General features: G+C 71.1%; 45 protein-coding genes, 1 tRNA gene and 1 pseudogene. 20 read left to right on the top strand and 27 right to left on the bottom strand.

Going from position 1 to position 42,657, the window contains the following annotated elements; all coding sequences use genetic code 11:
* Window positions 1-507: 507 nt before the first annotated feature.
* The 3 genes from VFV67_RS11985 to VFV67_RS11995 all read right to left on the bottom strand — a co-directional run bounded on the left by VFV67_RS11985 (window position 508) and on the right by VFV67_RS11995 (window position 3,964).
* The gene (locus VFV67_RS11985; RefSeq protein ID WP_326469625.1) at window positions 508-1,584 is read right to left on the bottom strand and encodes an oxidoreductase; all 1,077 of its coding nucleotides are present in this window, start codon (window positions 1,582-1,584) and stop codon (window positions 508-510) included.
* A gap of 263 nt (window positions 1,585-1,847) precedes the next feature.
* On the bottom strand, window positions 1,848-2,495 hold the full coding sequence (locus VFV67_RS11990) for a response regulator transcription factor (RefSeq protein ID WP_326469688.1): 648 nt from the start codon (window positions 2,493-2,495) through the stop codon (window positions 1,848-1,850).
* A 44-nt stretch (window positions 2,496-2,539) separates the two neighbouring features.
* Window positions 2,540-3,964, bottom strand: a complete 1,425-nt coding sequence (locus VFV67_RS11995) for a sensor histidine kinase (RefSeq protein ID WP_326469627.1) — start codon at window positions 3,962-3,964, stop codon at window positions 2,540-2,542.
* On the opposite strand from VFV67_RS11995, the gene VFV67_RS12000 reads away from it, so the two are divergent.
* Together VFV67_RS12000 and VFV67_RS12005 are read left to right on the top strand one after the other, a co-directional pair.
* Entirely contained in the window at window positions 3,921-4,424 is a 504-nt protein-coding gene (locus VFV67_RS12000; protein ID WP_414636232.1) for a PH domain-containing protein, read from the top strand. The genes VFV67_RS11995 and VFV67_RS12000 overlap by 44 nt on opposite strands.
* Complete coding sequence (locus VFV67_RS12005) at window positions 4,421-6,142, top strand: PH domain-containing protein (RefSeq protein WP_326469630.1); 1,722 nt, start codon at window positions 4,421-4,423, stop codon at window positions 6,140-6,142. Before VFV67_RS12000 ends, VFV67_RS12005 begins: the two co-directional genes overlap by 4 nt.
* 40 nt (window positions 6,143-6,182) lie before the next feature.
* Here the strand turns inward: VFV67_RS12005 and VFV67_RS12010 are convergent.
* Both VFV67_RS12010 and VFV67_RS12015 read right to left on the bottom strand, forming a co-directional pair.
* Window positions 6,183-6,617: pseudogene (locus tag VFV67_RS12010) on the bottom strand (GNAT family N-acetyltransferase).
* A gap of 10 nt (window positions 6,618-6,627) precedes the next feature.
* Window positions 6,628-7,029, bottom strand: coding sequence for a RidA family protein (locus VFV67_RS12015; protein WP_326469631.1), 402 nt, complete (start codon window positions 7,027-7,029; stop codon window positions 6,628-6,630).
* A 447-nt stretch (window positions 7,030-7,476) separates the two neighbouring features.
* Between VFV67_RS12015 and VFV67_RS12020 the strand changes: the two genes are divergently transcribed.
* The 4 genes from VFV67_RS12020 to VFV67_RS12035 all read left to right on the top strand — a co-directional run bounded on the left by VFV67_RS12020 (window position 7,477) and on the right by VFV67_RS12035 (window position 12,534).
* Window positions 7,477-8,457 (top strand): LysR family transcriptional regulator, encoded by a 981-nt coding sequence (locus VFV67_RS12020; RefSeq protein WP_326469632.1) that lies wholly within the window; start codon window positions 7,477-7,479, stop codon window positions 8,455-8,457.
* Between the two features lie 22 nt (window positions 8,458-8,479).
* Window positions 8,480-9,055, top strand: a complete 576-nt coding sequence (locus tag VFV67_RS12025; RefSeq protein ID WP_326469633.1) for a TIGR03086 family metal-binding protein — start codon at window positions 8,480-8,482, stop codon at window positions 9,053-9,055.
* 537 nt (window positions 9,056-9,592) lie between these two features.
* Window positions 9,593-10,966, top strand: a complete 1,374-nt coding sequence (locus VFV67_RS12030; RefSeq protein WP_326469635.1) for an FAD-binding oxidoreductase — start codon at window positions 9,593-9,595, stop codon at window positions 10,964-10,966.
* A gap of 14 nt (window positions 10,967-10,980) precedes the next feature.
* Window positions 10,981-12,534 carry an acetolactate synthase large subunit gene (locus tag VFV67_RS12035; RefSeq protein ID WP_326469637.1) on the top strand — a complete coding sequence of 518 codons (1,554 nt, stop codon included), beginning with the start codon at window positions 10,981-10,983 and terminating at the stop codon, window positions 12,532-12,534.
* Here the strand turns inward: VFV67_RS12035 and VFV67_RS12040 are convergent.
* The 3 genes from VFV67_RS12040 to VFV67_RS12050 all read right to left on the bottom strand — a co-directional run bounded on the left by VFV67_RS12040 (window position 12,523) and on the right by VFV67_RS12050 (window position 14,463).
* Complete coding sequence (locus VFV67_RS12040; protein ID WP_326469638.1) at window positions 12,523-13,074, bottom strand: ClpX C4-type zinc finger protein; 552 nt, start codon at window positions 13,072-13,074, stop codon at window positions 12,523-12,525. The genes VFV67_RS12035 and VFV67_RS12040 overlap by 12 nt on opposite strands.
* Before the next feature lie 51 nt (window positions 13,075-13,125).
* Window positions 13,126-14,049: an alpha/beta hydrolase gene (locus VFV67_RS12045; protein WP_326469639.1), complete on the bottom strand. Its 924-nt coding sequence runs from the start codon at window positions 14,047-14,049 to the stop codon at window positions 13,126-13,128.
* 192 nt (window positions 14,050-14,241) lie between these two features.
* Window positions 14,242-14,463: a hypothetical protein gene (locus tag VFV67_RS12050; protein ID WP_326469641.1), complete on the bottom strand. Its 222-nt coding sequence runs from the start codon at window positions 14,461-14,463 to the stop codon at window positions 14,242-14,244.
* 93 nt (window positions 14,464-14,556) lie between these two features.
* Here VFV67_RS12050 and VFV67_RS12055 point away from each other — a divergent pair, with 93 nt between their 5' ends.
* Genes VFV67_RS12055 through VFV67_RS12065 form a run of 3 tightly spaced genes read left to right on the top strand, consistent with a single transcriptional unit; the run spans window position 14,557 to window position 17,416 of the window.
* Complete coding sequence (locus VFV67_RS12055) at window positions 14,557-15,672, top strand: Re/Si-specific NAD(P)(+) transhydrogenase subunit alpha (protein WP_326469643.1); 1,116 nt, start codon at window positions 14,557-14,559, stop codon at window positions 15,670-15,672.
* Window positions 15,673-15,999 carry an NAD(P) transhydrogenase subunit alpha gene (locus VFV67_RS12060; protein WP_326469645.1) on the top strand — a complete coding sequence of 109 codons (327 nt, stop codon included), beginning with the start codon at window positions 15,673-15,675 and terminating at the stop codon, window positions 15,997-15,999.
* Between the two features lie 19 nt (window positions 16,000-16,018).
* The gene (locus tag VFV67_RS12065) at window positions 16,019-17,416 is read left to right on the top strand and encodes an NAD(P)(+) transhydrogenase (Re/Si-specific) subunit beta (protein ID WP_326469646.1); all 1,398 of its coding nucleotides are present in this window, start codon (window positions 16,019-16,021) and stop codon (window positions 17,414-17,416) included.
* Here VFV67_RS12065 and VFV67_RS12070 read toward each other — a convergent pair.
* On the bottom strand, window positions 17,413-17,685 hold the full coding sequence (locus VFV67_RS12070) for a hypothetical protein (RefSeq protein ID WP_326469648.1): 273 nt from the start codon (window positions 17,683-17,685) through the stop codon (window positions 17,413-17,415). The genes VFV67_RS12065 and VFV67_RS12070 overlap by 4 nt on opposite strands.
* Before the next feature lie 34 nt (window positions 17,686-17,719).
* On the opposite strand from VFV67_RS12070, the gene VFV67_RS12075 reads away from it, so the two are divergent.
* A complete protein-coding gene (locus VFV67_RS12075; protein ID WP_326469649.1) occupies window positions 17,720-18,592 on the top strand; it encodes an oxygenase MpaB family protein in 873 nt (290 codons plus the stop codon).
* Between the two features lie 2 nt (window positions 18,593-18,594).
* Here the strand turns inward: VFV67_RS12075 and VFV67_RS12080 are convergent, their stop codons facing one another.
* Window positions 18,595-18,924: an Lsr2 family protein gene (locus VFV67_RS12080; RefSeq protein WP_326469650.1), complete on the bottom strand. Its 330-nt coding sequence runs from the start codon at window positions 18,922-18,924 to the stop codon at window positions 18,595-18,597.
* 114 nt (window positions 18,925-19,038) lie between these two features.
* On the opposite strand from VFV67_RS12080, the gene crcB reads away from it, so the two are divergent.
* Both crcB and VFV67_RS12090 read left to right on the top strand, forming a co-directional pair.
* On the top strand, window positions 19,039-19,500 hold the full coding sequence (gene crcB / locus VFV67_RS12085) for a fluoride efflux transporter CrcB (protein ID WP_326469651.1): 462 nt from the start codon (window positions 19,039-19,041) through the stop codon (window positions 19,498-19,500).
* A complete protein-coding gene (locus tag VFV67_RS12090; protein WP_326469653.1) occupies window positions 19,497-19,865 on the top strand; it encodes a fluoride efflux transporter FluC in 369 nt (122 codons plus the stop codon). Before crcB ends, VFV67_RS12090 begins: the two co-directional genes overlap by 4 nt.
* On the opposite strand, the gene VFV67_RS12095 is transcribed toward VFV67_RS12090, so the two are convergent.
* Complete coding sequence (locus VFV67_RS12095) at window positions 19,843-20,361, bottom strand: MarR family winged helix-turn-helix transcriptional regulator (protein WP_326469655.1); 519 nt, start codon at window positions 20,359-20,361, stop codon at window positions 19,843-19,845. The two genes, VFV67_RS12090 and VFV67_RS12095, sit on opposite strands and share 23 nt — an antisense overlap.
* 26 nt (window positions 20,362-20,387) lie before the next feature.
* Here VFV67_RS12095 and VFV67_RS12100 point away from each other — a divergent pair, with 26 nt between their 5' ends.
* A complete protein-coding gene (locus tag VFV67_RS12100) occupies window positions 20,388-21,401 on the top strand; it encodes a D-cysteine desulfhydrase family protein (protein ID WP_326469656.1) in 1,014 nt (337 codons plus the stop codon).
* 19 nt (window positions 21,402-21,420) lie between these two features.
* Here VFV67_RS12100 and VFV67_RS12105 read toward each other — a convergent pair whose 3' ends face one another.
* Window positions 21,421-22,740, bottom strand: coding sequence for a hypothetical protein (locus tag VFV67_RS12105; RefSeq protein ID WP_326469658.1), 1,320 nt, complete (start codon window positions 22,738-22,740; stop codon window positions 21,421-21,423).
* Window positions 22,741-22,965: 225 nt separating this feature from the next.
* Between VFV67_RS12105 and VFV67_RS12110 the strand changes: the two genes are divergently transcribed.
* Window positions 22,966-23,457: a DUF3145 domain-containing protein gene (locus VFV67_RS12110; RefSeq protein ID WP_326469659.1), complete on the top strand. Its 492-nt coding sequence runs from the start codon at window positions 22,966-22,968 to the stop codon at window positions 23,455-23,457.
* 19 nt (window positions 23,458-23,476) lie between these two features.
* Complete coding sequence (locus VFV67_RS12115; RefSeq protein ID WP_326469660.1) at window positions 23,477-24,049, top strand: hypothetical protein; 573 nt, start codon at window positions 23,477-23,479, stop codon at window positions 24,047-24,049.
* A 1-nt stretch (window position 24,050) separates the two neighbouring features.
* On the opposite strand, the gene VFV67_RS12120 is transcribed toward VFV67_RS12115, so the two are convergent.
* The 7 genes from VFV67_RS12120 to aceE form a co-directional block, all read right to left on the bottom strand.
* Window positions 24,051-25,481, bottom strand: coding sequence for an acyl-CoA carboxylase subunit beta (locus tag VFV67_RS12120; RefSeq protein ID WP_326469661.1), 1,431 nt, complete (start codon window positions 25,479-25,481; stop codon window positions 24,051-24,053).
* Window positions 25,482-25,528: 47 nt separating this feature from the next.
* The gene (locus VFV67_RS12125; protein WP_326469662.1) at window positions 25,529-26,773 is read right to left on the bottom strand and encodes a beta-ketoacyl-ACP synthase II; all 1,245 of its coding nucleotides are present in this window, start codon (window positions 26,771-26,773) and stop codon (window positions 25,529-25,531) included.
* Between the two features lie 30 nt (window positions 26,774-26,803).
* Window positions 26,804-27,067 carry an acyl carrier protein gene (locus tag VFV67_RS12130; RefSeq protein WP_414636233.1) on the bottom strand — a complete coding sequence of 88 codons (264 nt, stop codon included), beginning with the start codon at window positions 27,065-27,067 and terminating at the stop codon, window positions 26,804-26,806.
* A 23-nt stretch (window positions 27,068-27,090) separates the two neighbouring features.
* Complete coding sequence (locus VFV67_RS12135; protein WP_326469665.1) at window positions 27,091-28,065, bottom strand: beta-ketoacyl-ACP synthase III; 975 nt, start codon at window positions 28,063-28,065, stop codon at window positions 27,091-27,093.
* Entirely contained in the window at window positions 28,062-29,009 is a 948-nt protein-coding gene (locus VFV67_RS12140) for an ACP S-malonyltransferase (protein WP_326469667.1), read from the bottom strand. The genes VFV67_RS12135 and VFV67_RS12140 overlap by 4 nt, the downstream gene beginning before the upstream one ends.
* A gap of 172 nt (window positions 29,010-29,181) precedes the next feature.
* Window positions 29,182-30,360 (bottom strand): PucR family transcriptional regulator, encoded by a 1,179-nt coding sequence (locus VFV67_RS12145; RefSeq protein ID WP_326469669.1) that lies wholly within the window; start codon window positions 30,358-30,360, stop codon window positions 29,182-29,184.
* A 240-nt stretch (window positions 30,361-30,600) separates the two neighbouring features.
* Window positions 30,601-33,366: a pyruvate dehydrogenase (acetyl-transferring), homodimeric type gene (gene aceE / locus VFV67_RS12150; RefSeq protein ID WP_326469671.1), complete on the bottom strand. Its 2,766-nt coding sequence runs from the start codon at window positions 33,364-33,366 to the stop codon at window positions 30,601-30,603.
* A gap of 264 nt (window positions 33,367-33,630) precedes the next feature.
* Between aceE and VFV67_RS12155 the strand changes: the two genes are divergently transcribed.
* From VFV67_RS12155 to VFV67_RS12165, 3 genes are all read left to right on the top strand, one after another.
* Entirely contained in the window at window positions 33,631-34,062 is a 432-nt protein-coding gene (locus VFV67_RS12155) for a DUF3052 domain-containing protein (RefSeq protein ID WP_326469692.1), read from the top strand.
* A 56-nt stretch (window positions 34,063-34,118) separates the two neighbouring features.
* Window positions 34,119-34,583, top strand: coding sequence for a peroxiredoxin (locus VFV67_RS12160; RefSeq protein WP_326469673.1), 465 nt, complete (start codon window positions 34,119-34,121; stop codon window positions 34,581-34,583).
* A gap of 9 nt (window positions 34,584-34,592) precedes the next feature.
* A tRNA-Val gene (locus tag VFV67_RS12165) sits at window positions 34,593-34,664 on the top strand.
* Between the two features lie 379 nt (window positions 34,665-35,043).
* Here the strand turns inward: VFV67_RS12165 and VFV67_RS12170 are convergent.
* The 7 genes from VFV67_RS12170 to VFV67_RS12200 all read right to left on the bottom strand — a co-directional run bounded on the left by VFV67_RS12170 (window position 35,044) and on the right by VFV67_RS12200 (window position 41,010).
* Window positions 35,044-35,172, bottom strand: a complete 129-nt coding sequence (locus tag VFV67_RS12170) for a hypothetical protein (RefSeq protein ID WP_326469675.1) — start codon at window positions 35,170-35,172, stop codon at window positions 35,044-35,046.
* The gene (locus VFV67_RS12175) at window positions 35,162-36,277 is read right to left on the bottom strand and encodes a serine hydrolase domain-containing protein (protein ID WP_326469676.1); all 1,116 of its coding nucleotides are present in this window, start codon (window positions 36,275-36,277) and stop codon (window positions 35,162-35,164) included. Before VFV67_RS12175 ends, VFV67_RS12170 begins: the two co-directional genes overlap by 11 nt.
* Before the next feature lie 19 nt (window positions 36,278-36,296).
* The gene (locus VFV67_RS12180) at window positions 36,297-37,457 is read right to left on the bottom strand and encodes an ABC transporter permease (protein WP_326469677.1); all 1,161 of its coding nucleotides are present in this window, start codon (window positions 37,455-37,457) and stop codon (window positions 36,297-36,299) included.
* Entirely contained in the window at window positions 37,454-38,617 is a 1,164-nt protein-coding gene (locus VFV67_RS12185) for an ABC transporter permease (RefSeq protein ID WP_326469678.1), read from the bottom strand. Before VFV67_RS12185 ends, VFV67_RS12180 begins: the two co-directional genes overlap by 4 nt.
* Window positions 38,618-38,629: 12 nt before the next feature.
* A complete protein-coding gene (locus tag VFV67_RS12190; RefSeq protein ID WP_326469679.1) occupies window positions 38,630-39,613 on the bottom strand; it encodes an ABC transporter ATP-binding protein in 984 nt (327 codons plus the stop codon).
* 84 nt (window positions 39,614-39,697) lie between these two features.
* Window positions 39,698-40,672: a DUF3048 domain-containing protein gene (locus VFV67_RS12195; protein WP_326469681.1), complete on the bottom strand. Its 975-nt coding sequence runs from the start codon at window positions 40,670-40,672 to the stop codon at window positions 39,698-39,700.
* 212 nt (window positions 40,673-40,884) lie between these two features.
* A complete protein-coding gene (locus VFV67_RS12200) occupies window positions 40,885-41,010 on the bottom strand; it encodes a hypothetical protein (RefSeq protein ID WP_326469683.1) in 126 nt (41 codons plus the stop codon).
* 153 nt (window positions 41,011-41,163) lie between these two features.
* Here VFV67_RS12200 and VFV67_RS12205 point away from each other — a divergent pair, with 153 nt between their 5' ends.
* Both VFV67_RS12205 and VFV67_RS12210 read left to right on the top strand, forming a co-directional pair.
* Window positions 41,164-41,463: a hypothetical protein gene (locus tag VFV67_RS12205; RefSeq protein WP_326469685.1), complete on the top strand. Its 300-nt coding sequence runs from the start codon at window positions 41,164-41,166 to the stop codon at window positions 41,461-41,463.
* Window positions 41,464-41,492: 29 nt separating this feature from the next.
* Window positions 41,493-42,431 (top strand): alpha/beta fold hydrolase, encoded by a 939-nt coding sequence (locus VFV67_RS12210; RefSeq protein ID WP_326469686.1) that lies wholly within the window; start codon window positions 41,493-41,495, stop codon window positions 42,429-42,431.
* Here VFV67_RS12210 and VFV67_RS12215 read toward each other — a convergent pair.
* Window positions 42,352-42,657: nuclear transport factor 2 family protein (locus VFV67_RS12215; protein WP_326469687.1), on the bottom strand; the 306-nt coding region annotated here is incomplete at its 5' end. The two genes, VFV67_RS12210 and VFV67_RS12215, sit on opposite strands and share 80 nt — an antisense overlap.

Raw genomic sequence — 42,657 nt, forward strand, 5'->3', positions numbered from 1 at the left:
GAACCGCGACCATCCGACAATCAAGGACGCCGGCCACTTCCTCCAGGAGGACGCCGGCGAACCCCTCGCCCGCCACATCGTCGACTTCATAGCGACCACCCCGACCCCGTAATACCCGCGCGGCACCCCGACTCATCGTCCTCACGGTTCAGCATCTCGCGGTGCCCGCCGTGCCATCGCCGCGGTTCTTCGTCCACGTATCCGGGTGCTGCGCAGTACCGCTGCTTGTCACCGTGACTCATCGCCCCACGGTTCAGGGCGCTTCGTAGTGCCCGCTGTGCCTTCGCGTTTGTTGTTGGTGTGCCCGGTGCACGCAGTGTCCCGGGTGCCACCGCGTCTCGTTGTTCGCACCTGCCAGGGCGTTTGGTAGGTCCGGTGTGCCATCGCGCATCGTCGAGTTGGCGTCATGCCGACTGACCGACTCGGCCGGGTTCCGTGCCAAGTCGGTCAGTTCGGCGAACGCTCGGCGTTCTCGTTCGGCGGGCGGTGAGCCGGAAGGGGTGCCGCTCAGCTCAGTTGCAGGGTGGCGACGCGGCCCTGTTCGCCCGAGGCCCAGCAGGCACCATCGTGCGCGCAGCCGACAGTGTCGAAGCTCCCGGCATCGAACTGGTGCCAGTGCCGTCCGGCGTCGAGGGTCAGGTCGCTGCCGGTCGGACCCACGGCGATCAGTACGGTCGGGAACCACGGGTGCCAGGTGACGCCGGAGCGGTAGCCCTGGGGGGCCGTCATCGGCTCCACCCAACTTCGGGCACCGTCCCGGGTAAAGGCGAGCGCGTCGACTCCGTTGGTGGGGTTGGCGAAATCGCCGCCGACCGCCACGCCGGTGTGCCGGTCCCGGAACGCCACGGCGAACACGCCCGCGCTCGGGCTGCTGGCCATCGGCGTGACGCTGCCCGTCCAGTGCAGCCCGCGATCGCGGGAGTGCAGCACCCGGGCCTGTGCTCCGCCACCGGTGGCGATCCACGCGTCCCGGCCGCCGGAGACCGTGATGCACTGGCCACTCGCCGCGAACGCGAACTCGCCCTCGAGCGCCGGCGGCATACCGTCGTTGGGCAGCACCGCCCAACTGGCCCCACCATCCGATGTGGACAGTACGCGGAACTTCCCACCGACCGGGTCGGACAGCGCCAGTCCGTGCCGGCGGTCGAAGAACGCCAGGCAGTCGTAGAAGGCGAGCGGTTCGGTGTTGCGGAACGTTTCCGTCCAGTGAGCGCCACCGTCGGTGGTGCGGTACACCCGGGATGCCTCGCCCTCGCCGATGCTGAGGATCACGGCCGTGTTCGCGTCGAATGCCTCGATGTCGCGGAACTGCAGATCGGTCACACCGGGCGGAGACACGTTCTGCCAGGTCCGGCCGCCGTCGGTGGTGCGCAGAACGGTGCCGGCGCTTCCGCTCGCCCACGCGATCCGCCGGCTGATCACCGACAGTCCGCGCAGCCGGGCAGTCACCCCGGTGGAGGTGAGCTGCCAGGTCAGGTCGTGAGCACTGGGGGCCATGGGCTGGGTCGTCGCACTCGCGGCGGTCGCCGGGAGCAGGCCGGTGGCCAGCGACGCCAGAGCGGCGATGATCAGGGCGCGCTTCATGTCTGCGAAACCTAGCCCAGTCGGTCACCGCTGCACAGGCCTCGTTACTGGCTGTGCCCGCCGCATCCGAGTCGGCGTCGTACCGTGAGCATCCGTCGGATCCGGGTCGGTCGACCGTGAGCATTCACCGGGTCCGGGTCCGGGTCGGGTCGGACCGTCAGCGCCGGTCGGATCCGGGTCGGCATCCAAGCGTCAGCATCGCCGCCGGCGACGACTGGCGCGGGCGGTCATCGACTCGGTCGAAGCTTCGGCATCACCTCCGTTCACCGGGGGACCAGCCCGGCGTCGTAGGCCAGTAGCCCGGCCTGGGTGCGGTTCTCACAGTGCAGCTTGTCCAGCATTCGTGACACATAGCCCTTCACGGTTGCCTCGGACAGGCACAGCCGCTTGGCGATCTGGGCGTTGGACTTGCCCTCGCCGAGGCACACGAGCACCTCCGTCTCCCGCTCGGTCAGCTCCCGCACCCTGGTGCGGGCCCGGTCCCGGGCGTCCTGCTCGCCGGCCTGGGCGGCGACCAGCCGCCGGGTGGCCGCCGCGGACAGGACGGTGTGGCCATCCGCCGCCACCCGCACCAGACTGATCAGATCCTCCGGGGGCGTGGACTTGAGCAGGAAGCCGCTCGCTCCGGCGCGCAACGCCCGGATGACATAGGAGTCCAGGTCGAAGGTGGTCAGCGCGACCACGGCCGGCCGTTTCGGCAGTCGTCCGATCCGTTCGATGGCGGCAAGGCCGTCCACGCCCGGCATGCGTAGATCCATGAGCACCACGTCCGGCAGGTGCCGGACGACCGACTCCACCGCGGCAGCACCGTCGTGCGCAGCGTCGAGCACCTCGATGTCCTCGGCCGAGGTGAGGATCGTGCGCAGGTGGGCGCAGACCATCGGCTCGTCGTCCACGACGAGCACTCGGATCGCCGTCCGGGGTTGCCGGCTCGGCGGAAGGGGGGCGGGCTGGCTCAAGTCGGTGCTTTCTCACGGGTCGGCACGAATGCCGGCAGGATGGCGTCGACCTCGAATCCGCCGTCGGTGCTCGGGCCGGCACGAAGGGTGCCGCCGATCAGTTCGACGCGCTGGCGCAGACCGAGCAGACCGCTGCCGGAGCCCGTGCTGGACAGTCCATTGTCGACAGTGTCGGTAGCCGGCGTGTTGTGGATGGCCAGCTGGACCCGGTCGCCTCCGTAACGGATCCGCACGGTCGCCGAGGCTCCCGGCGCATGCTTGCGGATGTTGGTGAGCGATTCCTGCACGATCCGATACGCCGTGCGGCCAACCGTTGGGGAGGTGCGCGCGGGGTTCCCCGACTCGGCGAGGTCGACGGAAATTCCCACGGCTCTCGATTCGGCGACCAATGTGGACAGATCCGGAACACGATCAACCTCCCCGTTCGTACCTACGGACCCGGGAACACCGGCCCCGCTCTCCCCGTTGCGCAGCACGCCAACCAGATCGCGTAACTCATTGAGCGCCTCACATCCCGCGACCCGGAGCGTCTCGGCCGCTTCCTTGGTTGGCTGGTCGGTCGCGGTGACGCCGAGCGCGCCGGCGTGCAACACCATCAGGCTCACCCGGTGGGTGACCACGTCGTGCATCTCCTCGGCGAGCCGCACCCGTTCTTCCGCCCGGGCCTGCTCGGCGAGTAGATGCTGTTCACGTTCTGCCCGGTCGGCCCGGTCGGTGAGCGCATGAACCAGCCGGCGGTTGGCCCCGATATAGAGGCCGAGCAGTGCGGGCACTGCCAACATCAGGACCCCGCCGCTGATCACGTCCGCCGAGGGCTCCCATGGCCGGCACACCACCGCCATCAGGCCGATGATGAGCGCCCAGCCGGCGTTGTTGTTGCGGTACAGCGCGACTGTATATATGGCGACCGGTGCAGCGAGCGGCAGCCACGGCTCGGCCTCGGCGAGGTCGAGTTGCCCCGGCGTCAGCTCCATGGCCAGCAACATGCCGACGGTGACGCCCGCGGTGATGCCGCCGACCACCAGCGGAATCCGCTTGCGCCACCCGAGCAGGAGGATGAGGCCGATGCTGGCGGCGAGTTCCACCACGGTGCCGACCCGGCCGGGTCTGTGGTCCAGCGGGATGATGACCGCGTACAGGACCAGCAGGACGCCGACCGGGAGCAGATAGAAGAAGGCTTCCCGGCGTGATCGCCACAGCGGCTCGTTCACGTCCGCCACGCTACCGACGCCGAGGGCGTGACCTCGGAGAATGCACCCATTCGTAGGTCGGGGACAGTACGAAAGTTGCATCCCCGGCGCCAGATCGATCACTTTGGTCGCTACCGCCTGCGCCCCCGGCCGGGCACCGTGGAAGCAGCACGCGGGAAGGACGCGAATGCCAGGACAGATCGAGACCGTGCGGCTGCGGCCGCCGGCCAACCGGGTGGAACGGAGGGCAGTGTGGTGGTGGATGACGCAGGACCTGCTCGGGGCGGTGATCCCCGCGGTGGCACTTGGCGTCCTCGCGGCCGTCATCGCGCCGGCCCGGTCCTGGCTGCAGTTCGCGCAGGTGATCGTCCTGGTGGTCGGCGTGGTGTACGCGGCGATCGTGCCGTTCTGGCGGTACCGGGTGCATCGCTGGGAGGTCACCGAGGACGCGGTGTACGCCAAGGCCGGATGGTTGTGGCAGGAATGGCGGGTGGCACCGATGTCCCGGATCCAGACGGTCGACACCGAACGCGGTCCGATCGAGCGTCTGTTTCGGCTCTCCAGCGTCACTGTCACCACGGCGTCCGCGGCCGGCCCGATCAAGATCGTGGGTCTGGACCACGAGTTGGCCGCCGAGCTGGTCCGGCGGCTGACGGAGACCACGCAGGCGGCCCCGGGAGATGCCACGTGAGTGAGGGTGCGAGCGAACCGATGGGCCACGGCGAGACCGGCGACGGGTGGCGTGCGCTGGACCGCCGAAGCCCGGCTGTGACCGCGATGTTGACGGCCGGGATCGCGCTGGGCAGTGCGGTGCCGGTGTTCGCCAGCGTCCGCGGTGACGACCGGCCGATCTGGCAGGCCCTGGCCGTGCTCGCGGTCGGTTTCCTGGTAGTGGTCGGTGTCGCCGCGGTCCTCGAGCGGTTGCGCTGGAAGCACACGCGGTACCGGATCACGGCCGAGCGCGTGGAACTGCGATTCTCCTGGATCGTGCATCGGCTGCGGTCGGTGCCGCGAGACCGCATCCGCACCGTCGATCTCACCGCTAACCCGCTGCTGCGGTTGTTCGGTGTGGTCAAGATGCAGATCGGCACCGGCCAGCAGGGCGGCCAGCACGGCCACCTGGTGTTGAACCCGCTCGACCGGCGGCAGGCCGAGTTGCTGCGGGTCGAGTTGCTGTCCCACGCCGGATCGCCGGTGGTCCCGGTGGCGCCACCGCCCGTTTCGCCGACCGGACCGACGCGGCAGACCGGGATCCACCCGGTTGACCAGTTCCGGGCCGCCCCGGCTCAGTCCGCCCCGGCCACGACGGGGACGGTCCCGGCGCGCCGAGAGGCGCAGTCCGGGCACGGGCCGCCGATCCGGACCATCGCCGGGCTGAACTGGTCCTGGATCCGGTACGCACCCGTCTCGGTGACCACGCCGATCCTCGGTGCCGCCGCCTTCGGCGGGCTCCTCCAGATTTCGGAATGGTTCGGTCTCCAGCGGACCATCCTCGGAGGGGCGGGGGATCTGCTGCGCGAGCTGCCGGTGTTCCCGCTGGTAGTCCTGCTGGTCGCGGTCGGGATCGTGGTGGGGGTGATCGGATCGCTCGCGCTGTTCGTCGAGTCGTGGTGGGGCTACCGGTTGACCTGGGAGCACGGTGTGTTCCGGGTGCGCAGAGGACTGTTGACCAGCCGATCGCTCACCTTGGACGAGCGCAGGCTGCGCGGAGTTGAGGTCGTCGAGCCGATCGGTGCCCGGCTCCTCAGGGCCGCCAAGGTGGACGCGGTGGCCACCGGACTGCGGGCCATGGGCCGGGACGAGCGGAGCGATCCCAAGATGCTGTTGCCGTTGGCCCCGCGCGCGCTGGCTCATCGGGTGGCGGCGGAGATCGTCGGTGAGGAGCAGTCGCCGACGGAGTCGGTGCGGCTGCACCGGCATCCGCCGGCGGCTCGGGGGCGTCGGCTGCGCTGGGCGGTGGGATCGGTTCTGTTGCCGGCCGCCGTGCTGGCACTGCTCGGCCTGCTGTTCACCGACGCGCTGCTGAATGTCGCCTGGATCGTGCTGGTGGTCCTGCTGCCGGTCGCGATCGCCCTCGGGCTAGACGCGTACCGCAACCTGGGCCACGGGATCACCGGGGAGTACCTGGTGACCAGGTACGGGGCGGCCAGCCGGCACACCGTCGCGCTGCGGCGAAGCGGTGTGATCGGCTGGACCATCACCAGCTCTCCGTTCCAACGCCGGGCCGGGTTGGTAACCCTGGCCGCGACCACGGCCGCGCAGCAGGGTGCCTACCTGATCCGCGACATCGGCACGAGTGACGGCCTGGCCTTCGCCGAGGAGGCGGTACCCGGACTGCTGACCCCGTTCCTAGAGCGTTCTTCCGAGGGACGCGATGCTCATCCGCCGTTACCGGATACCGCCACCTGAGCCGGATCCGCGTCCTGGATCCGCGCTCGCGCCCGCGCGGTCAGGTGGTGTCGATGGCCGGCCGGGTGCTCGGGCGCTCCAGGTACGTCTCGTCGGGCTTGCGGAAACCGAACTGCTCGTAGAGTCCGTGGGCGTCGGCGGTGTGCAGCATCTATCGGAAGCCGGCACCGGGTCCGTTGTCGATCATCTCGCGGACCAGTTCCTTGCCGATCCCGCGGCCACGCGCGTCGGACACCACGAACAGGTCGGCGAGATAGGCCAGCGCCACGCCATCGGACAGGGCACGGGCGAAACCGATCATCCGGCCGTCCTGGCCGTCGTAGGCCCCGACGACCCGCCACGAGCCGGCGAGTTGCCGGTCCAGGTCGACGCGGGTGCGCCAGCGGCCCCAGTAGGCCTGTGTCGACAGATAGGACCACACGGTGTCCACATCGATCCGGAGGGGATCGTCGTCAAGCACGAAGTCGGTTGCCACATCGGCAAATCTACTTGGGGACGACCGCCATGATGTCGACCTCGAGCAGCGCTTCGGGGTGGAACAGTCGGGAGACCTCGATCGTGGTGCTGGTCGGCGGGGTGCCGGTCAGGTACCTGCGGCGAACCGCGCCGTAGTCGGCGAGCAGGTTCATGTCCGTGAGGTAGGTGCGGACGTTGACCACATGCTCGAAGCCGGCACGGTGGGCGGCGAGCAGTGCCCCGATTGCCCCGAAGACGTGCTCGGACTGGGCCGTCATGTCGCCGCCGACGAATGACCCGTCGAAGTCGAGGGCGACCTGGCCGGAGAGCACGAGCAGGGTCACCTGGCCCAGGTCGATCTCCGCAATGTTCGAGTACCGGGCGGCCAGCGGGGCGGGCGCGGTCGGCGGGTTGTGAAAGGTGACGGTCATGGGGCCATACCTTGGATTGGAGGGTGGATTCGAGCGCGAGTGCCGAGGTGGCGACGGGGAGCGTCGCGGCGGATCCGACTAATTTGCGCAGGTGAGGTCGGTTGTCGTGAGCGGGCTGGTGCGTCGCGGGCCGGGCCGGTGTGGTGCCGGCGGGGCTGGCTAAGCCGCGGATCGGCTGGTTGTGTTGCGAACAGGCGGATTGAGTGCGGGTCGCTGTGCTGCCGGTGGGGCTGGTTGTATGCGGCTGCCGTTGTGGTGCTGGCGGGGCTGGTAGTGGTGCCGGTGGACCGATTGTGTCCCGGGCCGGTCGTTGTGGTGCCGGCGGAGCCGGTTGTGTTGCGAGTGGGCCGGTTGCGTTGCGGATGCGGGGCCCTGGAACGGGGATAACGCTAGGCTGTGGGCTGAGTATGCGACAAGTGAATGTCTTGCATGAGCCTCATGCTTCGTATGCATGGATGGGTGGGCTGGGTGGAGATTGTTTGGTTGCGGGTGTTTCGGGAGGTGGCTCGGCAGGGGTCGTTTACGGCGGCGGCGAATGCGTTGCGGTATACGCAGTCGGCGGTGTCGCGGCAGATTGCGGCGCTGGAGGGGGATACCGGTGTGGCGTTGTTCGACCGGGTGGCCCGGGGGGTGCGGCTGACGCATGAGGGGCGGTGCCTGCTCGAGCACGCGGAGGCGGTGCTCGGGCGGTTGGAGACGGCCCGCAAGGACCTTGTGGCGCTGCGCGACCTGGATGTGGGGCGGTTGCGGATCGGGGCGTTCGCGACCGCGGACGCCGCGCTGGTACCGCGGGCGATGGCGACGTTCCATGCCGAGCACCCGAACGTGACGCTGTCGCTGACCGAGTCGTTGACGTCGGTTCAGGTCGGACGGCTCCGGGACGGTGACCTCGACGTCGGTGTGCTCAGCGTGGCGCCCGGACGATCGTTGGACACCGACGGGCTCGACCTGACCCATCTGCTGGACGATCCGATCCTGGTGGCGATCCCGCGGGAGCACCGGCTGGCCCGGCGGCGCACGATCCGGTTGGCGGAGTTGGCCGACGAGCCGTGGATCGCCGGGTGGCAGAGCCCGGAGGACACGCTGATCGGCACCGCGCTGCCCACCGGGGTGCAGCCGGAGATCCGTTACGTGGTGCCGGGTTGGACGGCCAAGCTCGGACTGGTGGCCGCCGGCCTTGGGGTCACGCTGGTGCCGGGGTTGGCGGCGGGTGGGATCGCCAGGACGGACATTCTGATCAAATGGCTGAGCCCGCAGGACACCCCGGCCCGGGCCGTGTACGCGGCGGTTCCGGCGAAAGTCACCAGACCCCCTGCGGTGCAACGGTTTCTGCACATCCTCACGGACACCGTGTGCCGGCTCGGCGCGGAGTTGGCCGAGCGCTCACCCGGCCGGGGGCGCGTCGCGTTTGTGCAATACGCCAGGTGATGCGCGGTCTAGGGTCGCGATCATGGATATGCAACCGCTGATGGAGCAGGCGGCGCGGGTCAACCTCGAGGTCGCGCGCAATGTCAAGGTCGACCAACTGGCGCTGCCGACGCCGTGTGCCGGCTGGGATGTCCGCATGCTGGCCAACCACCTGACGTTCTGGTCGGCATTCCGGTCCGAAGTGGCCGCACGCAAGCAGCCGCCGCCCGAGGGGGACGAGAACAGCGTCGACTACGTCACCGACGACTGGGTCACGGTCTACGAGCGGCAGCTGAACCGGGCGGTGGCGGCTTGGGCGGAACCGGGGGCATGGGAGGGGATCACCGGGATGGCCGGCGGCCAGATGCCGGCACCGATGATCGGCCGGATGATCATCGGCGAGCTGGTGCTGCACGGGTGGGACCTGGCCCGGGCTACCGGCCAGGAGCTGGTCTGTCCGCCGGAACTGGCCGAGGTGATCTATGCCGGAGTCCAGGAGTTCACCGAGATGGGCCGCGAGTACAACATCTTCGGCGAGCCAGTGCCGGTGCGCGACGAAGCGCCGGTGTTGGATCGCGCGCTTGGGTTGAGTGGGCGTGATCCGGGTTGGGCGTCGTAGGTGACCTGGGGGTCTGGGCTGGTGCTTGACGATGCGTCGGTGCTGGGCCGGCGGGCTTGGGTTGAGTGGGCGTGAACCGGGTTGGGCGTCGTAGGTGACCTGCGGGCCTGTGCCGGTGCGCGACGATGCGTCGCTGCTGGGCCGGCGGGCTGGGGTTGAGTGGGCGTGAATCCGGGTTGGGCGTCGTAGGTGACCTGCAGGCCCGGGCTGGTGCTTGACGATGCGCCGGTGCTGGGCCGCCGGGCTTGGGTTGAGTGGGCGTGATTCGAGCTGGGCGTCGTAGGTCACCTGCGGGCCTGTGCCGGTGCGCGACGAAGCGTCGCTGCTGGGCCGGCGGGCTGGGGTTGAGTGGGCGTGAATCCGGGTTGGGCGTCGTAGGTGACCTGGGGCCTGGGCTGGTGCTTGACGATGCGTCGGTGCTGGGCCGGCGGGCTGGGGTTGAGGGGGCGTGAGTTGAACTGGTCGTCGTAGGCCATCCGTGAACCCTCTATTGTCGGCCTCTGTACTACCGAGTAGCGATGAGGCTGGAGGGGCGCGATGGCGGATATCGGCGCGCGGCTGGTTGACATCGTCGGCGCCGAGCATGTGCTCGCCGGCGAGCAGGTGTCCGAGGACTATGCGCATGATGAGGCGTTGACCGGGGAGCCCGTGCTGCCGGCGTTCGTCGTGCGGCCGGCGTCGGCGCAGGAGGTGGCGGCCGTGCTGGCAGCCGCCAACGAGACCGGCGTGCCGGTGACGGCCAGGGGCTCCGGGAGCGGGCTGGCCGGGGCGGCGGTGCCGCGGCCGGACGGAATCCTGGTGTCGTTCGAGCGGATGAACAAGGTTCTGGAGATCGACACCGAGAACCACGTGGCCGTCGTGCAGGCCGGCGTCACCCTGGCCGAGTTGGAGGAGCGGACGGCCGAGGCGGGCCTGGTCTATCCCGTCTACCCCGGCGAGCTGAGCTCGAGCCTCGGCGGGAACGTCGCCACCAACGCCGGGGGCATGCGCGCGGTCCGGTACGGCGTCACCCGGCACAACGTGCTGGGACTCGAGGCGGTGCTGCCGACCGGGGAGGTGATCCGGACCGGCGGCCGCTACGTCAAGGCCAGCACCGGCTACGACCTCACCCAGTTGATCATCGGGTCCGAGGGCACCCTGGCCCTGGTCACCGAGGCCGTGCTGAAGCTGCAGCCGCGCCAGCCGCATCAGGCCACGGTGCTGGCGCCGTTCGCCGACCTCGCCGCGGTGGCCCGGGCGGCGCCGAGGGTGGTCGGCAGCGGCATCGGCCCGCTGATCCTGGAGTTCATCGACGCGTTCACCATGGGCGCGATCACCTATACCGCCGACCTGCAGCTCGGCATCCCGGACCAGGTGCGGGACAGCTCGCAGGCCTACCTGGTGGTCATGCTCGAGAACCGGACCACCGAGCGGCTCGACGGCGACGTCGAGGCGGTCAGCCAGCTGCTGTCGGACCTGGGTGCCGCCGACGTCTACGTGCTGCCCGGCCCGTCCGCCCGCCGGCTGATCGAGGCCAGGGAGAAGGCGTTCTTCACCGCGAAGGCCGCGGGCGCCGACGACATCATCGACACCGTGCTGCCGCGGGCCGCGCTGCCCGAGTTCTTCGCCGCGGTGCTGTCCATCGCGCAGAGCAACCAGACGCTGATCGTGGGCTGCGGACACGCCGGCGACGGCAACGTGCACCTCGCGGTGTTCCAGAAGGACCCCGAGGTCCGCTACGCGGTGCTGCACGCGCTGTTGGCGGCCGGCGTCGCGCTCGGCGGGGCGATCTCCGGCGAGCACGGCGTCGGCCGGGAGAAGAAGCGACACTTCCTTGAGCTGGAGGATCCGGTCAAGGTGGCGCTGATGAGCCGGATAAAGCGGGCGTTCGACCCGAATGGCATTCTCAACCCCGGTGTCCTGTTCGACTGAGGAGCGGCGTGACGATGAACGGTGCGCAGGCCCTGATCCGCACGCTGGTGGACGGCGGTGTGGACGTGTGCTTCGCCAACCCTGGCACCTCCGAGATGCACTTCGTGGCCGCACTCGACGCGGTGCCGGAGATGCGCGGGGTGCTGGCCCTGTTCGAGGGTGGGGTGACCGGCGCGGCGGACGGCTATGGCCGGATGGCCGGCCGGCCGGCGGCCACGTTGCTGCACCTCGGCCCGGGCATGGCCAACGGCCTGGCGAACCTGCACAACGCCCGCCGGGCCCACACCCCGATGGTCAACGTGATCGGTGACCACGCCCGGTACCACAAGGGCTTCGACGCCCCGCTGGAGAGCGACATCGACGCGCTGAGCGGCTGGCTGCACGGCTGGACCCGCACGTCGAAGAGCCCGGGCGAGGTGGGCGCGGACGCGGCCGACGCGATCGCGGCGGCGCGCAGCGCCCCGGGCCAGGTGGCGAACCTGGTGCTCCCGGCCGACGTGTCCTGGTCGGACGGCGGCGTGGCCGCGGTCCCGGTGCCGCCTGCGCCGCCCGAGCCGGTCGGCGACGACCGGGTCCGGGAGATCGCCGAGGTGCTGCGATCCGGGGAGCCGGTGGCCGTGCTGCTCGGGCACGGCACCACCCGGGAGCGTGGCCTGCTTGCCGCCGGCCGGATCGCCGAGGCGACCACGGCGAAGCTGTTCATCGAGACGTTCCCGGCCCGGCTGGAGCGCGGCGCGGGACTGCCCCGGATCGACCGGCTCGGCTATCTGGCCGAGCAGGTGCAGTGGCAGTTGACCGACGTCCGGCACCTGATCCTGGTCGGGGCCAAGTCGCCGGTGTCGTTCTTCGCCTACCCGGGCAAGCCCAGCGAGCTGGTGCCGGACGGCTGCCAGGTGCACGTGCTGGCCGTGCTCGGCGAGGACACCGCTGGCGCGCTCGAGCACCTGGCCGACCTGGTCGCCGCCGACGCCAAGCCGGTGCTGCAGGACGCGGTCCGGCCCGGGTTGCCCACCGGTGACCTGACCCCGCAGAACTGGGTGGACGTGATCGGCGCGCTGCTGCCGGACGGGGCGATCGTGTCCGACGAGTCGAACACCTCGGGCCTGCTGCTCCCGGCGGCGACCGCCGGTGCGCCGCGGCACGACGTGCTGACCCTGACCGGCGGCGCGATCGGGCAGGGGTTGCCGGTCGCGGCCGGGGCGGCGCTGGCGTGCCCGGACCGGCCGGTGGTGTGCCTGCAGGCCGACGGCAGCGCGATGTACACGATCTCGGCGTTGTGGACGATGGCCCGGGAGGGCCTGGACGTCACGACGGTGGTGCTGAGCAACCGGTCCTACGCGATCCTGCGGATGGAGCTGCAGCGGGTGGGCGCGGAGGCGGCCGGTCCGAAGGCGGCCGAGCTGCTCGACATCGGCCGGCCGGATCTGGACTTCGTGTCGCTCGCCCGCGGGATGGGCGTGCCGGCCAGCCGGGCGCGGACCGCGGAGGAACTGGCCGACCAGTTCGGCAAGGCGCTGGCCGAGCCGGGCCCGCACCTCATCGAGGCGATGGTGCCGTCACTTTTCTGACTCTTCGGACCGGACGGCGGCGAGGATCTCGTCGCACAGCCGCAGGCAGTCGGCGCAGATCCGCACGCCCGGACCGGCGACCAGGGCGCCGGTCCGGGGCGGCGCCTTGCCGCAGAACGAGCAGTCCAGTTGGCTGTCCGCCGGCACCGGGTCCAGCCGGGTGCGGGAGGTCTGCACCGGGTCGGGACCGACCTCGTGCGCCAGCGCGACACACTGGTCGCAGATGTACACGCCGGGTCCGGCGACCAGCTTGCTGACCTTGTGCTTGGGCAGTCCGCAGAAGCTGCACGCGAGGATGGCGGTCGCCTTCTTGCGGGCCTTCCAGCCGCCGGTGCCGCCGGTGGCCTCGATGATCTGGTGCACCCGCTGGTGGCTGATCTCCAGCGCTTCGGCGACCTCCCGCATGGAGGCACCGGCGAAGTGCAGCCGGCGCACCGCGTGGTGGTAATCGGCCTTGGCCAGGTCGGCCGCTCGTACGGCGTCGGCCAGCCGGGCCCCGGACTCCCGGGCCTGCCGGAGCAGGCCTTCGTCGATCACCATACCGTCTAGCCTAGCTAGACGATGTGAGATTCGTCTAGGGGTGCTAGACGATCAGAACGGCGGTACCACGCCGCGGATCCAGCCGATCACGCCGGCGTGCGCGACCGGCGCGGTGCGGTGCTGGCTGAGCATGTGTCCGCTGCCGGCGACGATCAAAGTGGCGAATCGGGATGCGTTGGGAAAATACGGCCGTTCCAGCGCGGCGATTTCCGTGGCGACGCACTTGATGCCGTCGGCACCGTCGCAGACGAGATTGTCGTGGTCACCCAGAGCCACGAGAACGGGTACCCGGATATTGCGGGTCGGCGACTGCGCCGGCGGCACCAGGACCAGGCCGAGAGCGGTCTCGATCTCCGGTCCGGTCACCGTGTCCTTGAGCAACTCGTCCTGGGCGATAACCGCCGGGTCGGCATTCGCTTGATGGTAGAACAATGACGCCCGGGAGCCGGGAACCGTGGTCAGATATCCCGGGTCCGGACCGGGCACGGGCGCGGTGTTCGCGATGATGAGGTTGAGCCAGGATTGTTTGATGAAATGAATGCTTCCGGTCATGGCGTAGGCGTCGATATCGGAGAACCGGCCGCCGTAGTCGTAGCCGACCACCGCGCCGAGGCTGTGCCCGACCCACACCACCCGGCGAAACGCCTGGCCGCCGATCTGGCCAGAGCGAAGCTTGGTCACCACGTCGTGCAGGGCGGTCGCGGCCGCGCCCATCGTGACCACGGCGCTGGACGGCTTGTCGGAACCCCCGTGTCCGATCCGGTCCACGGCGAACGTGGCATAGCCCGCGGTCACCGCGTCGCGCACGTAGGAGTAGGTGTCCGGCTGCTGCGGCCAGTCCCAGACCGACTGGTTGTAGGTCCCGCCGTGCACCAGGAGTTGGACCGTGGTCGGGAGGAGTAGTCCGGGCCGGCACAGGGTCCCGGTCAGGTTCAGGCTTTCCGGCACCCCCGGCACGGTCACCTTGGTGGACACCCGCTGGCAGACCATGACCGGGGGACGGCCGGTATCCGAACTCGCCGGACCTGCGGAAATGACCGACATCGAGCCGATCAGCATGCAGCCGAACAATGCACGGACCAGCGGGCGCCTTTTCATTTATGTGACCCCCAGTTATGGGACTATTGAGTTGATTGGTCCTGAAATGGCGCGCCGGATGCTACATGATCAGGGTTGCGGGCGTCCAGAAGGTTCGGCCTCCTCCGTGGCCTCCGTGGCCTTCGCACTCGATTCCCGCACTTCCATGACGTCGGAGAACCATTCGCCGAGCTCTTTGGCGATCTCCACGACGGCGGTCTGAACGATCGTGGCGATCTTTCCGAGATGTTCGGCGGCCGACTCGGTTACCGCCTGCAGCGTGTCCCTGGTGGGCTCGGATTCGTTGGCCATGGTCCGACGCTACCGGCAACTGGCAACTTAAGGGTCACCCGCAGATCGGCGAGTCTTGTAGACCGTACGTTCGTCTTGGTGGAGCATATAGTGGTGTGTGGGGTCAAAGGGGATCCATGGAGGTCTGCTGTGACACAGGTAGGCGTGCCCAGGGAGTCGTCTCGCGGTGAGCGAAGAGTCGCGCTCGTGCCCAGGGTGGTCGAGCGGCTGACCGATCTGGGCCTGGACGTGATAATCGAACGCGGCGCCGGAACCGGCGCGCTGATCCCCGACTCGGCCTTCGAGAACGCCGGTGCACAGTTCGGCGACCCGTGGCAGGCCGACGTGGTGGTCAAGGTGGCGCCACCGAGCGCCGAAGAGATCGGGCGGTTGCACGAGGGTGCCGTGTTGATCGGCTTCCTCAGCCCGCTCGCCCATCCGGACGTCGTGGCCTCGCTGACCGAGGCCGGGGTCACCGGCTTCGCCATGGAGGCGGTGCCGCGCATCTCCCGGGCCCAGTCGATGGACGCGCTGTCCTCGCAGGCCAACGTGGCCGGCTACCGGGCCGCGCTGCTGGCCGCCGAGGAACTGGCCCGGTTCGTGCCGATGCTGACCACGGCCGCCGGCACCGTGCCGCCGGCCAAGGCACTGGTGCTCGGTGCCGGCGTCGCCGGCCTGCAGGCACTCGCCACGCTGCGCCGGCTCGGCGCCCACACCACCGGTTACGACGTGCGGCCGGAGGTGGCCGAGCAGGTCCGCTCGGTCGGCGCGCGCTGGCTGTCGCTCGGCATCGAGGCGGCCGGATCCGGCGGCTACGCCCGGGAGCTCACCGAGGCCGAACGGGCCGAGCAGCAGGATCTGCTGTCCAAGTCGATCACCGGGTTCGACATCGTGATCACCACCGCGCAGGTCCCGGGTCGCCGGGCGCCGACGCTGGTGACCGCGGACGCCGTGCGCGGCATGCGGCCGGGCAGCGTGGTGGTCGACCTGGCCGGCGAGTCGGGCGGCAACTGCGAGCTGACCGTGCCCGGCCAGACCGTCGTGGTGGACGGGGTCACCATCGCCGCGCCGCTCAACCTGCCGGCCGACATGCCCGAGCACGCCAGCGAGCTGTACGCGCGCAACGTGCTTTCCCTGCTCGAGCTGCTGGTCGACGCGGACGGTGCGCTCGCTCCGGACTTCGACGACCAGGTCGTCGCCGGCTCCTGCGCGACCGGGCGGGTGGGCTAGATGCTGGTCCAGAACCTGGCGGTGCTGGTGCTCGCCGGCTTCGTCGGCTACCTGGTGATCTCCAAGGTGCCCAACACGTTGCACACCCCGCTGATGTCCGGGACCAACGCCATCCACGGGATCGTGCTGCTCGGCGGGCTGATCGTGCTCGGCCTCGGGGTCGACGGGGTGCTCAACAAGATCCTGCTGGTGGTCGCGATCGCGTTCGGCACGATCAACGTGGTCGGCGGGTTCCTGGTCACCGACCGGATGCTGACCATGTTCAAGTCCAAACCGGACAGTGCCGGCACGGCGGCCGGCGGCACGTCGAACGGGACCGGACGATGAGCGAGCCTGCGAGCGAATCATGAGCTGGCTGCACGACCCCGCGCTGATCCAGTCGCTGTACATCGTCGCCTTCAGCCTGTTCATCTACGGCCTGATGGGGCTGACCGGGCCGAAGACCGCGGTGCGCGGCAACCTGATCGCGGCCGCCGGCATGGCCGTCGCGGTCGGCGCCACGCTGCTCACCCCCGGAATGGGCAACTGGTGGCTGATCCTGCTCGGCGTCGCGATCGGCACCGCGGTGGGCATCCCGGCGGCGCGCCGGGTCAAGATGACCGCGATGCCGCAGATGGTCGCGCTGTTCAACGGTGTCGGCGGCGGCGCGGTCGCGCTGATCGCGTGGGTGGAGTTCCGGCAGACCCACGGGTTCGCCGACGAGCCGGTCTATGTCGCGGTCGCCTCGCTGTTCTCCGCCGTGGTCGGCTCGGTGTCGTTCTGGGGTTCGAACATCGCCTTCGGCAAGCTGCAGGAGATCCTGCCCGGCCGGCCGATCGGCATCGGCCGGCTGCAGCAGCCGCTGAACCTGATGCTGCTCGTGGTCGCGGTCGGCTGCGCGGTGGCCATCGTCGCCGGCGGCAGCTCCGAGCTGCTCATGATCGGCTTGCTGCTGGCCTCCGCCGTGCTCGGCGTGACCGTGGTGCTGCCGATCGGCGGCGCGGACATGCCGGTGGTGATCTCGCTGCTCAACGCGTTCACCGGGCTGTCCGCCGCGGCCATGGGACTGGCGCTGGACAACACCGCGCTGATCGTGGCCGGCATGATCGTCGGTGCGTCCGGCTCGATCCTGACCAACCTGATGGCCAAGGCGATGAACCGGTCCATCCCGGCGATCGTGGCCGGCGGGTTCGGTGGTACCGGCGGCCCGATGGCGGTGGACGCGGGGGACCGGTCGGTGCGGCGGACCAGCGCGGCCGACGCGGCGATCCAGATGGCCTTCGCCAAGCAGGTGATCGTGGTGCCCGGATACGGCATGGCGGTCGCCCAGGCCCAGCACGCGGTCGCCGAGATGGCCGAGCTGCTCGAGGCCAAGGGGGTCAGCGTGCTCTACGCGATCCACCCGGTGGCCGGCCGGATGCCCGGGCACATGAACGTGCTGCTGGCCGAGGCCGACGTCCCGTTCGAGCACCAGCGCGAGATGGACGACGTCAACGGCGAGTTCCCCCGCACCGACGTGGCCCTGGTGATCGGCGCGAACGACGTCACCAACCCGGCGGCCCGAACCGACCCGGCCTCGCCGATCTACGGGATGCCGATCCTCAACGTGGACGCCAGCAAGTCGGTGATCGTGCTGAAGCGGTCGATGAACCCGGGGTTCGCCGGTGTGGACAACGCGCTCTACTTCGACCCCAAGACCAGCATGCTGTTCGGCGACGCCAAGGCATCGGTGTCCGAGCTGACCGCCGAGCTCAAGGCGCTCTAAGCCGGCGGAATGAACCCGGGCAGCAGCCATTCCGGCGTGTCCTCGGTGCTCTCGGCGTCCTCCGGGCAGCAGTCCGGGCAGGGCGCCTCGACCACGGCGTCCGCGCTCTCGAACGCCGCCCGCACCCGGCGGTAGACCGTGCCGTCGCCGGGGATGATCATGGCGCGGACCTCGAACCGGTGCGTGTCGACCTGCTCGACCACCTCGCGCATGGACCGGCAGCCATGGCAGACGGTGCGCAACCCACCCCACCCGTCTGCCTCGGACATGGCCACGAGAGTAAGGCCAGGGCATGCTTAACGCATGAGTAGCTTAGAGCGGCTCGACGTCCGACCCGAGCACGGCCTGCTCGGTCCGAACTCGGTCACCTGGCAACTGCACGGCGACCCGGCCATGTGGGTGGCCGGAATCCGCAGCCTGTACCTGCAGGCCCTGCATCCACGGGCGGTCGCGGCCGTGGTGCAGAACTCCGACTTTCAGACCGACCCGCTCGGCCGGTTGATCCGGACCGCGGACTTCGTCGGGGTGTCCACCTACGGCACCCGGGACGAGGTGGAGCGGGCCGCGGCCCGGGTGCGCCGGGTACACCGGGCGCTGCGGGCCCGGGACCAGGACACCGGCGAGACGTTCCGGATCGACGAGCCGGACCTGCTGCTCTGGGTGCACTGCGCCGAGGTGGCGTCGTTCCTGTCCGTGGTGGTCCGGTCCGGGTTTCCGCTGAAGCGGGCGCACGCCGACCGCTACTTCGACGAGCAGCGGACCTCGGCCGCGCTGGTCGGCCTGGACCCGGCCGGGGTGCCCGGCTCGGTGGCGGAGATGTCCGAGTACTTCCACGCCGTGCGGCCGTCCCTGCGCCGCACCGCGGACACCGACACGATCTACGACTTCCTGCACCGCCCGCCGCTGTCCGGGCTGCTCGGCCTGGGGGTGCGAGTGTACGAACCGGTGATCGGGCACCTGGCCTACTCGCTGCTGCCGCGCTGGGCGCTGCGGCAGTACGGCCGCCGGGCCTACCCCGCCCCGGCGGCGACGGTGGCGCTGCGGGCGGTTCGCCGGGCCGCGCTGTCCATTCCCGGCGGAGTTCGGATAGGGCGTCGGGAGCCGCACCCGGTCACGGCCGCGCGCCGGCTCGGTGCCTGGTCCATGCCGTCCCCGAAGCGGCTTCCGGCGGTGTGATGTCAGTTACCGTGCGCGGCTTGAAAACGGGTGAACAGATCTTGCGAAATACGGCCCCGCTCGGCTACCGCCTCGCCCTGGCTGCGCGCCCATTCCCGAATCGCCTGGGTATCCGGCTTTCCGTTGGTTTTCCCGCTGGCCCGCTTCGACCTGCGGCTGTCGGTACGCCGCGCGTGCCCGACGTACTCCGCCAGGGTGTCGCGCAACCGGTTGGCATTGTCGGCCGACAGGTCGATGGTGAATTCCACGCCGTCCAGGGCGAAGGCCACCGTCTCGTCCGCCTCGCCACCGTCGAGATCGTCGACCAACTCGACAACGGTTTTCTGCGCCACCATTCCTCCCAGTGCTGAGATTGCAATTGGTCAGCCGGAGGATAACGGTTCACCCGGCCACGATCGATCAGGCCTGCCGGTGTGGCGGAACAACGACCACCGATGGAGGTACCCGTGCCCGATCCGGATCGGCGACCGGTTGACCCGGACGTCGACCTGCACGTACCCGAGCAGCGGGTCGAGCTGGCCGCGGCGCCCGGCGCCGTGCTGGCGGTGATCTCGGCCGGCGGGGCGCTCGGCGCGCTGGCCCGGTACGGGGTGGGCCTGGCCGTGCCCACCGTGCCCGGCCGGTTCCCGCTCGGCACGTTCCTGGTCAACGTGACCGGTTGCCTCCTGATCGGGGTGCTGATGGTCCTGATCACCGAACTCCGCCGGGCGCACCGGCTGGTCCGGCCGTTCCTGGGGGTCGGAGTGCTCGGCGGGTTCACGACGTTCTCGACCTACGCCGAGGAGGTCCGCGGGCTGCTGCGTCCGGAGTCGATCGGAACCGGACTCGGCTACCTCGCCGGCACGGTGCTCGCCGCGCTGGCCGCGGTCTGGGCCGGCAGCGGGGTGACCAGGTTGGTCGCCTCGTGACCGCACTGCTGGTGATGCTCGGCGGTGCGGTCGGGGCGCCGCTGCGCTATCTGGTCGACCGGTTCGTCCAGCTGCGGCACGACTCGCTGTTCCCGTGGGGCACCTGCACGGTGAACATCGCCGGGTGCGCGCTGCTCGGTGGGTTGGCCGGGGCCGGGACCGCGCTGCCCGGTCCGGTGTTCGCGCTGCTCGGCACCGGGCTGTGCGGCGCGCTGACCACCTACAGCACGTTCGGCTACGAGACCGTGCGGCTGGCGCAGCGGCAGGCCCGGTTCCTGGCCGCCGCCAACGTGGCGGTGAGCGTGGTCGCCGGGGTCGGGGCGGTGGTACTCGGCCACGCGATCACCGGGGCTCTGACCGGCTGAGCGAGGTCAGCCGGGACACCAGCTCGACCGGCACCCGCTTGGGGTCGTGCCGCCGGTAGACCCTGATCAGCATCTCGGCGAACCGCTCCCGCTCCTCCGGGCTGAGCACGCCGAGCAGGATGTCGTTGAGCTTGCGCATGCTGGTCAGCCGGCCGTCCAGGGCCAGGACGCCCGCCTCGGTGATCGTGACCAGGTAGCGGCGCCGGTCCCGGTCGTCGCGCTTGCGCCGGACCAGGCCGCGCTCCTCAAGGTCGTCCAGCACCGAGACCAGGTCGCTCGCGTCGATCCGTAACCGGCGGCTGATGTCCTTCTGCGCGGCCGGACCGAACTCGTCGACCGTGGCCAGCACGGTCACGTGCGGCATCCGCAGGTCGTCCTCGTGCACCAGGCCGCCGATCCGGCGCGCCTCCCGGGCCAACTGGATCAGCACGAAGCTGGGAAACTGCAGCAGCGGTTCGGGCAGGAAGAACTCGTCCTCCCGCTCCGATTCAGGCATACCGCCCATTCTAAGGAGCGCGGAGCGTGACATCCCCGGTCGACCTGTCCCGGTTCCCCCGGGTCGCGCTGGGCAACTGGCCGACCCCGCTCGAGGAGTGCCGCCGGCTGACCGAGGCGCTCGGCGGTCCGCGGATCCTGGTCAAGCGGGACGACGTGAACGGGCTCGGGGTCGGCGGGAACAAGCTGCGCAAACTGGAGTTCCTGCTGGGTGCCGCGCTCGCCGACGGCGCGGACACGGTGGTCACGTTCGGCGGGGTGCAGACCAACCACGGCCGGCAGACCGCGGCGGCCTGCGCGCGGCTGGGACTGCACTGCGAGCTGGTGCTGACCCGGTCGGTGCCGAGGGGCGGCGACGCCTACGAGCGGTCCGGCAACGTCGCGCTCGATCTGCTGTACGGGGCGCGGGTGCACCTGTGCGACGACGAGCAGGCGACGGCGGCGACCTACCGGCAGGTGGTCGAGTCGGCGACGGCCCGGGGGCGGACGGTGGCCACGCTTCCGGTCGGCGGGTCCAACGGGGTCGGCGTGCTCGGCTACGTTGCCGCCGCCGTGGAGCTGCGCGATCAGCTCGGATCGGTGGCGGTGGACCGGATCGTCTGCCCGGCCGGCAGCTCGGGCACGGTCGCCGGGCTGGCGCTCGGCACGGCGTTGCTCGGCTGGCCGGTGCGCATCGACGCGGCGGCCGTGTCGCCACCGGCCGACGGCAAACCGGCGGACATCCGCCGGCTGGTGCACGAGGCGGCCGCGCTGCTCCGGGTGCCGCCGCCGGAACTGGACCAGGTCCGGGTGACCGACCGCGCGCTCGGCCCGGGCTACGGCGTCCCGACCGAGCAGGTGTGGGAGGCGATCCGGCTGTTCGGCCGCACCGAGGGCATCACGCTCGACCCGGTCTACACCGGCAAGGCCGGCGCTGCGCTGATCGACGCCGTGCACACCCGGGAGCTGGGCCGCGACGAGACCGTGCTGTTCCTGCACACCGGCGGCCTACCCGGCCTGTTCGGCTACGCCCCCGAGTTGATCGCCGCCACCCACCCATGACCAGCGTCCGTCCCGTGGATCATCCAGGGGCCGGGAGTTGTAGGGCTTTGGTGGCGAGGTCCCTGAGTGCGGGGTTTTCCGGGGTGGACTGCTGGTCGATCCAGACCGCCTGGACGAGCCGGACGCTGTTGCCCTCGCGGCCGCTGGCGTAGGCGGCGGACTCGAAGAGGGGTTTGGCCCCGTCGGGCCAGGCGGTACCTTCCACGGACTGATCGGTGACGGCGCCGCTGCCGGGGCGGTCGGCGACCGTGCGGAGCTCGGTGGCCGATGCGGGATCGGTGAACCGGAGCACGGCGACCAGCACCGCCGCCCGCTGCTGGTCCACTGTGGACTCGAAGCGCTGCCGGATCAGCTCGCTGCATCGGCCGTTGCGCAGCCAGGCCTGCAGGTCGCCGTAGGCGTGGCTGGCGCAGTCGGCGGTGCGGGAGTCGCCCTTGGGCTGGAACGCCACGCCGCCGATGGTGATGCCGGTCGGGGGAGTGCCGGCGGGCTGGCCGCGGTTGGCCGGGGCGGCGGTCTCGGAGTCGGAGCCCGCGGAGGAGGTCACCGCGAGGACCACGCCGGTGATCATGAGCAGGGCCACCAGGATCGCGGCGCCGACCGGCAGCCAGCGCAGCGGGTGCGGCGAGCGCGCGCCGGGGCGAAGCGGGGCGGTGGGCCGCCGGCCGGCCGGCGGTGCGGGGTCGCGGACCCGGGGGATCAGGGTGGTGGTGGCGACGTTGAGGGTCGGGAACGCGGCGTTGACGAACCCCTCGGCGATCAGGTCGGCCGGATCGACGGTGGTGTCCGGGCTGAGCGCCGAGATCACCCGCTGTGCCCCGTCGACCGTGCAGGTTCCCGAGTACACGGCCAGTTCCCGGGTGGCGCCGAGCAGCGTCATCGGCTCCGGGTGCAGGATGCGCACGCCGCGCAGCAGGTCCGAGGTCGGCTGAACCACCTGGGACACATAGGGTCCGACCGCGATCACGGTGCCGACCGGCAGCTGCTCCGCCCGGGCCCGCTCCAGCCGCGCGGAGATCGCCTCGGCCGCCTCGAGCGCCTCGGCCCCCGGGTTGACCATGCCGTCGCCGCGGACCAGCGGCCAGCCGTCGGTCTTCCACTGCCCGGACAGCGGCGCGTCCAGGCGCACCGCCGGATCCGGCAGGTCGATGCCGACCACCACCAGGATGCCGCGCGGTACAACCACGATCGCCTCGACCGGTCGCGGACAGCCGGGTGGCTGGCATCCGGTCAGCGCGATCCCGCCGACCACGGCGTCGCCGCGCCCCCAGGACGCCAGTGCCGCACGCACGTCCACACCGACCTCGGATGCCCCATCGCCGAGTCGGACCAGCCGCACCTCGAACCTCCCAGCCGCGTTGGGTCAACGTTAGCCCGGCACCGGGCCGCGCGCCCCGTGGATCGGTCAATCCGACGCGGGATCGGGATCCGGATCACTCGTCCGGGAGGATCATGTGGCCAAAGCGCCGGATCACAGGGCACAATAGACTTCGGGTGGCCGGCTGCCGCCGTGATCGCGAGGACGTAGGGGAAGACGATCCTCGTCGAGCAGCGGAGGTCAGCAGTGAGCACCCGTGGCGTGGTATACGTCCACTCGTCGCCTTCTGCGGTATGTCCGCACGTCGAGTGGGCTATTTCGGGCACCCTGGGGACCCGTGCCGATCTACAGTGGACGGCCCAGCCGGCCGCTCCAGGACAACTGCGCGCCCAGTGCTGCTGGACCGCCGATCCCGGCACCGCGGGCAAACTGGCCGCCGCGCTCAAGGCCTGGCCGATGATCCGGTTCGAGGTCACCGAGGAGCCCAGCCCCGGCGTCGACGGGGAGCGGTTCTGCTTCGCGCCCACGCTCGGCCTGTGGCGGGCGCGGACCAGCGCCAACGGGGACATCGTGGTCGCCGAGGACCGGCTGCGCGCGCTGGCCGCCGCGAGCCGGGCCGGCGAGTCGTTCGCGCACGCCGTCGACGAGTTGCTCGGGGCCTCCTGGGACGCGGCGCTCGAGCCGTATCGCCGGGCCGGCGACGGGGCGCCGGTCACCTGGTTGCACCGGGTCGGGTAGGGCGTGCGACGCTGGCCGCATGTCCGCCAAGCCGCGCTGGGTGCTGCCCGTGGTGCTGATCGCGATGATCGCCACGGTCTCGGTGGGCATCGTCGCGCGGCAGCTCTACTTCGAGCCTGAGCCGCTCCCGCCGGCCGCGGTGCTGCCGAGCGAGTCCGAGATCCCGGACAGCGCGCAGCCGGGCGACCCGACCGTCGCGCCGGTCGAGGACGCCGCCCAGCACCCGCTCTACCCGGAGGTGCGGGCGACCCTGCAGACCTACTTCGACGCGATCAACGCCAAGGACTACGACCGGTGGCGCCGGGCGGTCACCCGGCGGTTCGCCGCCGAGTACGGCCGGGACCAGTGGCGCGACGACTACCGCAGCACCCGGGACGGATCCATCGTGGTCTGGCGGATCGAGACCGGCCTGCCCGGCACCGCCCGGGTGCTGATCAGCTTCACCAGCACGCAGGATCCTCGGGACGGCACGCACGAGCTGCCCGACGCGGACTGCGTGCGATGGCGGCTGGTGTACGCGTTCCTCTACGAGGACGACGTGTGGCGGCTGGACAAGGGGCTGCTCGGCAGCACCCTGACCGAAGCCTGCTGAGCTACAGCGGGATGTTGCCGTGCGCGCCGCGACCGGCCGGCGCGGCGGCCAGGGCCTCGGCGAGCTTGCGCCGGGTGTGCCGGGGCTCGATCACCTCGTCGACCACCCCGATGGCCATCGCCCGGTCGACCCCGCCGGCGATCCGCTCGTGCTCGTCGGTGAGCCGGGCGTGCAGCGCCTCGCGGTCCTCCTCCGGGGCGGCGGCGAGCCGCTTGCGGTGCAGGATGCCGACCGCGGCCTTGGCGCCCATCACCGCCACCTCGGCCTCCGGCCAGGCGAACACCGCGGTGGCGCCGAGCGAGCGCGAGTTCATCGCGATGTAGGCGCCGCCGTAGGCCTTGCGGGTCACCAGGGTCACCCGCGGCACCACGGCCTCGGCGAAGGCGTGCAACAGTTTCGCGCCGCGGCGCACCACGCCCTCCCACTCCTGGCCGACCCCAGGCAGGTAGCCGGGCACGTCCACCACCACGAGCAGCGGAACGCCGAACGAGTCGCACATCCGCACGAACCGGGCGGCCTTCTCGGCGGACAGCGAGTCCAGGCAGCCGCCCTTGCGCAGCGGGTTGTTGGCGATCACGCCGACCGTGCGGCCGCCCAGCCGGCCGAGCCCGACCACCACGTTCGGCGCCCAGCGCGCCTGCAACTCCTCGAACATCGACGAACCGTCCTGGTCGTGGTCGAGGATGCCGCGCAGCAGCGGCTTGACGTCGTAGGCCCGGTTGGCCGCCGCCGGCAGCAGCACCCGCAGGTTCTCCTCGGCGCGCACGGCGTGCAGGTCGAACAGGCCGGGCCGGGCGAACAGCGAGGTGATCCGCCGGGCCCGCCGGTAGGCGTCCGGCTCGTCGTGCGCCAGCACGTGCACCACGCCGGAGCGCCGGCCGTGCGCCTCGGCCCCGCCGAGCCCCTCCTGGTCGATCTGCTCGCCGGTGACGCTGCGCACCACGTCCGGACCGGTGACGAACACCCGGCCCTCCGGCGACATGATCACCACGTCGGTCAGCGCCGGGCCGTAGGCCGCGCCGCCGGCCGCCGGGCCGACCACCACCGAGATCTGCGGGATCCGGCCGGACGCCCGGATCATCGCGGCGAACACCGAGCCGACCGCGTCCAGCGACTCGACGCCCTCGGCCAGCCGCGCCCCGCCGCAGTGCCACACGCCGAGCACCGGGCAGCGCTCGCGCACCGCCGTGTCGATCGCCTCGACGATGTGCCGGCACCCCTCGGTGCCCATCGCCCCGCCCATCTTGGTGGCGTCGGTGCAGTAGGCGATCACCTTGGTGCCGTCGATCCGCCCGCGCACGGCGTACACGCCGGACGAGTCCGCCGGGCGCAGCGGGGCCATCGAGCCGGCGTCCAGCAGCGCGGCGAGCCGGACCTCGGGTTCCCGGGGATCGAGCTGGCGGGCTCCGGGCCGGGTGGCCACTGCGGTCATCGGGCGCTCCTCCTTGGAGACGGGTAAGTCCACGGCCGGGCTCGTGGTCAGGCCGCGGTGAAGAGCAGTGCGACGTTGTGGCCGCCGAAGCCGAACGAGTCGTTCACGGCGGCGGTCAGCTCGATCTTGCGCGGCTCGCCTGCGACGACGTCGAGCAGCACCTTGGGGTCCAGGTCGTCCAGGTTCAGCGTGGCCGGCACCAGCCCGTCCTGGATGGACAGCACGGTGATGATCGCCTCGACCGCGCCGGCCGCGCCGAGCAGATGGCCGAACGCGCTCTTCGGCGCGGTCAGCACCGGGTGGTCGCCGATCGCCTTGCGCACGGCCACGGTCTCGGCCACGTCGCCGACCGGCGTGGCGGTGGCGTGGCAGTTCACGTGGCCCACGTCGGCCGGGTCGACGCCGGCGCTGCGCAGCGCCGCCGAGATGGCCCTGGCCTGGCCGACGCCCTCCGGGTCCGGGGCGGTGATGTGGTAGCTGTCGGCGCTGGTGCCGATGCCGGCCAGCCGGCCGTACACCCGGGCGCCGCGCGCCGCCGCGTGCTCGGCCCGCTCCAGCACCATGATCCCGGCGCCCTCGCCGAGCACGAAGCCGTCCCGGTGCACGTCGAACGGCCGGGACGCCCTGGCCGGCTCGTCGTTGCGGGTGCTCATGGTGCGGGCCTGGGTGAACCCGGCCATGGTGATCCCGGTGATGCAGGCTTCGGCCCCGCCGGCCACCACCACGTCGGCCTCGCCGGACCGCAGCATGCGCCAGCCCCAGGCCAACGCCTCGGCACCGGACGCGCAGGCGGACACGGGGGCGTGCACCCCGGCCCGCGCCTTGAGATCCAGGCCGACGTGCGCGGCCGGGCCGTTGGGCATGAGCATCGGCACGGTCAGCGGGGAGACCTTGCGCAGCCCGGCACTCTCCAGGAGGTCGTCCTGGTTCAGCAGGGTCATCGCGCCGCCGATCCCGGTGCCGATCACCACGGCGAGCCGGTCCGGATCCACCGCGGTGGTGTCGCCCGGCTCGCCCAGTCCGGCGTCCCGCCAGGCCTCCCGCGCCGCCACGATGGCGACCTGCTCGCAGCGGTCCAGGCGGCGAGCCTCGACCCTCGGCAGGATCTCCGTCGGTTCGACCGCGAGCTGAGCGGCGATCCGCACCGGCAGGTCGAACCGCTCGATCCAGTCCGTCTCGAGTGCGGACACGCCACTGCGCCCGGCCAGCATTGCGTCCCAGGTGGACATCACATCGCCGCCAAGCGGCGTGGTGGCGCCTATCCCGGTGATGACGATGTCGGCTTTGCTCACTACCCCTCCGTGTCCTGGAAAAGAGATCCGCTATACGTTCTTGGAGACGTAACTCACGGCGTCGCCAACGGTCTTGAGGTTGGCCAGCTCGTCGTCCGGGATCTTGACCCCGAACCGGTCCTCGGCCTGCACGGCGATCTCGACCATGGACAGCGAGTCGATGTCCAGGTCGTCGACGAAGGACTTCTCGGCGGTCACGTCCTCTACCGCCACTCCGGCGACCTCTTCGACGATCTCGGCGAGCCCTTCGAGGATCTGCGCGTCACTCAAGCCCTTGGCGGCATCGTTCTCCATGGAGATTCCTTCCTTTCGGTTTCTTAGGGACAGATCACGACCTGGCCGGCGTAGGACAGGCCGGCGCCGAACCCGATCAGCAGCGCGACGTCGCCGGAGTGCACCCGGCCGCCCGCCCGCATGTGGTCCAGCGCCATCGGAATGGAGGCCGAGGAGGTGTTGCCCGAATGGACGATGTCGTCGGCGACGACCATGTCCTCCCGCGCGCCCTTGGCCCGCAGCCGTTTGGCGATCGCCTCGACGATACGCAGGTTCGCCTGGTGCGGCACCAGGACGTCCACATCGGACGGTTGGATTCCGGCGGCGTCCAGTGCGCGCAGGGCGATCGGCGCGATCTGCGTGGTCGCCCAGCGGAAGACCGACTGCCCCTCCTGGAAGATGTACTTCCCGTCCCGCATGCCGATCATGTCGACCATGTCGCCGGCGGAACCCCAGACCACCGGCCCGATCCCGGCCTCCTCGGCCGGTCCGACCACGGCGGCGCCTGCGCCGTCGGCGAAGATGATCGCGTTGGCCCGGTCGACCGGGTCGACCAGATCGGTCAGCTTCTCCGACCCGATCACCAGCACCCGGCCGGCGGATCCGGACCGCACCAGGTCGGAGGCGACGCCGAGGGCGTAGCAGAACCCGGCGCACGCGGCGTTGAGGTCGAACGCGCCGGCCGCCCTCACCCCGATCCGGTCGGCCACCGGCGCGGCGCCGTTCGGGATCGGCGTGACCGACGTGCAGTTGGCCAGGATCACCGTGTCCACGTCGGTCGGGGCCAGCCCGGCGTCGGCCAGCGCCTTCGAGCCGGCGACCACGGCCATGTCCTCGGCGGACTCGTCCTTGTCGGCGAACCGGCGCTCGACGATCCCGACCCGCTCCCGGATCCACTGGTCGGTGGTGTCCATGATCTTGGACAGGTCGTCGTTGGTGACTACCCGCTCCGGCTGCGTGCTCCCGATCCCCAGGATCCTCGTAGCCGTGGCGCCGCCAGGCAGCCGCAGTGTGGTCACGTTGAACTCCCGTCCGCTGTCTCGGTTTCCGGGCCGATCAGGTCGGCCACCTTGGCAAGGTCGGCGGGCACCTTGACGGCCACCGTCCTGGTGCCCTTCAACTCGCGCTTGGCCAGGCCGGTCAGCGTTCCGGCCGGGGGCAGCTCGACCAGCGCGTCGGCCCCGGCCGCGGCCATCGTGGCCAGGCACGCGTCCCACCGCACCGGGCTGGTCACCTGCGCGACCAGCCGGTCGAGCATCTCCGCGCCGCTGCTGACCGGTTGCCCGTCCGCGTTGGACAGCAGCGGCCGGACCGGGTCGGCCACCCGGACGTCGCCGGCCCGTTGCCGCATGGCTTCCCGGGCCGGCGCCATGTAGTGCGTGTGGAACGCGCCGGCCACCTTGAGCTTGATCACCTTGCCGGCCGGACGGTCCTCGGCGGCCACGGCCTTGTCCAGTGCGTCCAGCGCCCCGGCGGCGACGATCTGCCCGGCGCCGTTGCGGTTCGCGGCGACCAGGCCGAAGCCGGCCAGCCAGTCGACCACCTCGTCCGGGTCGCCGCCCATGACGGCGGCCATGCCGGTGGGCTCCAGCGCGCACGCGGCGGCCATCTCCCGGCCGCGCACCGCGGCCAGCGCGACCGCGTCGTCCGGGCTGAGCACCCCGGCCATGGCCGCGGCGGCCAGCTCACCGACCGAGTGTCCGGCGACCATGGTGCCGGCCGGCACCGGGACGCGGCGCTCCAGTTCGGCGTGGGCCAGCAGGGCCAGCGCGACCACCAGCGGCTGGGTCACCGCGGTGTCCTTGATCTCCTCGGCGTCCGCCTCGGTGCCCAGGTGCAGCAGATCCAGCCCGGTGAGCTCGGACCAGCGGGCGATCGTGTCCGGCACCCCGTCGACCTCGAGCCATGGGGTGAGCATGCCGGGCGACTGGGCGCCCTGACCTGGGGCGAGCAAAACGAGCACGGCAACCACTCTCCCCGGTCGGTCCGGCCGCGAGCCATGCCGAGAGGTACGAATCTAGGACAGCCGTCTTGTAGGCTTTCTACAATAGTTGCCGGCCCATTAACGCTGTTAGCCGGAAATCATTGTCTGTTTCTCACGGTGACGCCTTGGTGACACTAACGGGTTACCCAGTTCACCACAGCCCACGCGAGCGAGACAGCCGGCCGACCGCGAGCGCCACCCGGAGCACCAGCGCGTCCCGCGACAGGTTCGCGTTGCACCCGGTCACCTCGGCGGCCTTGCGCAGCCGGTAGCGGACCGTGTTCGGATGGACGAACAGCGTCCGCGCGCAGGTCTCCAGCACGCCGCCGTTCTCCAGGTAGGCCTCCACGGTCTCCAGCAGGCCACCGCCGGCCTGCTCCAGCGGCCGGGCCACCTGGTCGATCAGCTGCCGCTCGGCCTCCGGGTCGCCGGCCAGCGCCCGCTCGGGCAGCAGGTCGGTGGACCGCACCGGACGTGGCGCCGCCGGCCAGGCCACCACCGCGCGCAGCCCGGACAGCGCGTCCGCCGCGCTGCGGTGCGCCTCGGCGATGCTCGGCACGGTCGGGCCGGCCACCACCGGTCCGGCGCCGAACGCGTTGACCATCTTGGCCAGCACGCCCGGCTCGGCCGGGCCGGCCAGCAGCACCACCAGCCGGGCACCCTGCACGCCGAGCAGCACCGAACGGCCGGCCCGCGCGGCCCGGCTGCGCACCTCGTAGACCACCGTCGGCGGGTCGTCCGAGGAGGGGTTGCCGACCAGCACCGTGGCCTGCGCCGCCGGATCCCAGCCGAGCGCGGCCGCCCGGGACAGCAGCGACTCCTCGGCGTCGCCGCGCACGATCCCGTCCACCACCGACGCCTCCAGCCGGGCGTCCCACGCCCCGCGTGCCTCGGCCGCAGAGGCGTAGGACATCGCCGAGGTGAACGCCACCTCCCGGCCGTAGCGCAGCACCGCCTCGGTCAGCACCTGCCGCTCCGGCTCGTCCGCGGCCAGCTCCGGCACCTGGCGCTCCAGCACCTGCAACGCCACCCGGACCAGCTCGACGGTCTGCCGCAGGCTGATCCAGCGGGACAGGTCCTGGGGCGCGCCGCGGAACGCGTAGGTGGTCAGCCGCAGCGCGTCGGACCGGTCGCGCAGCCAGGCGGCGAACCCGGCGGCGCCGGTCTGGGCGATGAACAGCACGCTGGCCCGCTGGTCCGCCGGCATCCGGGCGAACCACGGAAACTGCTCCTCCATCGCGGCGAGGGCGGCGGAGGCGATCTTGCCGGAAGCGTGCTCGAGCGCCGCGAACGTCGCGGCCGACAACTCCGTCTCGCCCGTGCCGCTCATGGACCCCAGAATCGCACGCCCGCTCATCGGTGGCTGCGGCCGGTCACCCGCCGTCAAACAGGGCGGGGCCGCCTGGCGAACTCGGTGCGCCCGACGCCAGGCGGCCCATCTCCCCGGTCCCCACCGGTCTCTCCACTATGGACGATCCGGCCAAGCCCGCGCCAGACCCGTCCCCCGTTCGTGCTACGCGAATCGGTCCAACAAGGACTGTCCTTACCGGACCAACGAACCACCGCGCCGTTAGGCCACGCCCGGATCCGAGGTTTGCGGACCGGCGGCGGACACGTCGTCGATCCGGTACCGCCGGGCCGCGTCGACCACCGAGGACTGCTCCACCTCGCCGCGCCGGGCCAGCGCGGCCAGCACGCCGACCGTGATCGACTCGGCGTCCACCAGGAAGTGCCGCCGGGCCGCCGGGCGGGTGTCGGAGAAGCCGAACCCGTCGGTGCCCAGGCTGACCATGTCGGTCGGCACCCACGGCCGGATCAGGTCCGGAACCGCGCGCATCCAGTCCGACACCGTCACCACCGGCCCCTGCGTGCCGGCCAGCACGGTGGTCACGTACGGGATCCGTGGCTCGGCCTCCGGGTGCAGCAGGTTGTGCCGGTCGACGTCGACCGCCTCGCGGCGCAGCTCCGACCAGGAGGTCGCCGACCAGACGTCGGCCCGCACCTGCCACTCGTCGGCGAGCAGCCGCTGGGCCTTCAGCGCCGCCGGCATCGCCACGCCCGCGGCCAGGATCTGCGCCGACGGGCCGGTGCCGTCCGGCGCGGCCCGGTAGTGGTACAGACCGCGGAGCAGCCCCTCCACGTCGAGGTTGTCCGGCTCGGGCTGCTGCACGTACGGCTCGTTGTAGACGGTCAGGTAGTAGTAGATGTCCTCGGCCTGCTCGCCGTACATCCGGCGCAGCCCGTCCCGCACGATGTGCGCGATCTCGAACGACCAGGCCGGGTCGTAGGCCACCACCGCCGGGTTCGTCGCGGCGAGCAGCAGCGAGTGCCCGTCATTGTGCTGCAGCCCCTCGCCGGTCAGCGTGGTCCGGCCGGCCGTGGCGCCGAGCAGGAACCCGCGGGTCATCTGGTCGGCCGCGGCCCACAGGTTGTCGCCGGAGCGCTGGAAGCCGAACATCGAGTAGAAGATGTAGATCGGGATCATCGGCTCGCCGTGCGTGGCGTACGCGGTCCCGGCGGCGATGAACGACGCGCTCGAGCCGGCCTCGTTGATCCCCTCGTGCAGAATCTGGCCCTGCTCGCTCTCCTGGTAGGACAGCATCAGCGAGGCGTCCACCGAGGTGTAGAGCTGGCCGAGCGGGTTGTAGATCTTCTGCTTCGGGAACATCGAGTCCATGCCGAACGTGCGCGCCTCGTCCGGGATGATCGGCACCAGCCGGGGGCCGATCTCCGCGTCCTTGGCCAGGTCCCGGACCAGCCGGACGAACGCCATCGTGGTGGCGACCTCCTGCTTGCCCGAGCCGCGCCGGATCACGTCGTAGACCTTGTCGCCGGGCAGCACCAGCGCCTTGGACTTGCCGCGCCGCTCCGGTACGAACCCGCCGAGCTGGCGGCGCCGCTCCAGCATGTACTGGATCTCCGGCGCGTCCGGCCCGGGGTGGTAGTACGGCGGCAGGTACGGGTCGCGGTCCAGATCAGCGTCGGTGATCGGGATGCGCAGCGTGTCCCGGAACAGCTTGAGGTCGCCCAGCGCCATCTTCTTCATCTGGTGGGTGGCGTTGCGCGCCTCGAAGTGCGGCCCGAGCCCGTAACCCTTGATCGTCTTGGCCAGGATGACGGTCGGCTGGCCGTGGTGCTCGGTGGCCGCCTGGTAGGCCGCGTACACCTTGCGATAGTCGTGGCCGCCGCGCTTGAGATTCCAGATGTCCTGGTCGGTCATGGGCGCGACCAGTTCCTTGGTGCGGGGGTCGCGGCCGAAGAAGTGCTCGCGGACGAACGCGCCGTCGTTGGCCTTGTAGGTCTGGTAGTCACCGTCCGGCGTGGTGTTCATCAGGTTGACCAGGGCGCCGTCCCGGTCGGCGTGCAGCAGGGCGTCCCACTCCCGGCCCCAGATCACCTTGATCACGTTCCAGCCGGCGCCCCGGAAGAACGCCTCCAGCTCCTGGATGATCTTCCCGTTGCCGCGCACCGGGCCGTCCAGCCGCTGCAGGTTGCAGTTGATCACGAAGGTCAGGTTGTCCAGGCCCTCGTTGGCCGCGACGTGGATCAGGCCGCGCGACTCCGGCTCGTCCATCTCGCCGTCGCCGAGGAAGGCCCAGACCCGCTGGTCCGAGGTGTCCCGGATGCCCCGGTCGCGCAGGTACCGGTTGAACCGGGCCTGGAAGATCGCGTTCATCGGGCCGAGGCCCATCGACACGGTCGGGAACTCCCAGAAGTCCGGCATCAACCGCGGGTGCGGGTAGGACGGCAGGCCGGCGCCCGGGCCGCCGTGCGACAGCTCCTGGCGGAAGCCGTCCAGCGCGTCGGCGGACAGCCGGCCCTCCATGAAGGCCCTGGCGTAGATGCCGGGCGAGGCGTGGCCCTGGATGAACACCTGGTCGCCGCCGCCGGCGTGGTCCTTGCCGCGGAAGAACCAGTTGAAGCCGACCTCGTAGAGCGCGGCCGAGGAGGCGTAGGTGGAGATGTGCCCGCCGACGCCGACGCCCGGGCGCTGCGCGCGGTGCACGGTCATCGCCGCGTTCCACCGGATCCACGCCCGGTAGCGGCGCTCCACCTCCTCGTCGCCGGGGAACCACGGCTCCCGGTCGGTCGGGATCGTGTTCACGTAGTCGGTGCTGGTCAGCGCCGGCACGCCGACCCGGCTCTCCCGGGCCCGCTCGAGCAGCCGGAGCATCAGGTAGCGGGCGCGCTGCTGACCACCGTTGCGCACCATCTGGTCGAAGGACTCCAGCCACTCGGCCGTCTCGTCCGGGTCGATGTCTGGCAGATAGGCGGCGAGGCCGTCGCGGATAACCCGGACCCGCTCCGGACCGCTCGCACTGCTCGAGGTAGCCAACGGGATCTCCATTACCTGGTCTTTCGGCCCACGTTACTGGCCGGGTCGCGCTCCCCGCCGTGGCCGGTAGCCGTCGTGGTGTCCATCGTCGTCGTGATCGCCGCCGTCGTCATCGTTACCCGTCGGTAGCAGCACGATCAGCGACCGCGGCACGAGTTCCGGCGTGTCGACGGTTGGACGGTTGCGCAGGTGGGCCCCACCAGTGTTCGCTGTCGCAAGACCAATTTTCACCTCGGGAGCCCTACGTAGATGGAGGAGCAGGCCGTGGTCGCCGCGGAAGACGCCGGGAAGATCGGCGTCGCCGAAAGGCTCGGGATCGAAGCCAACATGGTTGTCCAGGAGATCGGCTGGGATGAGGACGTCGACGACGACGTGCGCGCCGCGATCGAGGAGAAGATCGGCGGCGACCTCCTCGACGAGGACGCCGACGAGGTCGTGGACGTGGTACTGCTGTGGTGGCGCGAAGACGACGGCGACCTGGTCGACGCGCTGATGGACGCGATCAGCCCACTGGCCGACAACGGCGTGATCTGGGTGCTCACTCCCAAGACCGGGCGCGACGGCCACGTCGAGCCCAGCGAGATCGCCGAGGCGGTGCCGACCGCCGGCCTGGCCCAGACGTCCACCGCCAGTGTGGGGGACGACTGGACCGCCACCAGGCTGGTGGCGCCGAAGTCGGCCAAGTCCAAGCGCTGACCATGGTGCCCTAGGCTGGTCCGGGACGGATCGGCACGAACGAGGGAGGGCTGACCATGGCGGTCGAGGTCGGCACGAAGGCACCGGATTTCACGCTCAGCGACTCGAACAAGCAGCAGGTCACCCTGTCGTCGTTCCAGGGCGACAAGAACGTCCTGCTGATCTTCTACCCGTTCGCCTTCAGCCGCGTCTGCACCGGCGAGCTGTGCCAACTCCGCGACGAGCTGACCGACTACAGCAACCGCAACGTGCAGGTCCTCGGCGTCTCGGTGGACTCCCCCTTCGCCCTCAAAGCCTGGGCCGACCAGGAAGGCTACAAGTTCCCCCTGCTGTCGGACTTCTGGCCGCACGGCGCCGTGGCCACCAACTACGGCGTGTTCAACGACAAGGCCGGCCTGGCCCTGCGCGGCACGTTCCTGATCGACACCACCGGCACCGTCCGCTTCACCGAAGTCAACCAACCCGGCGATGCCCGCGACCAAACCGGCTGGAAGAACGCCATCGCCACCCTCGCCCCCTGACCCCGCACAGGGCGCATAGCTCAGCGGAAGAGCACTCGGTTTACACCCGAGCGGTCGCAGGTTCGAGTCCTGCTGCGCCCACCCTGTCTGACCTCGTCAAACGGCCACCTCCATCGATCTTGGAAAGGATCGCGTGGCATCTCTGGGCGGAAGACGTACTCTCGGGATATGGGGGAAGACGGGGGAGGCCCCCGTGGCCGCAAGCGTCCAGCGGGGAGCATCGAAACGCTCAAGAGCGGTCGCTGCGCGTCCGCGTGTACGCGGGAGTGGACAAGGAGCGCCACCTGGCTCAGTGGGAGGGGTCGGACAGTTGGCTCGAGGCCTTGCAGATCTACGTGCGGCGCCACATCAACCCGTTCGTGGGCGCGGTCAAGGTCCACAAGCTGGACGTGGACGTGCTCGACTCGTTCTACCGGGAGCTCAAGCGCTGCCGTGACCACTGCGATGGGCGTGCGTTCATTCAGCATCGAACGTCGGCCAGGTCCGCCTCAGTCACCGGCGTCTCGTCTCCCGGGCCGGCGGCCAGCCCGGCGGCGGCGACCTGCCCGGCCAATCGCCGATACCGGCGATCCGCCTTCCTACCGATCATGATGGCTTCCTCCTGGCTGGCGGTCAGCGGATCGGATGACCGCGGCAAGGATGGCCTCGTGGTCGTACCGGGTGGTGTTGCCCATGATCACGATGCCGAGGCCGGCGTTGGGGTAGAGCCGGATGACGTTCCAGAATCCGCTGCCGCCGCCGAGGTGTTCGACGAAGGACGGATCGCGCCCGGCCGGCCGGTACCAGCCCAGTCCGATGTCCAGCGGGCCACCGCGCGCCGTGACCTGCCGCATCTGCGCGGCGACGCCGGCCGGAAGTAGTCGCACCCCGGCCACGACGCCGTCGTTGAGGTGCAACATCGCCAGCCGTGCCGCGTCGGTTACCCCGCCGACGAGTCCGCCGTAGGCGGCGCCGAGAACGTGGAACGGGTTGTAGGCGACGTAGCGGCCCTGCCGGCCGGCGACGATTCCAGCCGGCAGGATCGCCCGCAGCAGCGGTGTCAGTGCGGCGGGCAGCCGCTGGTATCCGGTTGCCGGTTCCTCGTCGCCCACGTCGGCGTAGCTGAAGCCGGTTTGGGCCATCCCGAGCGCCTCCAGCACGTGGGTGCGGAGGTGGGTTTCGAACGGTTCGCCGGCGACCGCCGCCACGATCTGTCCCAGGACCAGGTAACCCAGGTTGGAATAACGGGCCCGCTCCCCAGGGGCGAATGCGAGCCGGCGGTGGCGGGCAAGCAGCCGCTCCACGAACGCGGCCTGGTCGGGGGCCGGTGCGTCGGCGGGCCGGACCCAGCGGATCGGCAGCGGGTTGGCCAGGCCGGAACTGTGGGACAGCAGGTGCCGCACGGACACCGGCCGCGGCTGTACCACCCTCGCGAATGACGGGAGGTAGTCGGTCACCGGGGCGTCGAGGTCGAGCGCACCGGTGCCGGCCAGGCGCAGCACGGCGGTCGCGGTGACGATCTTCGTCATCGAGAACCACAGATACGGAGTCCGCGCACCCGCCGGTATCCCACTGCTCAGGTCCGTTACGCCAAACCCGCGCTGCCACCGCTCACCGTCCGCTCCCACCACGGCGATCGACAGCCCTGGTACCCGGTTCGCCCGGGTGAGCGCCGCTATGCGTCCCTCCAGCGCATCAAATCCACCCGTGTTCATCTGTGACCTTCCCGTCCGATCATGCGGTGAGCCGCCGTCCGAGCCGGATGCTGGCTATGGTCAGCAGGGTCAGGGCGACAGCGGCGAGGACGGTCAGTTGGGTGGCGATCTGGGGGATGCCGCCGCCGCGGGAGAGGATCTCGATCCAGCCGTCGATGGCCCAGGCGTGTGGGGTGATGTGCCCGATGGTGCGCATGGTCTGCGGCACGATCTCCAATGGCCACATGGCGCCGCCGAGCATGCCGCAGGCGATGCCGATCGCGGGGCCGATGGCGCCGGCCTGTTCGGGGGTGCGGAACAGGGTGCCGGCCAGGATTCCGGTGCCGGTGCCGACCAGGGCCCACACGGTGATGAGCGCGGCGGCGGCCAGCGGGTCGCCCCAGCGAACCCCGAACAGGACCGCTCCGATGCCGACGATCAGCAACGACTGCAGCAGCGCCACGGCGAGGTAGGTGAGGGTTTCGCCGAAGACGATGTCGTGTGGGCGGATCGGCGCGGCGCAGACGCGGTCATAGATGCCGAGCCGGCGGGACTCGATGATGGCCGCGCCGCCGGCGAGGGCGTTGATGAACACGAACAGTACGAGCATGGTGGGTGCGCTGTAGCTGAAGCCCAGCGGGAGGTAGTCGCTGGTGGCGTCGACGGTTTCGGTGCGTACGGTGACCGTGCCGACGCTGGCCTGTAGTCGGGTGGCGGTGGCGAGTCGTTCATCGAACGTGCCGCCGAGGTTGTCCACGGTGAACCTCGCCGCCTCGACCCGCGCCGCGTGCCGGGCGACCAGGCCGGAGACGGCCGACCGGGCCGCCTGCTGGATGGACTGCGCGGCGCTGCCGAGCAGGGGGATCGTGACCGTACCACCGGAGCGCAGCGTGCCGTCCAGCCCGGCGGGAACGATGAGGACCGCGTCCAGTTCGTTGCGGCGCAACGCGTTGCGGGCCTCGGACTCTCCGGCGTAGTCGGTCACGCTGACAGCCGGGGACTGCCGCAGGTCGGTGACCAGTTCGGTGGCCAGCGGAGTCCGTTCGGCGGCGACCACACCGATGCGGATCTCGCCGGTGTCGCGCACGGTCGCCCCGATCACCAGGATGATCACGATCGGCAGCAGCACCATGAAGAACAGCGCGGTGCGGTCGCGGGCCAGCCGGCGCAGGCCGGTGGCCATGATGGTGAGCGCGGTCATCGGGCCGCCCTCCTCGACAGCAGCACCGCCAGCCCGCCGCACGCCGCGGTGAAGGCCAGCATCGCCAGCACCGGCACGAGCACGGCGGACGGGCCGGCGCCGGTGGCCAGGTCGGTGAAGCCGCGCAGCGCCCAGCCGTTGGGCGTGAGCAGTGCGAGCGTGCGCAGCAGCGGCGGTGCCATGGACACGTAGACGAAGTTGCCGCCGAGCAGCACCAGGCCGAAGGTGAGCATCGCGGCGATTCCCTCGGCCTGCCGCTCGGTGCGCGACAGCGAGATCACCAGCGCGGTCAGCCCGACCATGGCCAGCGCCATGGCCACCAGCAGCGCGGCGGCGGCCAGCGGCGGACCCCAGTACGCGTCGAACGCCAGCGTGGTGACCAGGGCCATCGTGGTGAGGCTGGCCAGCGCGTAGCCCAGGGTGGCCAACGACTTTCCGGCCAGCACCACGGCGGGCCGCAGCGGGGCGGCGCGGATCCGGTCCAGGGTGCCGGTCTGCCGCTCGAGGAAATAGCCGCGTGCGGTGAAGCTGACCGCGAACAGCGCGAAGAAGATTCCCATGGCCGGGCCGAAGTAACTGATCGACCGCAGCTGCCGGGTGCCGGCCGGGACCGCGGCGACCTGCTCGGGCAGCCGGCGCGCCGCGGCCTCGGCGGCGAGCGCCGGCAACCCGTCCGGGGTGGCGCCGGAGGACAGCGCGGTGGCCACGGACAGCCGCACGGCGTCCAGCTGCGCGGCGAACCCGTCCGCGATGGCCTGGCCGACCTGTTGGGCCACCGGCTCGTCGACGCGGCCGAGCACCGTCACCGGCGCCGCGGTCCCGCCGCGTGCGGCCGCGGTGAACCCGGCGGGGATGACGAACGCGGCCCCGACCTCACCACTGTCCACCTGGGAGCGGGCGTCGGCCTCGCTCGGCACGGTTCGCACCGTGACGAGGTCGGACAGTTCCGGGTCGCGCAACACCTGGGTGAAGGCGGCAGCCAGTTCGCCGTGGTCGTTGTCCACCACCGCGGCGTCGAGGTGGTAGCTGTCCCCGCCGCCGAACGCGAAGCTCATCAGGGTCGCGATGACAACCGGGGCAACGAACCCGAGAACGATGGCGGACCGGTCGCGCAGGCGCTGGCGCAGGTCCTTGGCGGCGATGGCGAGTACCGGTGACATGGCGTGCCTGATTCATTCCCTCAGCGCGGTGCCGGTCAGGTGCAGGAACACCGACTCGAGGTCGGGCTCGATCACCTGCACGCTGCGCACGGTGACCCCGCGCCGGTCGGCCAGCTCGAGCACGGCCGGCAGCAGGCGGCGGCCGAAGTCGGCCAGTAGGTGCACCTCGCCGTCGGTGGTGTCCGCGCCGTGCACGCCGGCCAGGTCCCGGCAGGCGACGGCGAAGGTGGCCAGGTCGCCGGTGGCGACCAGCTTGATCGTGTCGCGTTCGGCCACCTGCGCGACCAGCTCGCCGTGGGTGCCTTCGGCGATCAGCCGGCCGTGGTCGATGATGCCCACCCGGTCGCAGAGGCGTTCGGCCTCTTCCATGTAGTGCGTGGTGTAGAGCACGGCCATGCCGGACCGGCCGAACCGCTGGATGCTTTCCAGGATCGCGTGCCGGCTCTGCGGGTCCACGCCCACCGTCGGCTCGTCGAGCACCAGCAGCGTCGGCTCGTGCAGCAGCCCGGCGCCGATGTTGAGCCGCCGGCGCATGCCTCCGGAGAAGGACTCCACCCGCTCGCCGGCCCGCTCGGTGAGATCCACCAGCTCCAGTACCGCCTCGACCCGCCGGTTCAGCCGGGCACCGCGCAGCCGGTACATCCGGCCGAAGAACCGCAGGTTCTCCCGCGCGGTCAGATCGGGATACAGCGCCACTTCCTGCGGCACATACCCGATCAGCTCCCGCGCCCGCAGCCCGCCGGCCGCGGACATCGTCCGGCCGGCCACCACGACCGTCCCGGCGTCCGGGCGCAGCAGCCCGCACACCATGCGGATCACGGTCGTCTTGCCGGCGCCGTTCGGGCCCAGCAGCCCGTAGGTCTCGCCGGGCGCGATGCGCAGGCTCACGCCGTCCACCGCGACCCGGCCACCGAACCGCCGGGTCAGGCCGGAGCACTCCAGCACCGCACCGGTGGTGGTGGACCTGGCTGTAGCGGTCACATCCGCCTGTGCCAAGGTCTTCACCTCCTCAGCTCGCCCCCAGTAGGTCACGAGCCGCCCTGGGTCGCCAGGGACCTAGGACACGGCCCGGCGGGACGTTCAGGCGGGCACGAGCAGGATCCACACCGGTCCGGGTGCGAGGGGCAGCGGCAGGCCGGACGCGGTGTGGAACCGGGTGGGCGCGCCGGCCGCCGGTCGGGACCAGGTGGCGTCGAACCGCTGGCCGTCGCGTAGCACGGTGGCGCTGCCCCGGCCCACCGTGCGGGCCACCGGCGAGCCGCCGGGACCGTCCACCGTGGACTCGGCTGCCGTGATCACGACCCGTTGTTCGATCACCGTGGCGGCGCTGAGCCGGCCCGACTCGGTGGAGCTCAACGGGGTGCCGTCCATCGACACCTGCCAGTCCTCGCCGGACCAGATGAAGGTGAAACTGCTCGCCGGGTACCGGACATCGAGCCGGGTGCTCGGGGCGCCGGTCGCGGGGGCGGCACCGTACTGAAGGGCCGGTGTGGCCGGGGCGGCCGAGCCGCCCGGCAGTCGCCGGGCGGACAGGTAGAGGTTGTGCGGTGCGGAGTGCTCGGAACCGCGGTGGTACGCACCTGGCACCTCGGCCGGCGAGGCGTTGACCAGGTTCGCCGCGCGCAGGGCGGGCAGCAGTTCCGGGGCGGCACCGGAGTAGGCGAACACCGGTCGCCCGTACTGGCCCAGCAGCTCGATGTCGGTGCGCCGGGCGCTGCGCACCGGCCCGATCACCGCCGGCACCTCGCCGTCATACAGTGCCACCAGGCGGGTCAGGCCGCCCTCGACCGGTTCGACGTACACCACGTCCGCGGCGCCAAGACCGGTCGCGGGTCGCGCGTCCCGGACATTGTCGATCTTGACCGCGAGGCCGGGTGCTCCCGCTGGCGGGACCGCCGGTGCGGTGGCCGTCGGCGTCGTCCCGGGCGCCACGTTGGGGGTGCCCGGGTAGGTGGACGGGCCGCGGGTGATCAGCGCGACAGCCGCGATCACGACCGCGATGGTCAGCCCGACCGTCCACCAGAGCCGGGCCCGGTTCGGTGTCTGCCCACGCATTCTGACCACTTCCCTCGACTCCAGTCTGGACACCGGCCACGCCCGGCAAACCCGTCGAGAGTCCTTGCCGTTGTGGGTCCTTGGCCCCTCGTGGCAGACCCGCGCACGGTGCGGACCAAGGTTCCCGCCGCTCGCGGGTGACCAGGTGTTGTGGGCATTTCGGCTGGGGCGGTGCGTGCCGTTGGTCCCTCGTGTGGCCGGCAGTGGTCGGGTCAGTGTGGACGGGAGGCCAACAGCAGGGTCAGAAAGGACTTCTCGGCGAGCGCGACCGAGCAACTGGTGCGGGGGTTGTCCGAGGCGCGGGCGGCGCAGGCGCGGGTCCGGGTGGGTTCGAACACGATTCCGGAGCCGGCTCGTCCCGGAGCATTACGGTGGCTGGAACAAGCTGGCGGCGGCTGGGCGCCGCCGCACTGGTCGGCGCGGCCGCTGGCCTGGCGACGGCCTTGGCCATGCCGCGTGGCCCGATAACGCCGGTTGAGGTTCTGGCCGGGATGACTGTTTGCTTTCTGGTCGGCGGTGTCGCGGGGTGGGTGGCCCGGTCCCGGTGGGCGGTGCTCGTCGCGCCGGCCGCGTTCGCCGTCGCCTGCGAGATCGGGCGGATCGGTGTGGTCGGCCCGTCGGTCGACCGGCCGGACCTGTCCGCCAGGATCGGGGTGTTGGTGTTCGTGGTGGGCGGTGGGTTTCAGGCCGTTGTGCAGCTCGTGCCGATGATGCTCGGCGCGGCCGGGGAGCGGGCCTGGCCCGGCGAACCGCGCCCGGATACCGCGAACCGGTTGGGTGGTACCGGGTAGCGCTGTGGGTTCGGCGCATCGTGGTGGCCATGCTGGCCGTCGCGTTGGTCGCGTTCGGGGTGCTGCTCGCCCGGCCCGGGAGCACCGAGCCGATCCTGGCCGCCGACGGCCGGCCGATGGCCGGCAGCGTCGCCGAGTTGGCGAAGGTCTCCCTTGGCGGGCATGAGCAGACCGTGCTGATCCGCGCGCGGAGTACGGCTAACCCGGTGCTGCTCTACCTCGCCGGCGGACCCGGGCAGAGCGATCTCGGGTACACCCGCGCGTACATGGCCGGCCTGGAGGACGATTTCGTGTTCTCGGTCTGGGACCAGCGCGGCGCCGGGACCTCCTATGCGGCGCTGGATCCGTCCAGCACCTGGACTCTGGAGCAGGCGGTGGCCGACACCGTGGCGCTGGCGCGGTACCTGGCCGCCCGGTTCGGCGCCGAGAAGATCTACCTGTTCGGAAACTCGTGGGGCTCGACGCTGGGAGTGCTTGCCGCCCAACGCAACCCCGAGCTCTTCCACGCCTACATCGGCGCCGGGCAGATGGCCAGCCAGCTCGCCAGCGACCAGATCATCTACCGGCAGCTGCTCGAGCACGCGACCCGAACCGGCGACACCGCGCTGGCCGAGCGGATGCGCGAGTTCGGCCCGCCGCCATACCGGGACATCTACGCCAACGCGTTCATCGTCGGCTACTACGACACGCTCGCCAACTACCCGAAGACGGCCTACTTCCAGGCGCACCGCCCACCGGGCATCGACGGCACCGGCGCCGCCGAGTACGGCCCGCTCGACAAGGCCCGTCTGTCCACAGTAGACACCGATGCCGTGCCGGCGTTCATCGTCGCGAGCGTGGCCTACCTTGTCCGGCTGCCGCGGCCGGCGGTAATCCCGCGCGCGGGTGTTACGGCGTGGATGTCATCGCCTTGCGGAGGTCTTCGGCGTCGTAGATCAGTTCGCCGCGCACGATGGTGCCGTCCTTGATCTGCAGTATCTCGGCGGCGGTGAGCACCCCGGGCAGCATCGCCATCTCCCAGTCGATCACTGAGCAGACCAGGTCACCGTCGATGAACTGGTGGCGTAGGGCGAAGCTGCGCACGGCGGCGCCGGCCTGGCGGGCCATGGTCCGAAACCGGTCGGCGTCGGAGAAGCTGGCGATCGGGCCGGTGAAGGTGAAGTTTTCGGCCAGTGGCACACCGGTCATGTCTCC

Origin of the sequence: Actinophytocola sp., from assembly GCF_035762905.1 — a bacterium.
Lineage (GTDB): Bacteria > Actinomycetota > Actinomycetes > Mycobacteriales > Pseudonocardiaceae > DASYTH01.

Bases quoted from the DNA above. Each gene is read 5' to 3' on its own strand.
- VFV67_RS12035 (WP_326469637.1), top strand. From the start codon at position 10,981: ATGAACGGTGCGCAGGCCCTGATCCGCACGCTGGTGGACGGCGGTGTG.
- VFV67_RS12210 (WP_326469686.1), top strand. From the start codon at position 41,493: ATGCTGGCCGTCGCGTTGGTCGCGTTCGGGGTGCTGCTCGCCCGGCCC.
- VFV67_RS12145 (WP_326469669.1), bottom strand. From the start codon at position 30,360: ATGAGCGGCACGGGCGAGACGGAGTTGTCGGCCGCGACGTTCGCGGCG.
- VFV67_RS12115 (WP_326469660.1), top strand. From the start codon at position 23,477: ATGTCCGCCAAGCCGCGCTGGGTGCTGCCCGTGGTGCTGATCGCGATG.
- VFV67_RS12000 (WP_414636232.1), top strand. From the start codon at position 3,921: ATGCCAGGACAGATCGAGACCGTGCGGCTGCGGCCGCCGGCCAACCGG.
- VFV67_RS12195 (WP_326469681.1), bottom strand. From the start codon at position 40,672: ATGCGTGGGCAGACACCGAACCGGGCCCGGCTCTGGTGGACGGTCGGG.
- VFV67_RS12015 (WP_326469631.1), bottom strand. From the start codon at position 7,029: ATGACCGTCACCTTTCACAACCCGCCGACCGCGCCCGCCCCGCTGGCC.
- VFV67_RS12175 (WP_326469676.1), bottom strand. From the start codon at position 36,277: ATGAACACGGGTGGATTTGATGCGCTGGAGGGACGCATAGCGGCGCTC.
- VFV67_RS12075 (WP_326469649.1), top strand. From the start codon at position 17,720: ATGAGTAGCTTAGAGCGGCTCGACGTCCGACCCGAGCACGGCCTGCTC.
- VFV67_RS12160 (WP_326469673.1), top strand. From the start codon at position 34,119: ATGGCGGTCGAGGTCGGCACGAAGGCACCGGATTTCACGCTCAGCGAC.
- VFV67_RS12020 (WP_326469632.1), top strand. From the start codon at position 7,477: ATGCATGGATGGGTGGGCTGGGTGGAGATTGTTTGGTTGCGGGTGTTT.
- VFV67_RS12070 (WP_326469648.1), bottom strand. From the start codon at position 17,685: ATGTCCGAGGCAGACGGGTGGGGTGGGTTGCGCACCGTCTGCCATGGC.
- VFV67_RS12185 (WP_326469678.1), bottom strand. From the start codon at position 38,617: ATGTCACCGGTACTCGCCATCGCCGCCAAGGACCTGCGCCAGCGCCTG.
- VFV67_RS12095 (WP_326469655.1), bottom strand. From the start codon at position 20,361: ATGCCTGAATCGGAGCGGGAGGACGAGTTCTTCCTGCCCGAACCGCTG.
- VFV67_RS12205 (WP_326469685.1), top strand. From the start codon at position 41,164: ATGACTGTTTGCTTTCTGGTCGGCGGTGTCGCGGGGTGGGTGGCCCGG.
- VFV67_RS12120 (WP_326469661.1), bottom strand. From the start codon at position 25,481: ATGACCGCAGTGGCCACCCGGCCCGGAGCCCGCCAGCTCGATCCCCGG.
- VFV67_RS12170 (WP_326469675.1), bottom strand. From the start codon at position 35,172: ATGATCGGTAGGAAGGCGGATCGCCGGTATCGGCGATTGGCCGGGCAG.
- VFV67_RS12065 (WP_326469646.1), top strand. From the start codon at position 16,019: ATGAGCTGGCTGCACGACCCCGCGCTGATCCAGTCGCTGTACATCGTC.
- VFV67_RS12060 (WP_326469645.1), top strand. From the start codon at position 15,673: ATGCTGGTCCAGAACCTGGCGGTGCTGGTGCTCGCCGGCTTCGTCGGC.
- VFV67_RS12050 (WP_326469641.1), bottom strand. From the start codon at position 14,463: ATGGCCAACGAATCCGAGCCCACCAGGGACACGCTGCAGGCGGTAACC.
- VFV67_RS12025 (WP_326469633.1), top strand. From the start codon at position 8,480: ATGGATATGCAACCGCTGATGGAGCAGGCGGCGCGGGTCAACCTCGAG.
- VFV67_RS11985 (WP_326469625.1), bottom strand. From the start codon at position 1,584: ATGAAGCGCGCCCTGATCATCGCCGCTCTGGCGTCGCTGGCCACCGGC.
- VFV67_RS12180 (WP_326469677.1), bottom strand. From the start codon at position 37,457: ATGACCGCGCTCACCATCATGGCCACCGGCCTGCGCCGGCTGGCCCGC.
- VFV67_RS12130 (WP_414636233.1), bottom strand. From the start codon at position 27,067: ATGGAGAACGATGCCGCCAAGGGCTTGAGTGACGCGCAGATCCTCGAA.
- VFV67_RS12030 (WP_326469635.1), top strand. From the start codon at position 9,593: ATGGCGGATATCGGCGCGCGGCTGGTTGACATCGTCGGCGCCGAGCAT.
- VFV67_RS12040 (WP_326469638.1), bottom strand. From the start codon at position 13,074: ATGGTGATCGACGAAGGCCTGCTCCGGCAGGCCCGGGAGTCCGGGGCC.